Source organism: Glutamicibacter sp. MNS18 (assembly GCF_026107515.2).
Taxonomy (GTDB): domain Bacteria; phylum Actinomycetota; class Actinomycetes; order Actinomycetales; family Micrococcaceae; genus Glutamicibacter.
Genome location: NZ_JAPCHW010000005.1, coordinates 285,267 through 341,927, shown reverse-complemented (window position 1 = coordinate 341,927; position 56,661 = coordinate 285,267). Strand labels below are relative to the sequence as shown.

Annotated in this window: 56 protein-coding genes and 1 pseudogene (1 of these 57 cut by a window edge); 23 read left to right on the top strand and 34 right to left on the bottom strand. The window is 64.4% G+C overall.

From position 1 onward, the window contains the following. Position 1: 1 nt before the first annotated feature. The 3 genes and pseudogenes from OK351_RS09350 to OK351_RS09340 all read right to left on the bottom strand — a co-directional run bounded on the left by OK351_RS09350 (position 2) and on the right by OK351_RS09340 (position 2,724). Positions 2-1,198 (bottom strand): annotated as a pseudogene (locus OK351_RS09350) (cobalamin-independent methionine synthase II family protein). A gap of 328 nt (positions 1,199-1,526) precedes the next feature. After that, positions 1,527-2,339, bottom strand: a complete 813-nt coding sequence (locus OK351_RS09345) for a class I SAM-dependent methyltransferase (protein WP_265158231.1) — start codon at positions 2,337-2,339, stop codon at positions 1,527-1,529. Positions 2,340-2,373: 34 nt separating this feature from the next. Further along, on the bottom strand, positions 2,374-2,724 hold the full coding sequence (locus tag OK351_RS09340; RefSeq protein ID WP_265158229.1) for a cupin domain-containing protein: 351 nt from the start codon (positions 2,722-2,724) through the stop codon (positions 2,374-2,376). 187 nt (positions 2,725-2,911) lie between these two features. On the opposite strand from OK351_RS09340, the gene OK351_RS09335 reads away from it, so the two are divergent. Beyond that, positions 2,912-3,598, top strand: coding sequence for a Crp/Fnr family transcriptional regulator (locus tag OK351_RS09335; RefSeq protein WP_265158227.1), 687 nt, complete (start codon positions 2,912-2,914; stop codon positions 3,596-3,598). 24 nt (positions 3,599-3,622) lie between these two features. On the opposite strand, the gene OK351_RS09330 is transcribed toward OK351_RS09335, so the two are convergent. Then, positions 3,623-4,855: an MFS transporter gene (locus OK351_RS09330; RefSeq protein ID WP_265158225.1), complete on the bottom strand. Its 1,233-nt coding sequence runs from the start codon at positions 4,853-4,855 to the stop codon at positions 3,623-3,625. An 84-nt stretch (positions 4,856-4,939) separates the two neighbouring features. Between OK351_RS09330 and OK351_RS09325 the strand changes: the two genes are divergently transcribed. The 3 genes from OK351_RS09325 (at position 4,940) to OK351_RS09315 (ending at position 8,836) form a co-directional block, all read left to right on the top strand. Beyond that, entirely contained in the window at positions 4,940-5,686 is a 747-nt protein-coding gene (locus tag OK351_RS09325; RefSeq protein WP_265158223.1) for an IclR family transcriptional regulator, read from the top strand. Positions 5,687-5,871: 185 nt separating this feature from the next. Continuing rightward, positions 5,872-7,611 carry a bifunctional 3-(3-hydroxy-phenyl)propionate/3-hydroxycinnamic acid hydroxylase MhpA gene (locus OK351_RS09320; RefSeq protein ID WP_265158221.1) on the top strand — a complete coding sequence of 580 codons (1,740 nt, stop codon included), beginning with the start codon at positions 5,872-5,874 and terminating at the stop codon, positions 7,609-7,611. Positions 7,612-8,185: 574 nt separating this feature from the next. Further along, positions 8,186-8,836, top strand: coding sequence for a Crp/Fnr family transcriptional regulator (locus OK351_RS09315; RefSeq protein WP_265158219.1), 651 nt, complete (start codon positions 8,186-8,188; stop codon positions 8,834-8,836). Positions 8,837-8,842: 6 nt separating this feature from the next. Here the strand turns inward: OK351_RS09315 and OK351_RS09310 are convergent, their stop codons facing one another. Both OK351_RS09310 and OK351_RS09305 read right to left on the bottom strand, forming a co-directional pair. After that, positions 8,843-9,469, bottom strand: coding sequence for a flavin reductase family protein (locus OK351_RS09310; protein ID WP_265158217.1), 627 nt, complete (start codon positions 9,467-9,469; stop codon positions 8,843-8,845). A 60-nt stretch (positions 9,470-9,529) separates the two neighbouring features. Continuing rightward, positions 9,530-10,756 (bottom strand): MFS transporter, encoded by a 1,227-nt coding sequence (locus OK351_RS09305; RefSeq protein ID WP_265158214.1) that lies wholly within the window; start codon positions 10,754-10,756, stop codon positions 9,530-9,532. Between the two features lie 180 nt (positions 10,757-10,936). Between OK351_RS09305 and OK351_RS09300 the strand changes: the two genes are divergently transcribed. Next, positions 10,937-11,476 carry a TetR/AcrR family transcriptional regulator gene (locus OK351_RS09300; RefSeq protein WP_265158212.1) on the top strand — a complete coding sequence of 180 codons (540 nt, stop codon included), beginning with the start codon at positions 10,937-10,939 and terminating at the stop codon, positions 11,474-11,476. On the opposite strand, the gene OK351_RS09295 is transcribed toward OK351_RS09300, so the two are convergent. After that, on the bottom strand, positions 11,433-12,233 hold the full coding sequence (locus OK351_RS09295) for a hypothetical protein (protein ID WP_265158209.1): 801 nt from the start codon (positions 12,231-12,233) through the stop codon (positions 11,433-11,435). The genes OK351_RS09300 and OK351_RS09295 overlap by 44 nt on opposite strands. 500 nt (positions 12,234-12,733) lie before the next feature. Between OK351_RS09295 and OK351_RS09290 the strand changes: the two genes are divergently transcribed. Continuing rightward, positions 12,734-13,516, top strand: a complete 783-nt coding sequence (locus tag OK351_RS09290; protein ID WP_265158206.1) for a MerR family transcriptional regulator — start codon at positions 12,734-12,736, stop codon at positions 13,514-13,516. 31 nt (positions 13,517-13,547) lie between these two features. On the opposite strand, the gene OK351_RS09285 is transcribed toward OK351_RS09290, so the two are convergent. Next, on the bottom strand, positions 13,548-13,751 hold the full coding sequence (locus OK351_RS09285) for a helix-turn-helix domain-containing protein (RefSeq protein ID WP_265158204.1): 204 nt from the start codon (positions 13,749-13,751) through the stop codon (positions 13,548-13,550). A 232-nt stretch (positions 13,752-13,983) separates the two neighbouring features. On the opposite strand from OK351_RS09285, the gene OK351_RS09280 reads away from it, so the two are divergent. Then, positions 13,984-14,466 carry an Lrp/AsnC family transcriptional regulator gene (locus OK351_RS09280; RefSeq protein WP_265158201.1) on the top strand — a complete coding sequence of 161 codons (483 nt, stop codon included), beginning with the start codon at positions 13,984-13,986 and terminating at the stop codon, positions 14,464-14,466. Between the two features lie 13 nt (positions 14,467-14,479). After that, entirely contained in the window at positions 14,480-15,226 is a 747-nt protein-coding gene (locus OK351_RS09275) for a 5-oxoprolinase subunit PxpA (RefSeq protein WP_265158198.1), read from the top strand. A gap of 15 nt (positions 15,227-15,241) precedes the next feature. Here the strand turns inward: OK351_RS09275 and OK351_RS09270 are convergent, their stop codons facing one another. From OK351_RS09270 to OK351_RS09245, 6 genes are all read right to left on the bottom strand, one after another. Continuing rightward, positions 15,242-15,859, bottom strand: a complete 618-nt coding sequence (locus OK351_RS09270) for a TetR/AcrR family transcriptional regulator (protein WP_265158195.1) — start codon at positions 15,857-15,859, stop codon at positions 15,242-15,244. 94 nt (positions 15,860-15,953) lie between these two features. After that, complete coding sequence (locus OK351_RS09265; protein ID WP_265158386.1) at positions 15,954-17,111, bottom strand: MFS transporter; 1,158 nt, start codon at positions 17,109-17,111, stop codon at positions 15,954-15,956. Between the two features lie 74 nt (positions 17,112-17,185). After that, positions 17,186-17,590, bottom strand: coding sequence for an arsenate reductase/protein-tyrosine-phosphatase family protein (locus tag OK351_RS09260; protein ID WP_265158193.1), 405 nt, complete (start codon positions 17,588-17,590; stop codon positions 17,186-17,188). Between the two features lie 79 nt (positions 17,591-17,669). After that, a complete protein-coding gene (locus tag OK351_RS09255) occupies positions 17,670-19,181 on the bottom strand; it encodes an APC family permease (RefSeq protein ID WP_265158191.1) in 1,512 nt (503 codons plus the stop codon). A gap of 56 nt (positions 19,182-19,237) precedes the next feature. Beyond that, entirely contained in the window at positions 19,238-20,092 is an 855-nt protein-coding gene (locus tag OK351_RS09250; protein ID WP_265158189.1) for a universal stress protein, read from the bottom strand. Continuing rightward, entirely contained in the window at positions 20,089-21,510 is a 1,422-nt protein-coding gene (locus OK351_RS09245; RefSeq protein ID WP_265158187.1) for a flavin monoamine oxidase family protein, read from the bottom strand. The genes OK351_RS09250 and OK351_RS09245 overlap by 4 nt, the downstream gene beginning before the upstream one ends. A 106-nt stretch (positions 21,511-21,616) precedes the next feature. Between OK351_RS09245 and OK351_RS09240 the strand changes: the two genes are divergently transcribed. Beyond that, positions 21,617-22,258: a TetR/AcrR family transcriptional regulator gene (locus OK351_RS09240; RefSeq protein ID WP_265158185.1), complete on the top strand. Its 642-nt coding sequence runs from the start codon at positions 21,617-21,619 to the stop codon at positions 22,256-22,258. A 5-nt stretch (positions 22,259-22,263) separates the two neighbouring features. After that, a complete protein-coding gene (locus OK351_RS09235; RefSeq protein WP_265158183.1) occupies positions 22,264-22,479 on the top strand; it encodes a LapA family protein in 216 nt (71 codons plus the stop codon). A gap of 24 nt (positions 22,480-22,503) precedes the next feature. On the opposite strand, the gene OK351_RS09230 is transcribed toward OK351_RS09235, so the two are convergent. After that, positions 22,504-22,692 (bottom strand): hypothetical protein, encoded by a 189-nt coding sequence (locus OK351_RS09230; RefSeq protein ID WP_265158181.1) that lies wholly within the window; start codon positions 22,690-22,692, stop codon positions 22,504-22,506. 157 nt (positions 22,693-22,849) lie between these two features. After that, positions 22,850-23,221, bottom strand: a complete 372-nt coding sequence (locus tag OK351_RS09225) for a hypothetical protein (RefSeq protein WP_265158179.1) — start codon at positions 23,219-23,221, stop codon at positions 22,850-22,852. A gap of 946 nt (positions 23,222-24,167) precedes the next feature. On the opposite strand from OK351_RS09225, the gene OK351_RS09220 reads away from it, so the two are divergent. After that, a complete protein-coding gene (locus OK351_RS09220; protein ID WP_265158177.1) occupies positions 24,168-24,854 on the top strand; it encodes an SDR family oxidoreductase in 687 nt (228 codons plus the stop codon). Between the two features lie 65 nt (positions 24,855-24,919). Here OK351_RS09220 and OK351_RS09215 read toward each other — a convergent pair whose 3' ends face one another. The 9 genes from OK351_RS09215 to OK351_RS09175 all read right to left on the bottom strand — a co-directional run bounded on the left by OK351_RS09215 (position 24,920) and on the right by OK351_RS09175 (position 32,782). After that, entirely contained in the window at positions 24,920-25,408 is a 489-nt protein-coding gene (locus OK351_RS09215) for an Lrp/AsnC family transcriptional regulator (protein WP_265158173.1), read from the bottom strand. A gap of 58 nt (positions 25,409-25,466) precedes the next feature. Further along, positions 25,467-25,949: a DedA family protein gene (locus OK351_RS09210; RefSeq protein WP_265158170.1), complete on the bottom strand. Its 483-nt coding sequence runs from the start codon at positions 25,947-25,949 to the stop codon at positions 25,467-25,469. A gap of 12 nt (positions 25,950-25,961) precedes the next feature. After that, the gene (locus tag OK351_RS09205; protein WP_265158167.1) at positions 25,962-27,209 is read right to left on the bottom strand and encodes an MFS transporter; all 1,248 of its coding nucleotides are present in this window, start codon (positions 27,207-27,209) and stop codon (positions 25,962-25,964) included. A 14-nt stretch (positions 27,210-27,223) separates the two neighbouring features. After that, complete coding sequence (locus OK351_RS09200) at positions 27,224-28,360, bottom strand: NAD(P)/FAD-dependent oxidoreductase (RefSeq protein WP_265158164.1); 1,137 nt, start codon at positions 28,358-28,360, stop codon at positions 27,224-27,226. Beyond that, positions 28,361-28,678, bottom strand: coding sequence for a bifunctional 3-phenylpropionate/cinnamic acid dioxygenase ferredoxin subunit (locus tag OK351_RS09195; protein WP_265158160.1), 318 nt, complete (start codon positions 28,676-28,678; stop codon positions 28,361-28,363). Between the two features lie 87 nt (positions 28,679-28,765). Further along, on the bottom strand, positions 28,766-29,815 hold the full coding sequence (locus OK351_RS09190) for a FecCD family ABC transporter permease (RefSeq protein WP_265158157.1): 1,050 nt from the start codon (positions 29,813-29,815) through the stop codon (positions 28,766-28,768). 10 nt (positions 29,816-29,825) lie between these two features. Continuing rightward, complete coding sequence (locus tag OK351_RS09185) at positions 29,826-30,875, bottom strand: FecCD family ABC transporter permease (RefSeq protein WP_265158154.1); 1,050 nt, start codon at positions 30,873-30,875, stop codon at positions 29,826-29,828. 7 nt (positions 30,876-30,882) lie between these two features. Next, on the bottom strand, positions 30,883-31,737 hold the full coding sequence (locus OK351_RS09180) for a siderophore-interacting protein (RefSeq protein WP_265158151.1): 855 nt from the start codon (positions 31,735-31,737) through the stop codon (positions 30,883-30,885). 43 nt (positions 31,738-31,780) lie between these two features. Continuing rightward, positions 31,781-32,782 (bottom strand): ABC transporter substrate-binding protein, encoded by a 1,002-nt coding sequence (locus OK351_RS09175; RefSeq protein WP_265158148.1) that lies wholly within the window; start codon positions 32,780-32,782, stop codon positions 31,781-31,783. Between the two features lie 164 nt (positions 32,783-32,946). Between OK351_RS09175 and OK351_RS09170 the strand changes: the two genes are divergently transcribed. Further along, the gene (locus OK351_RS09170) at positions 32,947-33,717 is read left to right on the top strand and encodes a 4'-phosphopantetheinyl transferase family protein (protein ID WP_265158145.1); all 771 of its coding nucleotides are present in this window, start codon (positions 32,947-32,949) and stop codon (positions 33,715-33,717) included. Positions 33,718-34,133: 416 nt separating this feature from the next. Here the strand turns inward: OK351_RS09170 and OK351_RS09165 are convergent, their stop codons facing one another. Genes OK351_RS09165 through OK351_RS09145 form a run of 5 tightly spaced genes read right to left on the bottom strand, consistent with a single transcriptional unit; the run spans position 34,134 to position 39,907 of the window. After that, complete coding sequence (locus OK351_RS09165) at positions 34,134-35,216, bottom strand: ABC transporter ATP-binding protein (protein WP_265158142.1); 1,083 nt, start codon at positions 35,214-35,216, stop codon at positions 34,134-34,136. Next, entirely contained in the window at positions 35,213-36,280 is a 1,068-nt protein-coding gene (locus OK351_RS09160; RefSeq protein ID WP_265158139.1) for an ABC transporter ATP-binding protein, read from the bottom strand. The genes OK351_RS09165 and OK351_RS09160 overlap by 4 nt, the downstream gene beginning before the upstream one ends. Further along, positions 36,277-37,248: an ABC transporter permease gene (locus tag OK351_RS09155; RefSeq protein WP_265158137.1), complete on the bottom strand. Its 972-nt coding sequence runs from the start codon at positions 37,246-37,248 to the stop codon at positions 36,277-36,279. Before OK351_RS09155 ends, OK351_RS09160 begins: the two co-directional genes overlap by 4 nt. A 14-nt stretch (positions 37,249-37,262) precedes the next feature. Then, positions 37,263-38,270 carry an ABC transporter permease gene (locus OK351_RS09150; protein ID WP_265158134.1) on the bottom strand — a complete coding sequence of 336 codons (1,008 nt, stop codon included), beginning with the start codon at positions 38,268-38,270 and terminating at the stop codon, positions 37,263-37,265. Between the two features lie 53 nt (positions 38,271-38,323). Further along, positions 38,324-39,907: an ABC transporter substrate-binding protein gene (locus OK351_RS09145; RefSeq protein ID WP_265158131.1), complete on the bottom strand. Its 1,584-nt coding sequence runs from the start codon at positions 39,905-39,907 to the stop codon at positions 38,324-38,326. 277 nt (positions 39,908-40,184) lie between these two features. Here OK351_RS09145 and OK351_RS09140 point away from each other — a divergent pair, with 277 nt between their 5' ends. The 4 genes from OK351_RS09140 to mqo all read left to right on the top strand — a co-directional run bounded on the left by OK351_RS09140 (position 40,185) and on the right by mqo (position 44,856). Next, complete coding sequence (locus tag OK351_RS09140) at positions 40,185-41,177, top strand: 2-hydroxyacid dehydrogenase (protein WP_265158129.1); 993 nt, start codon at positions 40,185-40,187, stop codon at positions 41,175-41,177. Positions 41,178-41,454: 277 nt separating this feature from the next. Further along, a complete protein-coding gene (locus OK351_RS09135; protein ID WP_265158126.1) occupies positions 41,455-42,588 on the top strand; it encodes an L-talarate/galactarate dehydratase in 1,134 nt (377 codons plus the stop codon). A gap of 65 nt (positions 42,589-42,653) precedes the next feature. Continuing rightward, a complete protein-coding gene (locus tag OK351_RS09130; RefSeq protein WP_265158123.1) occupies positions 42,654-43,352 on the top strand; it encodes a FadR/GntR family transcriptional regulator in 699 nt (232 codons plus the stop codon). A gap of 25 nt (positions 43,353-43,377) precedes the next feature. Continuing rightward, positions 43,378-44,856 carry a malate dehydrogenase (quinone) gene (gene mqo, locus OK351_RS09125; RefSeq protein ID WP_265158120.1) on the top strand — a complete coding sequence of 493 codons (1,479 nt, stop codon included), beginning with the start codon at positions 43,378-43,380 and terminating at the stop codon, positions 44,854-44,856. Between the two features lie 71 nt (positions 44,857-44,927). On the opposite strand, the gene OK351_RS09120 is transcribed toward mqo, so the two are convergent. Genes OK351_RS09120 through OK351_RS09105 form a run of 4 tightly spaced genes read right to left on the bottom strand, consistent with a single transcriptional unit; the run spans position 44,928 to position 48,465 of the window. Then, positions 44,928-45,329: a universal stress protein gene (locus tag OK351_RS09120; RefSeq protein WP_265158117.1), complete on the bottom strand. Its 402-nt coding sequence runs from the start codon at positions 45,327-45,329 to the stop codon at positions 44,928-44,930. Next, entirely contained in the window at positions 45,326-46,855 is a 1,530-nt protein-coding gene (locus tag OK351_RS09115; protein ID WP_265158114.1) for a tripartite tricarboxylate transporter permease, read from the bottom strand. The genes OK351_RS09120 and OK351_RS09115 overlap by 4 nt, the downstream gene beginning before the upstream one ends. 26 nt (positions 46,856-46,881) lie before the next feature. Continuing rightward, a complete protein-coding gene (locus OK351_RS09110; protein ID WP_265158111.1) occupies positions 46,882-47,433 on the bottom strand; it encodes a tripartite tricarboxylate transporter TctB family protein in 552 nt (183 codons plus the stop codon). Between the two features lie 33 nt (positions 47,434-47,466). Continuing rightward, positions 47,467-48,465 (bottom strand): tripartite tricarboxylate transporter substrate binding protein, encoded by a 999-nt coding sequence (locus OK351_RS09105; protein WP_265158108.1) that lies wholly within the window; start codon positions 48,463-48,465, stop codon positions 47,467-47,469. 152 nt (positions 48,466-48,617) lie between these two features. On the opposite strand from OK351_RS09105, the gene OK351_RS09100 reads away from it, so the two are divergent. The 7 genes from OK351_RS09100 to OK351_RS09070 all read left to right on the top strand — a co-directional run. After that, positions 48,618-49,502: a LysR family transcriptional regulator gene (locus OK351_RS09100; RefSeq protein ID WP_265158105.1), complete on the top strand. Its 885-nt coding sequence runs from the start codon at positions 48,618-48,620 to the stop codon at positions 49,500-49,502. A gap of 148 nt (positions 49,503-49,650) precedes the next feature. After that, positions 49,651-50,589 carry a 5-dehydro-4-deoxyglucarate dehydratase gene (gene kdgD, locus OK351_RS09095; protein ID WP_265158102.1) on the top strand — a complete coding sequence of 313 codons (939 nt, stop codon included), beginning with the start codon at positions 49,651-49,653 and terminating at the stop codon, positions 50,587-50,589. A 48-nt stretch (positions 50,590-50,637) separates the two neighbouring features. Then, positions 50,638-52,239, top strand: coding sequence for an aldehyde dehydrogenase (NADP(+)) (locus OK351_RS09090; RefSeq protein ID WP_265158100.1), 1,602 nt, complete (start codon positions 50,638-50,640; stop codon positions 52,237-52,239). Positions 52,240-52,242: 3 nt separating this feature from the next. Beyond that, entirely contained in the window at positions 52,243-53,571 is a 1,329-nt protein-coding gene (locus tag OK351_RS09085) for an enolase C-terminal domain-like protein (protein ID WP_265158097.1), read from the top strand. A gap of 99 nt (positions 53,572-53,670) precedes the next feature. After that, positions 53,671-54,609: an AEC family transporter gene (locus tag OK351_RS09080; protein ID WP_265158094.1), complete on the top strand. Its 939-nt coding sequence runs from the start codon at positions 53,671-53,673 to the stop codon at positions 54,607-54,609. Positions 54,610-54,683: 74 nt separating this feature from the next. Continuing rightward, positions 54,684-55,619 carry an AEC family transporter gene (locus OK351_RS09075; protein ID WP_265158090.1) on the top strand — a complete coding sequence of 312 codons (936 nt, stop codon included), beginning with the start codon at positions 54,684-54,686 and terminating at the stop codon, positions 55,617-55,619. Positions 55,620-55,795: 176 nt separating this feature from the next. Next, positions 55,796-56,661 carry the 5' portion of a DUF2252 domain-containing protein gene (locus tag OK351_RS09070; RefSeq protein ID WP_265158087.1) on the top strand. 466 nt of this gene lie beyond the right edge of the window, so only the first 866 of its 1,332 coding nucleotides appear in the window; the start codon lies at positions 55,796-55,798; its stop codon lies off the right edge, out of view.

The window sequence follows — 56,661 nt, the reverse complement described above, 5'->3', positions numbered from 1 at the left end:
ATCAGATGTGCGAAGCCGAACGCTCAAACAGGCGGTTCGTGGCCAGCTTGGCGCCGTCTCCCAACGCCTGGAGCTTCGCCGCCGCGATTTGCGGGTGGATGCGACCGCCCAGAGCGCAGTCAGTGGAGGCGATGACGCTTTCACGACCTACGGGCTTGGCGAAGCGCTCAATCCGCTGGGCAACCAGCTCCGGGTGTTCCACCACGTTGGTCGCGTACGACACCACCCCGGGCACCAGCACCTTTCCCTCTGGCAGAACGGTGTCCTGCCAGATGTTCCACTCGTGTTCGTGGCGCACATTGCCGGCCTCGAAGGAGTACGATCCGGCGTTGATGCCCAGCACCAGGTCCACGATGTGACGGAATTCGATATCGGTGGTGTGCGGCCCATGCCAGGAACCCCAGCAGACATGGAAGCGCACCTGCTCTTCCGGCAGCCCGCGCAACGCATAGTTCAGCGCCTCGATGTGGATTGATCTGGTCCCAGTTCTCGGCGATCGACGGGTCATCGATCTGCACGATCAGCCCGGCGTCGACGATCGCCTGGTATTCCTCGCGCAGTACGTCGGCCCAGGCGTAGATGAATTCCTCTTCGCTCTGGTAGTGCTCGTTGCCTATCCGGCTGGCCGAGCCCGGGGACGGGGCGGTAATGAACCCCGTGGCGAGGCCGGCTACCGAAAGCCCGCTTTTCAGGTTCGCGATGTCGGTGGCCAGCGCCTTCTGTCCGGTGTAGGAGATCGGGCCGGTGGCGGTGGGGAAACCGGTGGCGTTGGTGCCAACATGGATACCGCTGGTCGGGTCCTGGTAGGCCGGGAGAACTTGACCCAGTCCCGCCGGTCAGCGAAGGAGGTCAGCCTGATGTTCCCCGGGGTGCTGCGCACCAAGGCGGAGGTAATTGGGTTGAATTCGGCCAGTTCCAATCCGGCAGTGCGTTGGAAACTGTAGGTCCACCAAGCCCCATAATCCACCGGTTTGGACATGGCCTTGCCGTATTCGCCGTCGCCTGGAATGGTGATTCCCAGCTTCTTTTGTCGTGCCACCAGGTCGGTCACCGCTTCACGCAGCAGTTACTCGAACTGCGCTGTGCGCTGGAGCGTCAACCCGTCCCCGGCGAATGTACGTGCCGCATTGGCGGCAATCAGCTCATCGGTACGCGGCGATGAGCCGGCATGGGAGGTCTGGATACGATCGGTCGTCATGGTTCCATTTCCTTTTCCATCGGTCCTGCCATTAGCACCTTTCGGAAGGTGTCTCCCAAGGAAGCTGCAGCGTCAGCGAGGCAGGTCTCTTAGCTGCTCTGGATGATTGTGGCTTAGGGCTCCACGTCCACTGGTGACACGGGTGCGTTCCCTTGGCTGTCCGAAGTCGGGCACCACAGGCAAGGGACTGGCTTCCAGCATGGATGCCCCGTGGCTTCGCTCCCAAAAAGGGCAGGAAAGATTGCGGAAAAATGCTTCACATGACAAGGAGTCCGTCGCGGAATACGGCCGCGTGACGTCATCCTGGCCGGGTTGGTCCGGGACTACATCAGTGACGGGCTGCCGGCTTGTAGGCCACCAGTGCGATACCGGTCAATGACTTGCGGTGCGTGGTGAATACCTTGCGCATGGCCAGCACGCGTTTGCGCGCCTGCGCATCGCGTAACAGGTTGCGCACGATTCGTGCGGTACCCAGCAATCCCTCATCCGCGATATTGCGACGCGGCTTGAGCAGGGCCATGTCGGCGGTGCCAGTCCATTCGACCACCAACCCGTGGGTTTCGAGCAGTTCGCACCATGAGGCCGCGGTCAGCGGACGGGCGTTGACCTTGATGGTGCGGGCCAGCGCCTGACGGATCTCCGTGTCGATCTGCTCATCCAGGTCATCGGGCTGCAATCCCAGCTCATGGATGGCGTAACGTCCGCCAGGTCGCAGCAGGCGGACCACCTCGGCGATAATTGCCTGCTTGGTTTTCGTTCCCTGCATGGTGAGCATCGCCTCACCGATAACCACATCGGCACACGCCTCGGGTAGTCCTGTTTCGGACGCGTTGGCGGTGCGGCAGTATCCGTGGCCACTCACGACCTTGTCCACGATGGCGGCGGCGTCCTTGTCCTCGTCCACACCGACATACGAAGACGGTCGCGCGGCAATGATCATCGCAGCGGTCCGACCCAGTCCTGGGGCCAGTTCCACCACGTCCTGCCCTTTCAGCCGCGCGTGCAGTAGCAATTCGCGGGTCAAGTCCAGCCCTCCGGGACGCAATACCCGTTTACCCAACCGCGCCAACAACCAGTGCCCGGGTACGTCCTCGGTTTTGCGTCCGGCCAGCGGAAGCTGCTCATTCTCCCGATCGATCATGGCATGCTTGTCCTTTCGCGGGGTCATGTGGATCTCAATTGCTCAGGAAGGTGACCGTAATCCGGGCCGGATGTTTCGCATAGACCGCGTGGGTGAGGTTGGCTTCCAGGTGGATCAACCCGCCAGCCTCCAGATAGTGGATTTCACTTCCAATGGTGAAGTCCACTGCCCCGTCGATGACCTGCACCAGGATCGGAGTGCGTGCTTTATGGTCCGGCAACTCCACCCCCGCGTCAAAGGCGATTTCCGTGATCTGCGCCTGCGGACCGGCGTAGATCCGCTTGGCGGCGTACTTGCCCGGTTTGAGCGGGTTGCGCTCGATGTAGTCCTGCACGGATCGTGCAATGAGGGTCGAATCCGATGCAACCGAACCTTTGGTGACCATGTCTCTCCCGTTTCATGATGGTTATGTGGTGACAGTGATTATTCCGCGGATCAGGACGCTTGTCCGTTGCCACGGCAACACCCCTTCAAACGACCGAGCCCGTGACGGAAGATGCCGATGTTAGGCTTAACTAACTTTGACACGTTGCCGTGTTTGCTGACCGGGGGTTGCGGGGAAAGGATCTGTCATGAGTCTGGTTCCCTTGTGGGACAGCGATATTGGGTCGTCGACGGATAACCTGCCGGAGATCTTCTCGGGATTCAGCCCGTCGGAAATCACCCGGGTCATGCGGTGTCTGGGTGTTCGCCGGCGCGCTTTTTCTCCCGGCGAGATCCTTGCCCGGGAAGGGGACATCAGCCATGCGGTTGTCCTGCTACTACAGGGAACCGCTCTGGTTCGCCGTGGTGATGCCGAAGGCAATCGTCACCTGATCGAGGTCATCACGGCTTCCGATGTCTTCGGCGAGGAAATCCTGTGGGATCCGGCACGACGATGCCAGCACACTGCCACGGCCACCGAACAAGGCGTTGCCCTGATGATCGATATGCAGAAAATCCTTGATCCGCAGGGGCCGCTGTGTGAATTGCGTTCGAGGGTCGTGGAGAACCTCTTGCGGATCATGGGAGCAAAGAACCGCAAGCTCCAGGAGCATCTACAGGTTCTGGCGCACAAGTCCTTGCGTGCCCGGTTACTGGAGTTCTTCACCCAGCACGCTGCAGCCAACCAGTCCACCATTTTCACCCTTCGTCTCAATCGCAATGAGCTGGCCGAACACCTGAACGCCGATCGCGCCGCGCTTTCCAGGGAGTTATCGCGCATGAAGGCAGAAGGACTCATCGACTACCACCGGAACAGCTTCCAACTTCTCCGCTAGGCTCCAGGGACAGAGCGCTATCCACTAGTCGGCGGGAACAGAATGCGCCGGTTCCCGTTGCGCTCCCGCCGGACGAACACCATGTCGCGAATTCAGGGCGATCAGAACCCAACAGCACACTGCCAAGGCAAATACGGCGAACAACAGGTGCGTCATTGGCACCCACAATGCCACAAACGCCAGCACCGTGGGGGCCAGGTATCCGGCGTAGGCCAGAGTGTAGAATTTCCCGGTCGCCGCTCCCAGCCGTTCCGGGGAACTCAACCGTTGGGTTTCGAGCAACCCTGCCACCAGCATCAGCCCGTAACCGGCTCCCAGTAGGCAACACGCCAGCAACCCCAGCCAGGGCCACTGCCACCGGCCGGAACCCAGGGCCACCAACAGACCCAGCACACTCATGGCCAATGCGACCAGGGTGGCATGTGCCGACTGCGCATCGTCCAGTCGGCGTCCCCACGGTTGGATTGCCACGCCACTTCCCAGCGTGAGTGCCACCGCCACGGTGGAGTAGACCAAGGCCATGTCTCCCAGATCGGTGAAGAGCCCGGGAACCACCGCGAAGCCCACTGTCCCCGCACCGAAGACCCACGGCGCCCCCGGAACCACTACGCGCCGGAAACGTTGCCCGGCGCCGGGATACGCGTAGGGTTCCGGCTTCCCGGCAGGTTTTCCTATGGCCAACGGTATCTGCAGGCCCTCGGGAACCCTGGCCACGAACACGAACAATGGCAGGCACAAGACTATGTGTACGGCATAGGGTAGGACCTCGGGCCACGGGGCGAAATTCGCGATCAGCCCGCTGGCCACCGGACCCAGCCAGAAACCTGCGGTGGTGAACAGCGAGGCGCGGCGCGCCCCGGCCCCGGCGGAGGCCCCGTGGGACAACTCCTTGACCCAACTGGTGCTGGCCGCCATCGCCGCCCCGGTGGCAACCCCTGCAAGCAGGCGGCCCACGTAGATCACCACCGGAGAGGCCACTCCAAAAATCATCGCGGCGCTGGCCAGCACCGCTACCAGTAGTGCTGCAATACTTGTCCCCTTGCGCCCGAACCGGTCCGAAATCCTGCCACCGAACAGCAGCGCCGGGACCAGACCCGCGACGTAGATTCCCAGCATGGAGGTAACGGCGACCTGCGAAAAGCCATGGGTCTGCTGGTAGAACGCAAGCATGGACGCGAACTGGTTGGCGCCCCATCCCACCAGCATCAGGCCCAACGCGACAGGGAGCCATGCACGGGTACTCTCAGCCAGGGTCATATCCTCTCCTCGGGGCAGCACCTAGCGCGCTACACCCGGTGGCCATTCTTCGTCACCTTGTCGTCATTGACCAGCCTCCGTGCCATGGTACGCAACACCGGGACCGTATATGCCATGATCAGTAGCGTGAAGGAAGAACAGAGTGCCGCCAAAAGCTCCCGCACCGCCGGCTCACAGACCCTGGCCCGTGGACTGGCGATCTTGCGCCATGTCACCGAATCCGCAGACGGACTATCCAGTTCGGAAGTCGCGGCACTGGCCGGAGTACACCGCACTGTGGCCTACCGGGTCCTGAACACGCTCTGTGAGTCGCAGCTGTTGCACCGCGGCGTCGACGGCCGTTACCGCGGTGCCGCAGGTTTGTTGTCGCTGGCAGCAGCCGGCCATCAGCACCTTCGCAACAGCGCCATGCCTCACCTGCGGCAGGCTGCCGGGGAGTTGGGGGCCACGGTTGCGCTACTGGTGCGCGAGGGCAACTCCGCAGTGGCCCTGGCCGTTGTCTCCCCGGCCACCGGAAACTACCATGTTTCATTTGCCGAAGGTGCCCACCATCCGGTGACTGCAGGTGCCGCGGGAATCGCACTTCGTGCCGCCGAACCGCCTTCGGACACCGATACCGAACAGGTAATGCAGGCCCGGGCTCGGGGTTTTGCCCAGACCTTCGGGGAGGTGGAGCCAAACATGTTCGGCTTGGCCGTGCCGTTGCCCGCCCACGGCCTGGCCCCGGCATCCTGTCTCACCGTGATTACCGTGCGCAAGGAAACAGCTCAGGCAGCGCTGGAACCATTGCGCCGCACCGCACTGGCACTGCTCGACGAGTTGTCACGGTAACCCGGCAGGTCGGCACCGCGCTCGGCCCTGGTACTGCCCACGCACCGTATTGCCCTTATCTAGTCAAATCGTTCCACTGTGCGAAACGGGCAGTTGACCTGGATCACATGCGGTGATGTCATTGAACCCAAAGCAGTGCAAATATCGGTCATTGATGAGCGATATATACACAGAATGAGGATTCCATGGCCGAGAACACCATTACCAGCGAAATCGTCATCGTCGGCGCAGGGCCCACTGGCCTGATGCTGGCCAATATCCTGGGCATGTACGGGCGATCGGTCACCGTACTTGAGTCCCGCGATACCTTGATCGATTACCCCCGTGGCGTGGGGCTGGATGACGAATCCCTGCGGACCATCCAGACCGTCGGGCTGGTAGACCAGGTGCGCCCACACACCACTCCCCAGCACATCATGCGACTGGTCAACGGCCGCGGCAAGACCATCCTGGTGAACAACCCGCAGACCGACGAATTCGGGTGGGAACGCAAGCACGGATTCATCCAGCCGGATGTAGATAAGGTGCTCTACGAGGGACTTGAACGTTTCGAACACGTCAAGGTGCATTTTGGGCATGAAGTCACGGTGGTGGACGAGGACGACTCGAAGGTCACTGCCACGGTATCGCTCACCGATGAGGATGGTCAGCCCATCGAGAAGAAGTTCCAGGCCCAGTACCTGGTGGGTTGCGAGGGCGGTAAATCACCTACCCGCAAACGCCTGGGAGTGAGCTTCGACGGCGAGTCCCCCTCGACCCGATGGCTGGTGGTGGACGTAAACAACGACCCGCTGGGAATCCCGAATGTCTTCCTGGGCGCCGACCCGAAGCGCCCGTACGTGTCCATCGGCTTGCCACACGCCGTGCGCCGGTGGGAGTTCATGTTGCACGACCACGAAAGCGAGGAGATGGCCACCGATCCAGCCTTCGTTGACCGGATGTTGCGTGAGCACGTACCCAACCCGCGGAACCTGGACTTCATCCGTCGCCGCGTCTTCACGCACCACGCCCGCGTGGCCAGCTCCTTCCGCAAGGGCCGTCAGATCATCGCTGGGGATGCCGCCCACCTCATGCCGGTATGGATGGGGCAGGGCTGGAACTCCGGAATGCGTGATGCCACCAATCTGGGCTGGAAGCTGGCATCGATCATCGCAGGCCAGTCCGACGACTCGGTGCTCGATACCTATACCTCCGAGCGCAAGGACCACTCCAAGGCAATGGTCGATCTGTCCTTGACCATGGGCAAGGTCATCAAGGTCACCAACCCCGTCGGGGTCGTGGCGCGAGACGCCATCTCCAGCGCGCTGAACCTCTTTCCTTCGGTCAAGAGCTATTTCTCCGATATGCGTTTCAAGCCCATGCCGCGGTACACCGAGGGCGTACTGGCCGATCCGAGTACCCAGTCCTCAGGCAAGGCCGCAGCCACATTGACCCGGAAGCTCGTTCCCGTGGCAACGGCCAATACCCGGGTATCGCCGGTCGGCGTGCAGTTCCCGCAACCGGATGTCACCACCGCTGAGGGAGTCAGGAAGTTCGATGACGCCGTGGGCAACTGGTGGACCGTGATCGTCTGGGGCAACAACCCCAAGGACGTGTTGCCCGCCGCATCGCTGGAGAAGTTGGAGGCACTTGGCGCCAAACTCGTGGCCGTGGTTCCGCAAACCCAGAGGGACTGGGCGGATAGGGATGCAGATGAGGATGTATTGGTGCTGGGTGATCACACCGGCCGGTTCAAGAAATGGTTCGACGACCGTCCAACCCCGATGATCTTCCTGCGGCCGGACCGCTTCGTCGCAGGCGCCTGCCTGAACCAGGACGGACCGCAAACCCTTGATGCCATCCTGCAAGCACTGCGGTTCCGCGGACCGGTGACCGCACCGGGGATCGGCACCACGCCCAAGAACGCCACATCCCTGTTTTCCTGAACATCGTGGCCGACCCGGCCCCGGAAAAGAATGCGGCCAGGTGGAACCGGCCGTTCGGCGGAACCGATGGGGAAACCTGGCCAGCGCCCTTTCGCCTCGTCACGCAGTATGTATGGCTCGGTTCCCAGCGGATCTGGGGCCTGGTGCCACTGTCTTCCATACCCTCCCAGCACGACGGCGTCCGGCATCCGGATATCGGTCGGGGAGATGACCTGGACAAGACATGGTTTCTGGACTGGTTCGCACAGTCCACACAGGGTTTCCCGCCCAGAAACCCCCAATCGGGTCGCAGTTCCGGGCCCAACCGCATCATGATCTTGAGTCTAAAACGCATAACCTCAGGTTCACCCTCGCGAATACCCAACGGTTCACCAATGTTCACGTAACACGGGGTCGTGTAACCCGTTTGGACAGCTGCCGGTTACCCGCCGATGCTAGCGTTAAAATCGACAGTGGTTGATTTTCCGCTGGCACAACGGGGTAATTATGCTGCCGTACCGCGCAGCACAACAGGGGAGTTCTATTCATGGGCGCTTTAGGCCTACAACTACATCGTCCATCGGTTCAGCTTGAGGTGCCTGCCAGGATTTTCTCGGGTTTCACCGAGGAAGAGACCGAACACTTGCTGGCCTGTACGTATGCCACCGCACGAAACTTCAAACGCGGTGAAGTCCTGGTCTCCCAGGGCGCTGATACAACTTCCCTGGGTATCGTCCTCCGGGGCACCGTGCTACTCAGCGACGATGCTTCCGGGCAGGTGTCGCCTGTGGCGTTCGCCAACGCCGGCGACCATTTCGGGGAGGAGCTGGGCTGGGGCGAGAATCCCACGGCCGGCTTCACTGTCACGGCAGCCACCCCGGGTAGCCTTGCCCTGCTGGACCTGTCCGCCTTGCAGAACCTCGATGGCCACATATGCGAATTGCGCACCCGGCTTTCGGCACGACTCCTGGAACTCAGCGCGGAAACGATCCGCCGGGTCACCGAGTATCGCCAGCTGCTGGAGCTCGAGTCCCTGCGAGAACGGCTCTCGCAGTTCTTCCTCAACCAGCAGGCCGCGCAGGGCTCGGACAAACTGCTGATCACGCTGACCCGCGAGCAAATCGCGGCCCACCTGGGGACCGACAAGAGCGCGTTGGGCAAGGAACTCAAGGCCATGCAGGAAGAGGAGCTGATCGACTACTATCGCAGTAGCTTCCGGATCGTCAAGGATCTCTCGGTCCGCTAGATCGGGCTAGTCCCTTTCGGTTCCCTCCACGCCGTCCCACGCATCCAGAGGAATCCTCCGAATGGTGACGATGTCCCCGAGGGCACTCCACTGACTGCCGCCCAGACGCGCCAGCGGATTAAGCAATTGCGCGTCTGGCCTGCGCTGGTCGTTGTAGACGTTGTCGCTGACCGCCGCCTGGACCACCTTCCCGAGCACCAGGAACGAATCTCCGACTTCGATGATCCGTTCCAGTTCGCACTCCAGGGCCGCCGGCGAATCGGCAACCCGCGGCGGTGCCACAAGTTTGCTCGGCTCGGGCTGTATACCCACCTCGGTGAACTCGCTGCGCCCTGCCTCGAACTCCGTGGCCGTGGCATTGACGGCTTCGAGATGATGTCTGGTGGCCAGGCACACCGTGAACTGCCCGGTTTGCTCGATATTGCGCAATGTGTCCTTGCGGCCCACCGAGGTGAATTGCACGATCGGCGGGTTGGCGCTGGCAACGGTGAAGAACGAATGCGGGGCCAGGTTGGTTCGTCCCTGCTCATCCACCGTGGAGACCCAGGCAATCGGCCGCGGAATCACCAGGTTGGTCAGCAGGCGGTAGAAGTCGATGGAGGACAGCTGGTCCGGTTCCGTTTCAATGCGCATGGTCTCAAGCACACCAGATTCAACGGCCGATTGCCATCGCCGGCAAACCCCAAGGGTTGGTCATACGGTTCGTTCCGGATCCGGCCCTTCAACCAGGTCGGACTCCACCCGCAGTCGTTCGCGAGGCTTCTCCCCGACGCTGGAGGAGAGGAACACCGCCACAAGCACCAGGGCCAGCGGCACTATCAGCGCCCCGCGCAGGCCATGGTCCTCCGCCACGAACCCCAGTAACGGCGGCCCGACCAGAAACGCCACATACCCCATGGTGGCAACCACCGACACGCGGGCTGCGGCGTTGGGTCCGGAATCACCGGCTGCCGAAATGGCCAACGGAAACGCCAGCGAGGTGCCCAGCCCCCACAGCACGGCGGCGAAGCCGGCCAGCACCGGATTCTGGGCAAAAATGACCGTACCCATCCCCAGGGCACCAATCAACGCGCAGCCGCGGAAGACCCTGGAGCGCCCGAATCGGGCAATGAACCAGCCTCCGGCGAAGCGCCCTACGGTCATGGCCATCGCGAATCCGGTAAAGATCAGCGACCCGGAGGCGGCATCAAACCCATGCCCGTCCACCATCACCAGGGGCAGCCAGTCGGTAGCCGCCCCCTCGGAGAGCGCCATGGCCAGTACCAGCACCCCGATCAGCAACAGCCGGGGCTCGCTCCACAGCGATGCCGTGCGACCGGACGGCGATCCCTCGGTGGGCCTTTCAGCCCTGCCAGTGGCCGGCGGAAGATCCCGGATGACGACCCCGAAACCCAGCACCGCGACCAGGCACACAACACCCAGGTGCCACGGCACCGCAACGCCAAGCGCCGTGAAGGCGATTCCTGCCGAGGCGCCGACAACGGTTCCCAAGCTGAAGAAACCGTGCAGGCCAGAAAGAAACGGCTTGCGGATGATCCGCTCGATATCCGCGCCTTCGACGTTCATGGCCACTTCGGCGCTACCCATACCCGCGCCAAAGCAGAACAAACCGGCGGCAACCACAGCCCCCTGTCCGGTCAGGGCTCCCAACCCGATCATGGGCAACCCCGTGATCAGCAGGGCCACGCCTGCGGCAATAACCGGCCGGGCACCAAAACGGGAGACCAGGCGTCCGGAGGAAAGGATGCCCAGCATCGAGCCGATGGACAGCCCAAAAAGCACCATCCCCATCTGCGCGGGAGAGGCCCCAATCAGATCACGGACATCCGGGGTGCGGGTCACCCAGGAGGATAGCCCCAGTCCGGGCAGGAAAAACAACAGGGACAGGGCCCGTCGCCGGCGTTTCATGGCCGGGCTCATCCAGGCTCCGCGCAGGCGAAGAGAACACAAAAGATCATCACTGTACAAATGTACACCTAGTGCGGTAGAAACGAACAGGAACCGGATCACCGATACAAGCAGTCAGCTGCTTCGACCCAGGGAAACAGAGGCGAGCCCATGGCACCGGAGTGCGAACCCCCTCTTCCCCTACGGCGGCGCGTGATCCTGGATTCCACGCTCAGGGTCATCGCCACGACCGGCTTGCACAAAACCACGCATCGGCTGATAGCACGGGATGCCGGGATCTCCCCCGGGTCGGTCACCTACCACTTCTCCGATCTGTCACAGCTCTTCGAGGAATCATTCGCCCACCTGGTGGCCCAGATGTCAGCGGACTACTGTCAACGCCTGCAGGCCGCAACCACCGGGCACGAGGCTTGCCAGGCGGTCGTGGGGATGCTGTGCGGACCGGGGTACCTCGATAGCCAACGGATGACCCTGCTGTTCGAGATGTACTCATTCGGCAATTTCAACCCCACGGTACGCGAGCTATGCCGGCATTGGCTGGAATCCAGCCATGCCAGCCTGCGCCTGCACTTCAGCCAACCGACATGCAGCGCCCTGGATGCGCTGATCGAAGGGTGGCCGATGCATGCCCATTTCCAAGGGGTTGAATTGGACCGCAACGTCGTGGAACGCACCATACACGCCATCGTCAACGCCCTCGAATCCGGCGAACCACCAGTAGCCCCACGCTGACCAGCATGGCCATCGCCAAGGTCGCCACGCTGAAGGACAGCCACTGCAAGTGCAGGGCGTGGCCCGTGAGCAGATCCCCCAAGCGGGCATCGCCCGGCTCCCCTTCGGGATTTGTCAGTCGTTGCTGCACGGGAAGCAACACGGCGGGGGTTAGCCATTGCAGCACCAGGGCCAGGCACCAGATGAGCAGGGATCGAACCCGGGTAAAACCGAGCAACCCCAGGAGCAGTCCCAGAACCACCGGGCCGATGTACCCTGCCCGGGATTCGATGAGCGGGTCATCGAACCAGGCGGCGAACCACAGCCCGGGGCTGAAACCTACCAGTGCCACACCCAGTGCCACCCATTGCAGGTTCGCCCGCGCGATGAGCCAATACAATACGAGCATCACCACGACGCCCACCAACAGCGATCCCATATGCACTCGCGTCCAGTCCGCGAGCCCGGAGAACGGCGCCAGCACCGCCCAGGATTGGTAGCCCGCCGCCAACCAGCCGGCCAGCACTCCAAGTCCTGCCACCACGCTGAACTGAAGTGCGCGCCGCCCGGGACCCCGGGCAAGGAATCCTGCCACCAAAGCGCACAGCGCCAATAAGGTCCAGAACAGATCGGGGTGCAAGGACGCATGAGGGAGAAGGCTGGGAACCGTTGACGGCTCCCCTACCTGGGTCAGGTCAAGCAGGCCACCACCGACCACCCAGGGAAGCAACACCAGCGCAACGGCACTCAGGCCCAAAGTCCACTGGATCCACCACACGCCAAGTATCGAGCGCCTACCCGGCGCGTGCAACATTTTTCGGGGATTCACCCCTCCATCCTGCCAAAGCCGTCGCCCGGCCCCAACACACCGCGGGCACTGTGGCAAAAGGTTCCCGGCAAAAAAGATGCAGGCGGTTCGAAACATCTTCCTCGTCAAAGGAATGAGCTTCGAACCGCCTGCAGCGGTTCTGACCTGCGCTTGCCTTGTGGGCTCCTGCTACGCCGGATCCATCAGTGACTTTGGCTCATGGAGGGCGGGTCCTACGGCGCTTCGCAACGGTAGCCGCGAGCAACGTGATCTGTTTCCAGTAAAGCCAAGTTCTTCATCCTGCGCAACAGGTCGTCACTCGACTAGTCAATCTGATCAAGCAGGTTTCAAATCACTTGCGATACTTGATCAGTTTGCGAGCACATTGAACAACGGGTGACCTAGCACACAGCAGATTTGACCCATATCACCTTGACGTTGACGCGACGCCAACCTCTAGCGTTATCCCCATGGACTTCGGCACACATGAACACTCCCGGCTGCACTCGACTCAGCAGGTCGCCCACGCCGCCGGGATCAGCAGTCGAACCTTGCGCTACTACGATCAGATCGGTCTGCTGCCGCCGGTATCGACCACCAGCACCGGGCAGCGGCTCTATGATTCGTCCAGCCTGGTTCGGCTGCAACGCATCCTGCTGCTGCGCGCGACAGGAATGGAGCTGAAGACCATCACCGCCATCCTCGACCAGGAACAGGATGAAAAGGCCGCCTTGCAGAAACACATCATTACCCTGGAACGGCAGCGGAGCCTGCTGGATCGAAAGATCCTCACGTTGCGGAACACGATCACCATACTGGACAAAGGAGACACCATGGGCCTGCATGACTCGTTCGAGGGTTTTAACGAGCAATATGAGCAAGAGGTTACACAACGCTGGGGCAAGGACCAGTTCACCCGATCCAATAACTGGTGGAAGTCGCTTCCGGAAACCAGGCGTATCGACTTCATGGAGGAATCCCGCTCCTTGATCACCCGATGGGCCACCGCCGGCAAGCAAGGACTAGCTCCGAGCTCCACCCAGGCCCAGGAACTTGCCAAGGACCATGTCACATGGCTCGAGTCGATCCCAGGGACCCCGGGGCATCATGCGGACCCCGCCGTACTGCATGGCTATGTGCGTTCGCTGGCCCAAATGTACGTGTCGGATGAGCGTTTCGCTGCCACCTACGAAGGTCAGGCACAGTTCGTCCACGACACGTTGGAGTACTTCCTGGACCACCAACGGGATTAGCCCTTCCCCGCGCATCCTGCCGCCCGCGGACCTACTTGGGTTCGCGGGCAATCTCCTCGCGGGCTTCGGCATAGCGGCGTTGGATGTAGTTCTCCAGTTCCACCCGCTCCACTCGCCACATTCCCCGACCGCCGATCTGGATAGCCGGAAGCTCACCGCTTTTGACCAGGGCACGCACCTGGGGCAGCTTTACGTTCAGCTCTTCGGCCACGTCTTCTAGTCGCAGGAATCTCATACCCAACAGGTTACCCACGCTTGAAGACCTTTGGTGTCGTTTGTTCCACTTCTGTGGACAAGTCCGGGCCTGCGTCCGACCGTGGGCAACGGCCGATGATTCCCGCCCTGGCGAAACATAACCGGTCATACCGTGCAATAAGCTTGGGGGTGGCTGGTCATTTTGACTAGTATTTCACGAAGGCATCCCGCTTGTTTAACCATTTTGACGCCACCGCGCAGGAGAGACACCGATGACTCCCGAGACGTACCAGCTCGACGAAACCGACCGTCGTATCCTGTTGGCCCTGGACACCGACCCCCGGGTGCCGATCATGATGCTGGCCCAGCAGCTGGGACTGGCCCGTGGCACCGTCCAGACGCGGCTGGAACGACTGGCACATTCGGGAGCACTACGCCCCAACACCGCCAGGATCCGCCCGGCATCCCTGGGCCGAGGAGTATCGGCCTACGTCAGCGCGGAATTGGACCAGGCCAGATTGGATGAATCCATTGAGGCTCTGCGCCAGATCCCGGAGGTTCTGGAATGTGTGGCACCGGCCGGCGATACCGACCTCCTGATCCGGGTTGCTGCCAAGGATCCCGATGACTTGTACCGGGTCAGCGAGGTTATCCGCCTGTGCCCGGGGATCACCAGGACTTCTACCTCGATGATCCTGCGAGACGTGATTCCGTACCGCACCACCGCCCTGCTCAAGCACGACACCGTTTCCTAGTCCAGGGGACGCCATGGCCATGGAACTGGATTTGAATGCAGACATTGCCGAATCCTTCGGCCAGTGGTCCATGGGTGATGACGACACCGTGCTCAAATTCGCCAGCAGCGCCAATGTCGCTTGCGGTTTTCACGCTGGCGATCCCAAGACCATCGCCAGGGCCTGTCGCGCGGCCGTAACGGCCGGGGTCCGCATCGGTGCACATGCCGGATACCACGACTTGAGGGGTTTCGGACGCCGCGCACTGGCAGTTCCCCCCGAACACCTCCGCGCGGATCTGTTGTACCAATTGGGCGCGGTGAACGCCGTGGCCCGTGGTGCCGGCGCGACCATTGGCTATTTCAAACCGCACGGGGCCCTGTACCGTGCCGTGGATCAGGACGCGCTGATTGCCCGGGCCGTGGTGGATGCGGTGGCGGCATTCGATGCCGGCCTGGTAGTGCTCCACCGCCCAGGTTCCCTGCTCCTTGAATTGGCCGCACAACGCGGGTTGGCCACGGCCGGGGAGATCTTCGCCCACCGGGCCTACCTGCCTGATGGGTCGCTTGTTCCCGACGGGGATCCGCGGGCCCATATATCCGATCCTGCGCAGATGATCGCCACCGCCCTGAGACTGGCCGAACACGGTACCCTTCAGGCCGTGGATGGCACCCTGGTTCCCAGCACCGCGGTTTCGGTGCGTATCCAAGGTGACCACGCGGCAGCGGTCAGCGAGGCATTGGCTGCGCACGGGGTCAAGGTCAGGCCCTTCGCCCGGTGACTTTCACTGCCGGTGTCAGTTGAAGCGCGCGTCGACCGGTAGGTTCACCCGTAGGCCGGCAATCCGGCGACGGATATGCTCGACCTGTCTCAGAACATTGGGTTCGGCAGGATTCAACTGGACCATGACATGCGCCCCGACCATCTGGGTCAGCAATTCGTCGGCCGTCACCCGGGGACTGAGGGAACTGTCCACTTCGCCGTTTACGACCGCCTGTTCCAAGGATTTCTCCGTCAGCTGCCTCCATGGCAACAAGTCCTGGCGGAATGAATGGCTCAATTCCGGATGTCCGATGGAACGCTCCCAGAAGGTAATGAGAACCCGGGCGATATCGACGTTCTCGGGTCGGTCCGGCATGGTTTGTTCAAAGATCAAGCTCACCGCGTCCAGCCCATGCCGTCCTTCCACGGCGTTTTCAAGCCGTGTAACCAGCTGGTTCGCCACATACTTGCTGGTGGCCATGAGGATCTCGTCCTTGCCATCAAAGTACCGTTTGAGCGCACCGTTTGCGTACCCGGCAGCGGTGGCGATTTCGCGCATCGTGGCGGCCTGGAACCCGCCAGCGACGATAAGTTTCTTCGTTGCCAGTACGATTTCCAGCCGTCGCTGGTCGTGGTCGATGATTTTGGGCATCTACTATCTCCTATGCCTGGGCATCAGTGCGGCCCGCCCCTGGTGGCGGGCCGCACAGCTCGACCTTCGCAGTCGACAGCCAAGCTCAAGAACACTAGCCTACTGATGTATTGTGAACTCCACCAGTGTCCGGGTGGTGAACCTGGGGGTTAAGCAACAAGCGCCGATTCCTCAGCACACAGACCAGGCTGATCGAGCACAGCAGGATCAGCAGCACAATGAAGTAGACGGGGTCTGCCTGGTAACGCCACAGGGACAACATTGTCGGGGTCAAGAACCCGATATAGCACACTGAATAGTAGCGGCCGGTGAGCTTTCCGACCTCGGCCGGCCCGGCCAAGGCCAGCACCTGGCCTAATCCCCCCAGTAGCAGGATGCCATTGGCGCAGCCTGCCAAGACGGAGGCCAGCAATCCCAATGTGGTGGACCCGGTCAGGGCCACTGGAACCATTACGAGATAAGCGCTGATGGCTGTGCCCAGGCCGATCACCAGTAGCCTGGCGCTGCGTGGTCGGTCCCAGCGGCGAGCCAAAGGCTGGACCAGCGCGCCCATTCCCATGGTTAGGGCCACGGTTACCGTGGAGAAGAGCAGACTGGCCCCCTCACCTCCTCCGGTCAGCGCGGTGACCACGGCGAATCCGCTGGTGGCCAGCCCGAATACCCAGGGTGCCATGGGCAGGACCACGCGACGGAAGATCCTCATGTTTTCCGCGCTGGTTGCCCCGTCCTGCCGTGTCATGTGGGCACGACGGGGTGCATCCGGTTGGAAGAGCACCAGGACAAGCCAAGCCAGCGAGGCCAGGATATGGGAAAGATAAGCCAGTTCGGGACTGTTGGTGGCACCCACCAGCACTCCGGAGATCACCGGCCCAACAGCGAACCCCAGGGATGTGCACACCCCAGCCCGTACCGCGCCTCCGGGCCCCAGACTCAGTTCCTTGATCCAGCTGGTGGCAGCCACCATGGCCAGACCCATCCCGATACCGGTGAAAACCCTTCCGGCATACAGCCACAGGTGGGTTTCCGCCCCCAGCATCAGCATCCCCGAACCGAGAATGGCGGCGGCCAATGCCAGCAACGTGAACGGCTTGCGGCCGGCCTTGTCCGCCCACGATCCGCCGAATACGAGCATCGGCAACAAACCGATCACATAACTGGCCAGGACTAGGAAGGCGGTGAATTCGCTCAACTCACGATTCTGCTGGTACCACCCGATGAGCGAGACGTACTGGTTGGCACACCATCCGCTCAGTACCAGGCAAATCCCGGGGAACCACCACGATCCCCGCCGGGATACTTTTGTTGTCCGGCTATGGGGCGCGATGTCTATTTCTCCAGTTCGAAGCTCAGCGAGCGCACACGTTCGGCGATTTCATCACGGATCCGGCGCATCCGTTCGATACCGGTATAGCCCTCATCGCTCGGTTCGCTCAATAGCCAGCGCTCGGTGCGTACCGAGGCGTCAAAGACCGGGTGCGCCTCGCTGCCCAGGATCACCACCCGATCCACCTGCGCGACAATGTCCGGGTCGATGGGCTTCGGAAACGCTTCGGACATATCCGCCCCCGTTTCCGCAATGACTTCCAACGACTCGGGATTCACCGCTTCACCCGGTTTGGTGCCGGCGGAGTATCCGGTGATCCTGCCAGCGGAGAAATGCTCCATCAGGGAGGCGGCCATCTGGGACTTGCCGGCATTGCGGGAGCAAATGAAGAGAACTGAGGTACCCATAGGGTAATTGAACCACCGTTGGCGGTTGATCGGGAGCCGGTGAAGCGATGATTGCGGGCTCATCGCACCGGCTCCCCGGTCAGCGGCGGGTCTTAATGGTCTGCCCGCGGAAGAACGCCGGGTGGCGGATGCGCATGTAGAGCATGATTCCCACACCCAGCAGCAGGACTCCGATGCCCAGGACAAAGACCATTCCCACGGACCCGATCGAGGAGCCCGAACCGTAGTCCGGGTTCATGGAGTCTATGCAGGTTCGTACAAACATCACCAGCAGGACCACCCCGCCGACCAGTGGTGCCAGGAACCTGAAGATGACGTTGTGAAGGGAGTCGAACAGCTCGGTGCGGAAGTACCAGACACATGCCAGCGCGGTCAATCCGTAGTAGAAACAGATCATCATGCCCAGTGCGGTGATGGTGTCCCACAGTGCGTTCTCACTGAGCAACCTGGTCACCACATAGAATCCCGAAGCCGCAGCAGCCGCGGTAATGGTGGCCACCGAAGGGGACATGAAGCGCGGAGAGATCCTGGAATACGATTCGGGCAGCGCCCGGTAGTAGCCCATGGCCAGGATGGTGCGCGCCGGGGAGACCATGGTTGACTGCAGCGAGGCCGCCGAGGAGGAGAGGATCGCCAAACTCATCAGGATAGCCAGCGGCCCCATCACCGGGCCGGAAAGCACCGCGAAGATCGATTCCTGGTTTTCCGGATTACCTGCGCCCAGCCCTTCGCTACCGATCCCGGCATAGTAGATCACTCCCAGTGAGATGGCCATGTACAAACCGATGATGATCAGGATCGTCAGCGCCGCGGCGCGACCGGGCACCTTGGCCGGGTCCGTGGTCTCCTCGTTCATGGTCAGGGTGACATCCCAGCCCCAGAAAATGAAGATCGACAGCGAGATCCCTGCGGCGAAGGCGGTAAAGGACTCCACCGCCGCCGGGTTGAACATTTCCAGGGTGATGGGAGTGCGGTCAAAGGGTTCGGGGTTGGTGAAGCACAGCACGGCGAACAGCAGCAGGACCGCCACCTGGAACCCGACCAGCAGGTACTGGAAGGACTTCGTGGCGTTCAATCCGCGATAGGAGACCCAGGTTGCGGCAGCCACGAAGACCAAGGTGGTGGGAATGTTCACCCAGAGGTTGCGGGTCAGCTCGGCGATCCATGCTGCCCCGGTCAATTGGCTGATCAGCAGGTAGAAGAAGTCCACGGCCACCGCCGCCAGGTTCGAGAGCACGATCACCGTGGCGGCGATCAATCCCCAGCCTCCCATCCAGCCGATATACGGCCCGAAAGCCCGGGTTGCCCAGGTGAAGCTGGTGCCCGAATCCGGCATGGCCCGGTTCAGCTCCCGGTATCCCAGTGCCACCAAGAGCATCGGCAGGAACCCCGCCAGGAAGATCGCCGGAAGGCTGGTGCCGACTTCGGCCACGGTCGGCCCCAGTGCAGCGGTCAGGGTATAGGCCGGGGCGATACAGGAAATCCCGATCACCACCGTACCCAGCACGCCGACGGTGCCCTTGCCCAGCCCTTTCTCATGCAGGCCGCTTTCGGAGGCAGGCTCCACGGCCCGTACCACGTCTTGTGACATGTTCGGTTCCTTCTGCTTGGGTATCTGATTCCGCGACGGACTGAACGCCGTACGGATTAGGCCTGGTGGGGAACCACGGCCAAGGGGACGGGCAGACGGCGGAGCATCCGCTGCGCCTTGGGTCCCAGGAAAAGCCGGCGCGGCGGGGCGAGCCTGGAGGATCCGAAGACCGCCAACTCCCCATCCAGCCAGCCGATGGACTCGATCGCCTCATCAATACTGCCGCCGGTCACGACCTGCGGTTTCACCCGCTCATCCAGTCCGGCAACAAGTTCCTCGAGGAGCCCCCGGGAACGGTTGACCTGCTCGGTGTCGGCCGAACCATCGGGCTGGTCGGTCACCAGCGTGGCCACCCGCAGGGGCACCTGCAACCGGGCTGCGCTGCGCACCGCATGCCCGATCACCTCTGCGGCGCCTGGCTTGTCCCCGACGAACGCTGTCAAGCGTTCGATCCGCACTGAGGCCCGCCGCAGGGAGGCCACTCCGGCCGGGGTGGACATGGCCACCGGCAGCGGGGAGGCATGCAACAGGCTGGAGGCCACCGCACCGGGGGCAAAGAAGCCGGCCTTGTGGCGGGTGCGTCCCCCGAGCACGACCCCCTGCGCGTCGCGCTCGGCTGCCAGTTCGAGCAGACCCTGCGCAACCGAGGGAACGGCACGGGCTACCACCCGCGCGGTGATCGCCGGGGGAACCAGCTCCAGTGCCTGCTCGGCCCAGCGGTCCACCTGTGCCGAGAGCACGGTGGAGAAACCGTGATCACCCCCGGGATACACGGCCTGGAAGGGGGTCTGCTCCGGAAGGATGATAGCCAGTTCGAGTTCGGCATCCGCGCTGGTGCGCAGCAGCGCCGATGCCAGTTCAATGGCCTCGGCACCGCGTTCGTCAGCGGTGTAGCCGATCAGCAGTTTCATGCGTGGACGCCGCCGGTGACAAAGGATTCGGTGCCATCGTAGACCGGGTCGGCTTCGGTCCCATCCAGTTCGGCAACTATGCGCGCCGCTGTTCGACGCCCCATGCGCACTGCGCCATCCACGTGCTGGTAGCCGGCACCGGCCAGGTCCGAGGAGGAGAAGTAGATTGGCCCCACGTTCTCGTTCTGGGCCGGACCGAAACGGTAGAGCCCTCCCAGGTCGTAGCTGGTGGCATAGGCCCCGCGGGTCCATTCCTCGGAACCGAAGTCCGAGAGGTAGAAGACCTTCGGGTCCAGCGCCTGCGGACCAAGGTAGCCGGCCATGTCCTGGAGGATGGCGGCGCGGCGGGACTGCTCGTCCATGGCGAAGACCTCGTCGGCTTTCACATCCGAGATGAAGCCGACCAGGGTGCCGGTGGTTTCCCGGTGGTAGGTGTTGTCGTAGATTTCCTGCACGAGGGCCGCGGGCCCGAAACAGGTTCCCGACAGCCCCGCTTCACGCCAGAACGGGGTGTCGTAGACGGCATGGACCTTGATGACCAGGCCCATCGACTGGTGCTGGTGGGTGATGTGCTGTTTGCGTGGCAGTGGCGGATCATAGCTGATACGGGAATACAGGTTGGGTGGAACCGCCAGGATTACCTTGCTCGCCCGGACGCTGACCTCCCGGCCGTGGGCCACCACGCCCTCGGAGGACCATTCAAGACGCAGCACCGGGTTGTCCAGGAACAGCACCTGTTCACCCAGCCGAGCCGCCAGGGCCTTGGAAACCCCCTGCATGGTGCCCACAATGCGGCGGTCCAGGATGAAGTCCTCATCGATCAGGTTATCGAACGAACCCGCCGAAGCTGCCATCAGCAGGGCCTGCAGGGCCGAGAAGGTGTGGGCAGGTTTGGTCAGCATCCCGCCGGCGATGAACATCCCGATATTCTGCCGGGCCACTTCATCGGGACAGTTCGCGGCCAGGAACTGCTCGAAGGAGATCCGGTCCAGCTCTTCGGCCCGGGGATGCGCCCATGGGTGATCCGGGTCGAGCTGGCCGGCCAGCTCGTTGATCAATGCCGTCAGCCGGTTCATCTGCGCAACGGTTTCAGCATCCACCGGAAAATCCTCCCCGGTGTAGCTGATCACTTCCCCCTCTTCCGTGCGGTAGATGCTCTTGCCCTGGCGGTAGCGCGGGAATGTCTCGAGCCCCAGTTCCCCGATCAACGAGTAGAGGGCGGTCTGGTCGGGACTGATCCATTGGCCGCCGATTTCAATCGTCGCCCCGTCCATGGTTTCACTCCAGGTCCGTCCCCCAACCCGGTCACGGGCTTCGAGAACGGCTACCGATTTGCCGGCCTTCTGTAATTCGTAGGCTGCCGTGAGTCCGGATGGGCCTGCACCCACAATCACGACATCGCGTTCAAGCTGTTCCATGGTCTCAACTCTCCCAATCAACTTTAATGAATGACGTTCATTTATGTTCATCAGCATAGAATAGAATCAGTGTTTTGTGAAGCACGCCACGTCAGGGGAATTTTCCATGGACACCAGTACGCCACGTCGCGCCGGACGGCCACGCACCGCAGTCTTGGACCGCGAACGGATCACCAGCCATGCCCTGACATTGGTGACGGAGGGCGGCTATGATTCACTCACCATGCAGCGCCTGGCCACGTCACTGGGCGTCTCCCCCTCCGCCCTCTACAACCATGTGGCCTCGAAGCACGATCTGCTGCAATGGATCCAGGAACTGGTCATGGATGACGTGGACCGAGAATGTTTCGGCAAACTACCGCTGGCCCAGGCCCTGGAAGCCTGGGCCACCAGTTACCGGAATGTTTTCGCGCGGCATATCCCGCTGATCCCGGTGATCGCCGTCTTGCCGGTCAGCGACTCACCGCAGACCCTGTCAATGTACGAGCAGGTTGCCCGCGCTCTGGAAGAGTACGGGATCCCCGAGGAAAAAATCGTCCCGATCATCGTGGCGTTGGAATCCTTCATTTTCGGTTCAGCCATCGACACCTCGGCCCCGCAGGATATTTTTGCCACCGGACGCCATGAGGCAGCGGCCCAGGGGTTCAGCCGCGCGGTGGCTGCCCAGCAGGCCACGGGTGTGCGCAATTCGGACGATGCCTTCAGCCTCGGGCTGCGTGCGATGATCCGTGGCCTACTGGCAGGATAGGACGCATGGACAAGGACAAGCCCACGGGTACCAGGACAATGAATTTGCGGCAGTGGACCGCCCTCGCCCTGGCCGTGGCCGCTGCGGTTTTCATCCTGCAGAACCTCTATCGGGTCAGGGTGCAGATCCTCTTTTTCCACGCGGCCGCGCCACTATGGTCGGTAATCCTGGCAACCCTGGTCATCGGCTACCTGATTGGGCGTCTTTCGACCCGGCGTTAGACCCAGGAGGATCCCACGGAAGGCTCAGTCGTCCAGGATCGCCCATTCCCCCACCGCTTCCATCCCGGAATCAAAGATGTCTTCCTGCGCTCCGGGCTCCATCGGGTAGAGCTCAAGATTCTTGGCCCAATGGCGCAGGATCTGCTGCAGCTCCTCGCGGGGGTTGAGCTGCATGGCAGCGGATTCGAAATTGACCTCGAAGACGAACCTCATGAGAATCTCCCATCTTTTCAGATGGTCGTCATCCTATGCGCAATGTCCGCCAAATACGAGCACCTGATTCACCCCTGAGGGTAACGACGGGAAAGGAAATGACAGGGCGGAGCGGCCCTGTCATCGGCAATCGGGATGCGGCATGGCACCGCAACGGCTACAGCGGGTACTGGCTGTACGCTGCGGAGAGGTTTTCGATCAGTTCGCTTCCGCCGACCCGGTAGGCGATCAACAGCAGTCCGCCGAAGACCAGTCCGGTGACCGCGCTAAAACCCAGGGACAGTTTTGCCAGTGAACGTATTTCCGTGCGGCTGACGGATGCCTCGTTATTCAGGTAGGCCTGCACGCCTCGGCCCATGGACGCCGCCGGGCTGAGTACCTGGGTGTCGATATGGTTCGATGCGGTATCGGTGCCACCGCTTTTCAGCAAGGCAATGGTCTGGCGGTTGCGACGATCCTGGCGAAGTTTGACAATGTCGGCACCGTGGCGGGCCAACAGGATATCTTCACCAAGTGGAATCGTGCTCATCGTCGCTTCTCCTAAGGAAAGTGCCGGGGTTATTTCAAACCTAACAGGACTCTTGATCCGCTTAATACCAATCCCCCCGCATAGTTCAGAACCTCACAGGCAGCTGTGACGGAAACTGCACGATTCCGGGGCAGGGGAGGTGAAGCAGGCCACGTGATGCCCATTTCCCGCCAGGTTCGCGGCGCAATACAGCGAACGGTTTAAGGGTTCATCAAAACGACTTAGAACCGGTTATTTATCGCTCATGAATTACCGGAATGAATTCGACCGGAAATAGGCGCGGCCCGGGCGTTGAACAGTAAGTTGCCCGCCCGGGCCGCACCCGGGGTTTTCGGCTCGTTGACCATTCCCTGGTATAGGGGTTCCGTTCCTATTGCGCTTCAGCCGGCGAAGCCGCCGAATGCCTGCGCCGCTGGTGTCCCCGAGTGGCACCGCGTCGTATGGATATCGGACCTTCACGGTCCTCGGCGGCGTGAGCCCTCCGGTATTTCGCGACCAGCACGGCGCTGATCCCGGCCAGTAGCGCGACGGTAACAACCGCCGCGACTATCAAGACATCGAATTGCATCTTCCGTCTACCTCCTTCAATCTCCGCTCCCGGGAACCTCGGGTCGACTACCGCCATTGGCAACCCCGCTTGCCGAAGAGCAATGGCCGTTTCACACGGCAAGCTCCGGGAGGGAACCACCAATTCTAGCAATTATGTTCTAATAAGTCATATTCCATGTCATATTCTGTGCCGCTGGCTGGCCATTGCCCGCTCGGGTCCGCGGGTTCACCTACCGCCTCGGCATCCAGCCTTGTGCCACCGACCTGAAGCCGGTAGCGTCCAAGGAAAGGGGCGGCCGTCGGGTTCCCCCGCATCGCCGCGGGCAACGATGTGGAATACAGGTTGCCTATCCCGTGTTATGCCAGCTGGTGCAACCGAACTACAAGGAGGCCTAACATGGCTGAAGAACGTCGAGTGGTCATAGTGGGCGGACACGGCAAAGTTGCGTTGCTCGCCGCTCCGCGGCTTGTCCGCGAGGGGTTCGCGGTCGACTCGTTCATCCGCAACCCGGAACATGCCAAGGACGTCACTGCTGTCGGTGCGAACCCTATCCAGCTGGATGTCGAGCAGACCGGCACCCAGGCGTTGGCGGAAGCCTTTGCCGGTGCCGATGCGGTGGTGTTCTCCGCCGGTGCTGGTGGCGGCAATCCCGAACGAACGCATGCGGTGGACTACGAGGCTGCCATACGCACCATGGAGGCGGCCAAGCAGGCCGGGGTCAAACGCTACGTCATGGTGTCCTACAGCCGTTCCGCCGTGGATCTGGATTCCCTCAGTCCGCAGGATTCCTTTTATCCCTACGCCAAGGCCAAGCACGATGCCGATGAGTATTTGCGCGCCACCTCTTTGGACTACACCATTCTGGGGCCCGGCATGTTGACCTTGAATCCCGCTACCAGCAAACTCACCTTGGTGGACAGCCAGGGCCGGGTGGCCGGCAAGCAGCCTTCGGGCAGCGAGTCGGAGACCGCCCGGGAGAACGTTGCCGAGGTGATCGCCTATGTTCTGGCCCATGATTCCGCGATCCGGCAAACCGTGAACTTCTTTGACGGCCAAACACCGATCCGCAAGATCTTCTCCTAGATGCCTTGCGTTTGTGCTACATGGACGGTCGGTGAGCTTCTGGGCGGATGCCCACCGGCCGTCTGCTAGTATTCAGCGCTGCCGATGCTGTGTTCGAAGACCAGTGACGTCTGGGTGGTGGCCACGGCCGGGTTGGATGAGAGATGGTCGAGCACGAACTGGCGCACATCCGCGGAGTTGCGTACCGCGACATGCAGGACGAAGTCATCTGCCCCGCCCAGGAAAAACAACTGGCGGACCCCGGGTTTGGCCTGCATCTGCTGGGCGAAGGTCGACATCAGGTGCCGTGCCCCGGGCCTGATCCGCACGAAGATCAACGCCTCGAGCTCACGACCGAGCACCTGGGGATCGACCTCAATGGTGAATCGTGAGATCACCCCCGATTCACGCAGCTGGTTCAGGCGCGCCAGACAGGTCGATGCCGCGATCCCCAGTTCCTCGGCCAACGAGTTGTTGGTGCGCCGCGAATTCTCCGAGAGCAGTTTAAGCAGTTTTCGATCCAGGTCATCGAGCTGCGCACGTTTCCCCTCGGCGGAGGCCGATGAATTCAACAAGTCAGAACCTGCTTTCCGAATAGCGTTGCTCCCGGTGATGCGGCGATCTCCGGGTTGGTCATTGGATCTCTTCCGGTCCAACCACCCTGGAGGCGCGTTTGTGTCGGCGAATGTACAGCCAGGCCAGCAACCCGATAACCACGGCCCCCAAAAGCAGCCATTGCCAGTCCAACGCGATCCAGGCATAGACCACGGTCATTCCCACCGTGGCATAGATCAGCGCCCACAGCAGACAGCCGACGATAACCGCCGGAATATACCGGCGCAACGGCATCCGGGCGATCCCCGCCGAGGCGTTAACCGCCGATTGCACCCCCACGGTCAGGAAACTGAGCGGCACCGCGAGAACACCCCAGCGGGCCAACAGTGCCTGCGCCCTGTGATAGATCGGGCCGTTGAGCAGGCGTTGGAACCTGGTATGCATCATCCCGGCCGCCAGGCCGCGCCCGATCCAGTAGGTGCTATTCGCTCGAATCATGGCGCCGCAGAAGAAAAAGACGAACGTCACCAGGAAGGGTGCTTCCTCGATCCACTGCATCATTCGCCGACCCGCCTACGGAACCATCTTGATGCGGTGTACCAGTATTCCACCGGCCAGGGCCACCACGGCAGCGCACATGAACAAGGTCGGGTACCCACCCAGCCAGGTCACCGAGAGCCAGGCGATCAACGGGGCGAAGACCTGGGGCAGGGAGTTGGCAATGTTGATCACGCCCAGGTCCTTGGCCCGCGAATCGGCATGGGGTAGCACCTGGGTCAGCAACGCGTAGTCCACGGCCAGGAACGATCCGAACCCCAGCCCGAGCAGTACCGCGCCGCCGATGGCCACCGGGAAGGAAGGAGCCACGGCCATGACCACGGCGGCCAGGGCCACAATCACCGATGAGATCAGTACATAGCGTTTGCGTTTCCCGTCCCGGTCCGAGAGCCGCCCGGCCACCACGGAGGAGAGGATGACGAACCCGGCATAGATGCTGGAGAGCACCAACACTCCGGCCGCCGGTTGCGGGTGGTGAAGCCCATCCTGCAGGAAGAACAGCAGGTAGACCAGGATCAGCTGGCTGGAGAGGTACAGCAGGAAACGCGTGAGCCAGGCCCACCCGAAGTCCGGGTAGCGCACCGGGTTGATCCAGAAGCCCTTCAGGAACCGGCCCCAGGCGAAGGGTTCACGGACGCTGGCCGGCAGAACCACATCCTGGCGCAGCAGGACAAAGGGCACCGAGCACAGCCCGATGACCACCGCGGCAATGGCATAACCGAAGACCAGGTCGCTGGCGGCCACCATGCCGATTCCGGCACCGATGAGAATGCCCACCGTCTGCCCCAGTGCGATCAATCCGCCCACCGTGCCGCGCTGTTGCACCGGGACCTTGTCCGGTACCACGGCCAGCACCGCCGCCAATGCGGCATTGCCGGCCGCCTGCATCAGGGCCCACCCCAGCACCAGCAGGCCCACGGTTTGCGCCGTGGACATCAACAGCAACGCCAGGGCCCCGCACAGGGTTCCGGCAACGATCCAGGGGATGCGGCGTCCGAATCGCGATGTGGTTCTATCGCTCAGTGCGCCGAACAGGGGGTTGGCCACCATTGAAACGGCGGCCCCCACCCCGGTGACCAGGGACAGCGTGGCGTTCTTCTGCGCCGGGGTGATGGCCTCGGCATGTAATCCCAGTAGAACCTGGATGGGCGCGAAAAATCCCACGTTGATGCCGATATGAACGATCAGGACAGCGGCGATCCACCCGGTGGTGACCCGGGCGCGCGGCGTGCGCAACGCTTCAACGGCGCTGTGAGAATCCATGGGTATGTGTTCCGTTATCGTCTCTGGCCCAGGTCCCGCGGGGAGATCCGCGGATCCTGCAAGGCGCTGAGGGGTGGAGTTGGTCCTTCGTCAATCAATTTTCGCACAGCCTCTCCCATCGTCCCGTCATCGGCCATGGCCGCGGCCACCAGGGTCCCTGCGGCATCCAGGCCGAACGACATGTGGATCTTGTCCTGCCGATTGTGCCGTTCCACGGTGTGCGTGGCGCGGGAGAAATCCCCGACCACCTCGACATGGCTCTCGTGCCGGTCGGTCCAGAACCAGGCGCTCCGGCGCGGCGGGGGTTCGGTTCCCATGATGGTTGCCGCGGCAATTTCCGCGTCCTCGGTGGCCCGTTCCCAATGCCGGTAGGCGCGGTGTCCGTGTTGCCGGGCCGCGTCTCCGACGGCCAGCACCTGTGCTGCGCTGGTGCGCATGTCCCGGTCCACCAGGATTCCGTCATCCGTGGCCAGCCCCAGCCTTCGGGCGACCCGTGTGTTCGGCTCCACGCCGATCGCGGCCACCACGATATCCGCCTCAAGCTCTTCGTCCTGGACCAGGACAGCGTGTTCGGTGATGCGCTGCACCGTACCGGTGATGACCCGGATGCCACCGGTTCGGTGCTCCTCATGCAGCTGGCGGGCCATGGGAGGGCCGAAAACCGCACCGCCTGGCAACTCGTGGTTACCGATCAAGGTGACCATGGCTCCGAGCTGGCGGGCGGCCGCTGCGAACTCGGCCCCGACCAATCCCGCCCCGATCACCACCACCTGGGTGCCAAAGGCCCCGAAAGACAGTTTCCGTGCCAGCGCCTCGGCATCCGCCGCATCGTGGAGCACCTGGGCGTATTCCGCGCCGGGCACCTGCAGCGGCCGGGGTGTGGTCCCGGTGGCCAGGACCAGCCAGTCCTGCGGGGAGTCGGGGATCCCCGGTAGCTGGGCCGCGTGCCCGACCAACTCGATACCGTGCTCCTGGAACCAGCCGTGCTCGGCGAAGTGCACCCGTTCAAGGCTCTTGCTCAACGGGGGCCGGTCGTAGGGCAGCCCCTGGGGGTCGTACAAGGTGATCTGTCCACCGTACCCGGCCCGGACCAGGTGGCGGGCCAGCGAAAAACCGGCGACACCCGCCCCGATGACCTGCACGGTTCCCATCTAGAAGTGCAGCTCCAGCATCCCGTCGACAACCTCGACCTTGTAGGTCCGGGCGTCGACATAGGCCGGCAGGCACAGTACCTTGCCGGTCCTCAGGTCGAACCGTGAGGCATGCAGTGGGCACTCGACTTCGCAGTCCTCGATCCACCCGTCGGAGAGCGAGGCGACTTCATGGGTGCATTCGTCCTGCAAGGCGTAGAAATTGCCGTCCTCGGCATGGAAGATCGCTATGTCTTCGCTGGCCCCGCTCTGTTCCGCTTCGACCCTGAGTGCTTCGCCCTCGGGGATTTGTGCTGCCGGTCCCACCGTGTAACTCACTGATATCTCCTCTGCTCCGTGGATTCTCCTCTTCATCTTGTCACTTTTGGCGACCGGTGACCTATCGGGCAGGTCACGAAGGAAGGTTCAGGAACCGGAACGGGCCTTGCGGGACATGCTCAGCAGCACCCAGGCCAGGAACGGGGCACCGGCCATCGAGGTGACAAGCCCCACCGGCAACGCCACCGGGAACAGGGTCTTGCCCAGCCAGCCGGCGGCCAGCATCAGCACCGCGCCGGTCACTGCGGCCGGACCCGGTTCCGGATGGGTGGCACCAAAGAGGCGCTGGGCGGCCTGCGGGGCGACGAAGGCGATGAATCCCACCGGCCCGGCGATGGCCACCGCGGCCCCGGCGATCAGCACCGAGACCCCCAGCAGTCCCAGGCTCGCGGCCTGCACCCGCACACCGAGGCTGCGGGCCACCTCATCGCCCAGCTGCAGCACGCCCAGCCAGCGGGTGCACAGCACGGTGGCGATGATCCCGCCGGCCAGGATCATGGACCCGGCCGGGGCGATCACCGTCCAGGTGGCCAGCGACAGGCTTCCGGTCAACCAGACCAGCGCACTGTTCAGATCCGGCAGGTCCGCGCGCAAAAGCAGCCAGGACACCCCGGCACCCAGCCCGGCGTTCACGCCCAGACCCACCAGCACCAGCCTGAAGGAACTGAGTTGCCCCTGGAAGGAGAACGTCAGCACAAGCAGCCCGGCCAACAGTGCCCCGGCGGCCGCGGCGATCGGCAACCGCCAGGGTCCGAGCGGCCCCATCGCCGGGATCATGGTGGCCCCCACGATCGAGGCCACGGCCCCGAGGCTGGCCCCGGCGGTCACCCCGATGATGTCGGGGCTGGCCAGCACGTTGCGCAGCACCGCCTGGGTGATTGCCCCGGCAAGCCCGAAACCCACGCCGACCAGGATCGCCGCCGCGGCCCGCGGGCCGCGCAAATCGCGCACCAGGAACAGGGTGCCCTCATCGGCGCTGCCATCGGCCACCGCCAGCCACAGGCGCACGTCGGCGCCCAGGCCCAGGGCATGAGCCAGTAACAGCACCCCGGCCACCGAAAGCACCACCCAGCAGGCCAGCCGGCGCCAGTGGCGGGTACGGCCTAGCGCGGATGGCAGGATTACTGGCCTCGGCACAGTGTCCGGGTTACCTCGGGGCATTGCCGCGACCTCGTTTCAGTGAGCGGGCCAGCAGGATGAAGATCGGCGCGCCGATCACCGAGAGCACGATGCCCACGCTCAGCTCCCCGCTGGCCAGGACCAGACGCCCGACGGTGTCGGCGGCCAGCATCAGGGCCGCGCCCAGCAGCGCGGACACGGCCGCCACCACCGGCAGCCTGGCCCGGGTGATGCGCCGCGCCAGGTGCGGGGCGGCCAGGCCCAGGAATGCGATCGCACCTATGGCGGCGGTGGCCGACCCGGCCAGCAGCACCACGGCCAGCAGCCCGGTAACCCGGTCGCGGACCACGTTGCGGCCCAGGCTTGCGGCCACATCATCTCCCAGCGCCAGCGCATCGAGGCTCGAACTGTTGTGGATGGCCAGCAGCAGGCCGAGCAGCAGCCACGGTGCCACATCCCACAGCACCGAGGTATCCCGGCCGGAGAGCGAACCCACGGTCCAATAGCGGAAACGGTCCATGGTCACCCGGTCCATGAGCACCACCGTGCTGGAGACCGAGTTCAGTGCCCCGGTGACGATCGCCCCGGCCAATACCAGCGAGGTGGCCGCGTCGGTCAGCTTGATCCCGGAGGCCAGGCCGAGCACCAGGCCACCGGCCAGCAGCGCTCCGATGAGCCCGAAGACGGTGTACTGGGCCGGGGAGGACAGGCGCAGCACGCCCAGTGCGAAGACCACCCCGCAAGCGGCCCCGCTGGTCACGCCCAGCAAACCGGGATCGGCCAGCGGGTTGCGGGTGTGCATCTGGCAAAGCGCCCCGGCCAGCCCCAGGGCCGCCCCGCAGACCAGCCCGAGGATGGTGCGTGGTACCCGCAGGTCGAGCACCGCGGCGGTGGCCTCGGGCAGGCTGGCCGAATCCCCGAACAGGTAGGCCAGCACCTGTCGGGGGGCCACCGGCTGCGAGCCGAGGAAGAGGCTGGCGGTGATCGCCGTGCCCAGCACCGCCAGTCCCACGACCAGCGGCACCCCGGCACCGGCCCGGGCCGTGAACCCCACCGGGGTGTGGAGCGTGGTGCCCATCCGGGTGCTAGTTCTCGTCGTGGTGGTGGTCGTGGTCGGCCTGGCCGCGGCGCCAGTACCCGTCCACGTCCCAGTTATCGCGTTCCAGTCCCAGCTCGTTCTTCAGGTAGCGGCGCAGCGGCTTGATCGAGATCGATTCGCCGGCCACCCAGATGAACCCCTCCCCTTCGGGCAGGTCCAGCGAGCGGACCGCGGTGTCCAGCAGATTGGTGGTCCCAGCCGGGCGGCTTCCGCGGTGCAGCCAGCTGACCTGGAGGTCCGCCGGACTGGACAGCTCGATTTCGTCCTGCGCATCCTGCACCTCGATGAAGGCGAAAACCTTCGCCTCGGCGCGCAGCCCGGTGACCCAGCGGGCCAGGGCCGGTAGCGCGGTTTCATCGGCCGCCAGCACATACCAGTCGAAGACGTCCTTGACCCGGAAGGAGCCGCGCGGGCCGAGCACGGCCAACTGGTCGCCGGGCTTGGCGGCACCCGCCCAGCGCCCGGCGATCCCGTGCTCGTGCACCACGAAGTCCAGGTCCATCCAGCCCTCGGCCGGGTTGGCATCCCGGATGGTGTAGTCCCGGCTGGTCATCGTCCGCCCGTCCACCCAGCGGTCATCGCGCACCGTGGGGACCACGGGGTTGCCCTGCCCGTCACGGTCGAAGAACACCTTCACATGGTCCTCAGCCGCCACGGTGCGCAGCGACGTGAGGTCCTCACCGGCCAATCGCAGGCGCACCATGCGCCGGGACAGCCGGGTCACGCTCCGGACTGTGAGCCGGCGCGGGACCAGCGGATGGGTGTAGGTCGCGTTCTTGGCGTTTTCGTTATCGGGCAGGACCGGCTGGCCGGTGAGCGGGTCGTGTGTGGTGATCAGCAAGGGGGTGTGTTCTTTCCTCTGGAGGGTGGACGTGCGAAGGAGGCTACAGCCCCTTGAGGACTTCCTCGATCTGCTCCACGACGCGCAAAGCGGCCCCGTAGTTGTCGGGGAAGAAGTGGGTCAGCCCGGAGGTGTTGCCGGCCTTGACCACATCCAGTGCGCCCCAGGTGGCCTGGCCTTCCAGGATGCCCTGGGCGTCGGAGACGCCGTCGAGGTATTCGGGGTAGAAGAGCACGGTGGCGTCGTTGATCCCGGAGAGCTGTTCGAAGGAAAGGAACACCCCGTTCTCCTGCTCCTCTGAGGCCACGACCTTGGCGGCCGGGGCACCGAGGTCATCGAGTACCTTGCCGATCCAGGAGATCTTCGAGTAGACGGTGACATCCTCGTAGGCGTCGACCGCGGCGAAGGTATTGGCCGCCAGCGCATCGGCGTAGTCGGTGGAGACCTGGCCGACCTTGTCCTCGTAGGCCTGCTTGGCGGCCTCCGCGTCCTGGCCGGCACCCAGTGCGGCGGACATCTGCACGGAGGCGTCGCGGACCGTGGCGGAGCCATTGGAACGGATCAGCACGGTCGGGGCGATGGCGTTGAGCTTGTCGAACTCGGCCTGCTTCTCGGCGCTCAGGTCCTGGGACTCGTCACCGCCGCCGCGCACGAAGCCGATCATCAGATCCGGCTTCAGTTCCACGATCTGCTCGTAGTCCCAGCCGTCCGGGGAGAGGATGATGGGCAACTCGGCGACCGATTCGTAGTCGTTCGGGTTACCGAAGGAGTCGTCGAAGGCGTCCCCGGCGGTGGCGACCGGAACGAACCCGGCCTCGACGCTGGCTACGGTGCCGCCTTCCAGGGCGATGATGCGATACGGCTGGGTGGGGATCGTCACCTCACCGAATGCGGTGTCCACGGTGGTGGTGCCTTCGGCGCCCTGGGCCTGTTCACCCGTCGTGGCGGAGCCGTCGGTGGGGTTGGCTCCGGCGCTGCAGCCGGTGGCCAGCAGGGACAGCGCCAGCACGGCGGCCGCCAGACGGTAACGTGGAGAAATCTTCATGGATCAGCCTTCAGGTGTTGGAGTGCCAGTGTTGTTTTCGGCCGGTATCGCACCACCGAAAAACTTAGCATAGCCTTGCCTTCTTCGAAAACGCTACCCGGGCGCGTGCTTAATGTAGGGTTGCTCCCGACGGCAGCAGACGTACCTTCCCTAGAATTGGCAGGGTGAACGCTTCTCTGACGACTCCCGCCCCAGCCGGGGAACTGCACTACGTGCTGGCCACCCCGGCCGAGGTCGGGCGGGTGGTGGACGGCCTCGGCGGCTACGACGCCCTGCTGGGCCCCGAGGCGCAGCGCGCCGGCCAGTTGAGGAACAAGGATGACGCCCAGGCGCTCCTGGCTTCCCGCGCACTGGTTCGCCTGCTGGTCGCGCACCTGCGCTTCGCGGATGCCGGTCACGCGGACCGGGTGCAGATCACCCGCACCTGCCTGGACTGCGGTCCGGGCGACCACGGCAAACCGGAAACCGACGGATACGCAATATCGCTGTCACGCACCCGCGAACTGGTGGGCGCGGCATTCGGGCCTCGGGGCATCACCCTGGGACTGGATGTCGAGCGAGGCGAGCAACCGGAGCATCCGGGGGTTTTTGCCGGCTTCGACCAGCAGGTCCTCTCCCCCGCCGAACGCGACCTGGTGGCCCGCCACCCCTTCCCCGATCGGACCCGGCTGGCGCTCTGGTCGGCCAAGGAGGCACTGCTGAAGGCCACCGGCAACGGGCTGCGCATCGAACCGGCCTCCCTCCCGGTCCTGTCCCGTACCGGCGGCCAGGCCGACCCCGACGGGCAGTGGCATGCCCTGGATATGCCCGGCGGCCTCAGCCCGCAGCGGCTGTTCCTGTGCTGGATTCATGCCGGAGAAACGCATCTGGCCTCATTGGCCAGCTCCGCCCCCTTGCCGGCCAGCGCCATTGCCCTGCAGGACCTGCTCACATAGCTCGCCAGTAAACCGGCCTGCGGGCCGTCCACAAGTGCCGGCTGCCGGATGCCGGCCTCCAGGGATTCGTACTCCGGTACCTGGACCAGGGTGGGCAGTCAACGGGCACGGAGGGACACGGCGGTGTCTCCGGCAACCAGCGCCCCCACGGGTACCCTGGTCGCTCCGCCCGGCGCCGATCCGGCCCTGCCCGCCTGCCGAATGGAAGCACTACGGCAGCACCGCGGCGAACGGGTCCGCGGCGGGTCCGCAGCAGCAAGATCACGGCGAAGGCCTCGGCCACCGCCTGTTCGGCCATCCCGTCCGCGGTCCGTCTGACGCCCGGGCCCGGTGCCGTTCCCCGCGGCGTGCCAGCGCGACCGTTTCCATCACCGTGAGGGGGCCCAGCGATCCGCAGGGTTCCGCTGCGGTTCGGATCAGTTCCCGGCCGGGACGAGCCCGGCTTCGGCCGCCGAGGCGATCGGGAAATGGCATTCGGTCTGGTGCGGGAACTGCGGCGGACCTGCATCCGGCATCCCCAGGGAGACCAGCCCCGCCTCCTCGCGGGTTTGCGCGGCCGGTCGCTCGGTTCGGCAGATCGCCTGCGCCTTCCAGCACCGGGTGCGGAACCGGCAGCCGCTGGGCGGATCCAGTGGCGAGGGCAGTTCGCCCTGCAGGACGATCCGCTGGGCCGGGCGTTTGGCCGGATCCAGTTTCGGGGAGGCGGACATCAGCGAAGCGGTGTACGGGTGCAGGGGATGATCGAAGACGTCCCGGGTGGTCCCGGTTTCGATGATCCGCCCCAGGTACATCACCGCGACCCGGTCGGTCACATGCCGGACCACCGACAGGTCGTGGGAGATGAAGATGTAGCTCACCCCCAGCTCCCGTTGCAGGTCGTTGAGCAGGTTCAGCACCTGGGCCTGCACCGACAAATCCAGCGCCGACACCGGCTCGTCCAGGATGATCAGGTCCGGGTCCAGGGCCAGCGCCCGGGCGATCCCGATACGCTGGCGCTGTCCGCCGGAAAATTCCTGGGGCGACTTCGCGGCATCGGAGCTGCGCATGCCGACCAGTTCAAGCAGCTCGTTCAGGCGCCTGGCCTTGGCAGCCGCCCCCTTGTAGAGGTCCTTGTGCGTGGCAAACGGCTCGGAGATGATCTGCCCGGCGCTCATCCGCGCGTTCAGCGACGCGAAGGGGTCCTGGAAGACCATCTGCACCCGGCGGCGCCACTTGAGCAGTTCCCTGCCGCGCAGCCCGAAGGGGTCCTGCCCCTCGAAACGCACCGTGCCCGCATCCGGTTGTTCCAGCATCATCAGGGTCCGGGCCAGCGTGGACTTGCCGCACCCGGATTCGCCCACCAGGCCCAGGGTCTCGCCCTTGCGCACCGTCAGGTTGATCCCGTCCAGCGCACGCAGTTCCCTGGTGCCCGCCGCCCCGGCCGAGACATGGAAGGTCTTGGTCAGGTCCTTGACCTCAAGGACGTTGCCGGGCTCTGCACCGGTTTCCTGGGTGTTCACTGGTTCTCCTCCTCGACACTCACCACACCGGTCTGGCTGACCGTTTCCTGCCCGACCCGCTCGGCGAAATGGCAGGCTGCCCGCTGTCGCGGTCCGGTGGGTCGCAACTGCGGTCGTTCATCCCGGCAGATCTGTGCCACCAGCGGGCAGCGGTCCTGGTAGACGCAGCCGGCGGGGATCTTGTTCAGTTCCGGCGGGCTGCCGGGAATCGATGACAGGCCCTGGCCACGCACCGAATCCCCCGGCACCGATTCCAGCAGGCCCTTGGTGTACGGGTGGGTGGGTTCGGCGAAGACCGTTCGCACGCTTCCCTGCTCCACCACATTGCCCGCATACATCACACACACGTCATCGGCTTCCTCGGCCACCACCGACAGGTCGTGGGTGATCAGCACCACCGCCATATCCTCCTCGGATCGCAGCTTGCGTAGCAGCTGCATGATCTGTGCCTGCACGGTGACATCCAGGGCGGTGGTCGGTTCATCGGCGATCAGTAGCCGCGGGCTGAGCGCCACGGCCATGGCGATCAGGATGCGCTGGCGCATCCCGCCGGAGAACTGGTGCGGGTAGGAATTCACCCGGGTTTCCGGCTCCGGGATCCCCACCCGGCGCATCAGGTCGATGGCCTCGGCCTTGGCCTGTTTCCTGCTGGCCCCGCGGTGGATACGGAAGGCCTCCCCCAGTTGGGTGCCGATGGTGTAGACGGGGTTCAGGGCGGTCAACGCGTCCTGGAAGACGATTCCCAGTCCCGGGCCGGCCACCTCCCGGCGCTCCCGCGCCGACATGGTGTTCAGGTCCTTCCCGTCCAGGAAGGCATGCCCGCCGGCCACCGAGGCGACCGGGTCGAGCAACCCGGCGATGGCCTTGGCGGTCATCGACTTGCCGCACCCCGATTCACCGAGCAGGGCCAGGGTCTGCCCACGGCGGGCGGTGAACCCCACCCCGCGCACCACCCGCACGGTGCCCTTGGGGGTCCGGATATCCACATCGAGGTCCCGCACTTCCAGGACCGTCTGGCCGCTGTCGTTCATCACTACATCCGGTTCAAGCAGGTGTGTCATCATTTCGCGTCCTTGATCACTTTCTTGAAGGCCTTGGTGGTGGCCTTATCCAGGGTCAGCCGCCAGCGCTGTGAGGGATCGGTGGCGATGCGCATCCAGGCGGCCAGCATGTTCGCGGCCACGGCGGTGATCACGATGGCCAGGCCGGGCAGGATGGACAGCCACCAGGCGGTTTGCAGGTACTGCCGCCCCTGGGCGACCATCAGCCCCCACGACACATCCGGCGGCTGGATCCCGATGCCCAGGAAGGACAGCGAGGATTCGGCCAGCATCACGAAGCAGAATTCCAGGGTGGCCAGGGTCAGCAGGGTCGGGGTGACCACCGGGATGACATGGCGCACGATAATGGCGTTCGGCCTGGTCCCGAAGGTCCGCGCCGCATCCACGAAGGTGCGTGATTGCAGTTCGGCCGATTCGGCCCGCGCGGTACGCATGTAGATCGGGATCCGGGTAATCGCCAGGATCAGCACGATGTTGGCGGCCGAGGGGCTGAAGACGTACAGCACCACCACGGCCAACAGCAGCGAGGGGAAGGACATGATGATGTCGGCCAGGCGCATCGAGATATTCTCCCGCCGGCCCCGGTGGTATCCGGCCCATACTCCCCACAGCGAGCCGATGACCATGGCCAACAGCACGGCGGGCACCGCCACCATCAGGGTGGTGCGGGTGGCCACCACCATCCGCGCCAGCATGGAACGCCCCAACGAGTCGGAGCCCAGGATGTAGGCCCAGCCGTTGGACGGGTCGAAGGGCGGCTTGTTCATGAACATCAAATCCTGCCTGGTCGCCAGTTCGCCCATCAGTGCCGGCCCGAAGACCGCGGTGAGGGTAACGAAGGTGAGGATCAGCGCGGCCAGTGTGGCGAACCTGTCACGCAGCAGCATCCGCCACATGCTGGGGCGGCCCAACTGCTCGGCCCGTGAACGTTTGGGCTGCGCGGAGGCAGTCCCGGAATGTGTCTGTGTCATGGTTTATCCCTTGGCTACACGCTGGCGCCGGTGGCTGCCGGGTCCTTGATTTCGGTCGGGTTCCCGCGCCGGGCGCTACGCGCCCTGCGGCGTCCGCGGGCCCCGGCACTGGGGCGGACCCGCGGATCGAGCAGGGCGTATCCCAGGTCGATCAGGATGTTCAGGATGAAGATCGCCACCGCGGTCAGCAGCACGCAGGCCTGCAGCACCGCGAAGTCACGCTGCAGGATCGAATCGATCATCAGCTTGCCGATACCCGGCCAGCCGAAGATGGTCTCGACCACCACCGCACCGTTGACCAACCCGACCGTCAGGTCACCTGCCACGGTCAGTCCGGGGGCCGCGGCGTTACGCAGGGCGTGGGAGCCGACCACCCGGTACTGGGTGGCCCCCTTGGAGCGGGCCAGCTTGATATAGGGTTCGGACAGCGAGGAGACCATGGCCCCGCGGATCACCTGGACCAGTGCCCCGAAGGGACGCATGACCAGGGTGGCGACCGGCAGCACCCAGGCCGCGGCCCCGGCCACCCCGGAGGTGGGAACCCACCCCAGGGTGATCGCGAAGACCCAGATCCCCACGATCGCCAACCAGAAGTCGGGGATCGAGGCGGCGGTCATGGACAGGAAACTGGCGAAACGGTCCAGGATCCCGTTGGGCTTCAGCGCGGCGGCGGAACCGACAAACACCGCCAACACGATCGCGATGGCCATGGTCATTCCCGCCAGCTGCAGGGTGGCAGGGAAGGCGCGTAACGCCATGTCAGCCGCATCCTGGCCGGTGCGCATCGAGGTACCGAAGTCCAGGCGCAGGATGCCCCCGAAGTACCGGCCCATCTGGATCCACAGTGGCTGGTCCAGGCCGTTGCGCACCACGAAGTCCTCGCGCATCGCCTCGGTGGCGTTCAGCGGCAGGTACAGGCTGGCGGGGTTTCCGGTCAGCCGGGCCAGGGCGAAGACCCCGACCACCACGACTACCAGTGGCAGCGCGGAGGAGATGATCCTTTTACGCAGGTAGGTAAGCATGTGACTGTGTGCTTTCGGTTCGAATCGTCATTATCGGTTCCACGGCGCCGGATCTACTGGGCCGGAGTCACTTCGGACAACCGCAGTTCGTCGCCCGAGGCCGAGTTCGGCTCGTAGTCCACAGCGGCGGAGATGCCGAGCATGCCGGTCTGGTGGGAGATGTGGGCGAACTGGACGACTTCCTCGTTCTGGTAACCGAAGATCTCCTCGTAGGCGGCCTGGCGTTCGTCCCCGGTCAGGGTCGAGGCCTCCTTGATCATCGAGTCCAGTTCCTCGGTGCCGAAGGCCGACTGGGCCCCGGTGGTGGTCATGTACTGCTCAACGGTGAATGCGGCGTCACCGGCCTGGTTGCCGTGCTGGATCATCAGCATGATCGCGCCATCGTCATCGGTGGGGAACGGACGCACCTGGTAGATCAGGTGCTGGCTGGTTTCCAGCATCTGCAGGTTCACGTTCAGCCCGGCCTGGGTCAGCTGTTCCTGGATGACCTGGGCCAGTTCCTCGATCTTCGGGAACTGGGCGGTGCGTACGATCAGGTTGATCGGCGCCGTGACATCGGCCCCGTCGGCCTTGGCCTCCTCCACCAGTTCCTTGGCCTTTTCCGGATCGTAGTCCCACACCGGCAGGTCCGCGTCGTGGCCCACGATACCCTCGGGAACCAGCTGCGCGGCGGCCAGATCGCGGCCACCATACAGTGCCTGGACGATCGATTCCTGGTCCACGGCGTAGTTCACGGCCTGGCGCACCCGGATGTCATCGAAGGGCGCGGTGTCCGCGTGCATGCGCAGGGCCACGGTTTCGTTATTGGGGTAGGAGACCCCCAGATCCCCGATATTGTCCTCCGGGCTCAGCCCGGTGGCGATCTCGGCCTCACCGGAGGTGATCATGGCGGCCCGGACACTGCCTTCGGATCGCCACTGGTAGTTGGCCTTTTCGAAGGCCGGGGCTTCTCCCCAGTAGTCGGCGAAGGCCGAGGCGTTGATATGTTGCCCGGCCTGCCATTCGTCCAGCTGGTAGGGGCCGGTACCGATGGGTTCACGCACCTTTTCGGTACTGGAGGTCTCGGCGGGAACCACCTCCAGGAAGGACAGGCGCAAGGGCAGGATCGGATCCGCGGAGGGTGCGGTGACTTCCAGGGTGAAGTCGTCAACCACGTTCAGTTCCAGGTCGTCATCGCCGAAGACATAGCCCTCGACATTGCATCCGAGATCCGAGTTCACCGCGCGATCGATGGTGGCCGCGGCATCCTCGGCCGTGAAGTCCGAGCCGTCATGGAATTTCACCCCTTCGCGCAGTGTCAGCCTCCAGGTGGTGTCGTCCTCGCTGCTCCATTCGGTGGCAAGTTTCGGTTCCAGCTCGCCGGTGGTCGGGTTGCGTTCGATCAACGGTTCGGTGATCGTCGAACGCACGACCACCCCGGTGCTGGTCAGGTTCGATTCGCAGGCTTCCAGGGTGGGTGGTTCCTGTTGCAACACAATGCGCAGGGTGTCACCCACACCGGAGGCCGTGTCACCGCCGGCGTTTTCGGAGTTGGAGACCGAGCAGCCGGCCAGTGCGGTGGTGCCGACCAGAGCCGTCACGGCCACGGCCAGCGAGAGTCGGCGGCTGCGCTTGATGGGAGTGTGTGGATTGGACATCGTTGTTTCCTCCGGAGTGACGAGTGGGTGCAAAGGGGGCCGGGAGGGATACCGGCCAGGTCATGTATCCCACAGCTTGTTCCCTCGCCTCCGGCAGCGTCAAGGGAAAAAGCACGCGTGGAACCGGCCGGAAAACCGTTCGGGGACGAGCGGGGAACAACACCAAATGTGACTTCCGCTACATTCCGCGGCAGACGGGCAACCCATACCCCAAGGGCATTGATCCATGCAATCTGCATGTTGGACGTGAATCCATCAACCTCCCTACGATTCAGGTATGAGCACCGATACCTCTGCGTCCGCGCGACGCAATACGAACCCCATCAGCGCCCGGCAGATCGTGCGTGTGGGCCCGGTCAACCCGACCGTGACCCGGGTCCTGGCCGAGGACTACGGTACCCTGGTGCTGCCAGGCGACCCGGCCGAGCGGCAGGCCTTCCTCTCCGAGCACGGGCCAACGATCCGGCTGGCCGTCTGCTCGGGCAAGATCGGCGTGGACACCGCACTGATGGGCCAACTGCCGAACCTGGAAGCCATCATCAACTTCGGTGTCGGTTATGACGCCACCGATGTCGCCCAGGCCGCCGAGCGCGGCATCCCGATCAGCAATACCCCCGATGTGCTCACCGACTGCGTGGCCGATACCGCGCTGGGCCTGTACCTGATGACTCTGCGCTCCCTGGGGGCCGCCGAACGATTCGTACGCCGGGGCAGCTGGGCCGGCGGCGAGAACTTTGCCCTGACCACGCGGGCCAGCGGGAAGAAGGTGGGCATCCTCGGTCTCGGGCGGATCGGCCAGGCCATCGCCACACGCCTGGAGGCCTTCGGGTGCGACATCCACTATCACAACCGCAACGCCAAGCCCGGGGTGTCCTACACCTACCATCCCAGCGCCGCGGAACTGGCCGCGCACACCGATGTGCTGGTGATCGCCGCGGCCGGCGGGCCGGAGTCGGCCGGGCTGGTTGACGCCACGGTACTGCGCAATGTCGGCCCCGAGGGGTTCGTGGTCAATATCGCCCGCGGCAGTGTCATCGACGAGCCCGCGTTGGTGGCGGCCCTGGCATCGAACACCATCGCCGGGGCCGGGCTGGATGTCTTCGCCCACGAGCCGCAGGTTCCCGCCGACCTGCTGGAGCTGGATAACGTGGTGTTGCTACCGCACCTGGGCAGCGGAACCAGGGAAACCCGCGCCGATATGGCCAACGTGGTCCTGGAGAACCTGCGTTCCTATCTCAAGGACGGCACGCTCATCACCCCGGTCTCGTAATCCCACCCTCCCCCTGGACGATCCGGCCAGGGGGAGTTGTGCTGCCAGGCGCAACTCCCCCGCAGGGGAACCAGCGGGCGAGGATCCCCGGCTTGGCCGCCACCCGGGCGACGCGCGTCCCGCCTTCGCGACATTCCATCCGGGGCGAGGTGGCGAATCACCACCTTGCACCCAACCCCGGACAAATTCTCCACCCTGAAACCACTTGTACTATAAGTTATCTACTTATACGATAAGTACATCAGGAATTCTTCCGACCACCCCGCAAGGAGCCACCGTGAGCTACACCCCGGATGCCATCCGCCACGTCAAGCTGTCCACCGCCCGCCTGCCGCTGGCAACCCCGATATCCGATGCCAAGGTCTTCACCGGCCGGCAGAAGCCGATGACCGAGGTGGTCTTCCTTTTCGCCGAGATCACCACGGAACAGGGACATGAAGGACTGGGGTTCTCCTACTCGAAGCGCGCCGGTGGCCCGGCCCAGTACGCCCATGCCAAGGAAGTCGCCGAAACCATGATCGGCGAGGACCCCAACGACATCGCCAAGCTGTACACCAAGCTGTTGTGGGCCGGGGCCTCGGTGGGACGCTCCGGAGTGGCCACCCAGGCCCTGGCCGCCCTGGATATCGCGCTCTACGACCTGAAGTCCAAACGGGCCGGCCTGCCGCTGGCCAAGTTCCTCGGGGCCCACCGGGACTCGGTGCGCACCTACAACACCTCCGGCGGGTTCCTCAACGCTTCCATCGAGGAGGTCAAGGAACGCGCCAGCCAGTCCATCGCGGACGGCATCGGGGGCATCAAGATCAAGGTCGGGCTGCCCGATAGTGCCGAGGACCTGCGCCGCGTGGCCGCCGTGCGCGAACATATCGGGGCGGACTTCCCGCTGATGGTGGATGCCAACCAGCAGTGGGACCGCGCCACCGCGCTGCGCATGGGTCGCAAGCTGGAGGAATTCGACCTGGTCTGGATCGAGGAGCCACTGGATGCCTATGACGCCGAGGGTCACGCGGCACTGACCGCGGCACTGGACACCCCGATCGCCACCGGTGAGATGCTCGCCTCGGTGGCCGAACACGAACGCCTGATCGCCGCCCGCGCCTGCGACATCATCCAGCCCGACGCACCACGCGTCGGCGGCATCACCCAGTTCCTGCGCCTGGCCACCCTGGCCGACCAAGCCGGGCTGGATCTGGCCCCGCACTTCGCCATGGAAATCCACCTGCATCTGGCCGCCACCTACCCGCGCGAACCATGGGTGGAGCACTTCGACTGGCTGGACCCGCTGTTCAACGAACGCCTGGAAACCAGGGACGGGCGCATGATCGTCCCGAACCGTCCCGGGCTCGGTTTCAGCTTCAGCGAACAGGCCCGGGCCTGGACCACCGATACCGTGGAATTCGGCCGCGTCTAGGAACAGGCCACGTGATGCCGGGGCGCCTCGTGCGGCCCGGCATCTATCCTTGGAGAATGGCACCCATGAAACCGAACCTGACCACCACCCTGGTCCAGTACCTGAGGGAACAGATCAGCAGTGGTCGGATCGCTCCGGGAGAGAAGCTGCCCAGCGAAAACACCCTGATCGCAGAGCAAGGGGTCTCGCGCACCGTAGTGCGCGAAGCACTGACCCGGTTGCAGGCCGAAGGGCTGGTGCACACCCGCCGCGGAGCGGGAAGTTTCGCGTTGACTCCCCCCGCCCGCGACGAATCCGGCCGTCCACCGATGCCCCGCACGCTGGCCGAGCGCCGACAACTGATCGAGTTCCGCATGGGCTTCGAATCCCAGGCCGCCGCCCTCGCCGCCTCGCACCATCCGGCCGCCGCCCTGGCCGAACTCGATTCGGCCCTCGCCGCCTTTCGCGCCGCCGGCCCGCATGCTTCCCGGGCCATGAGTTGCGACTACGACTTCCATCTGGCAGTCGCCCGGGCCAGCGGCAACCGGTACCTGGTACAGGCTGTCGAGCAGTTCGGCCCGGCGATGATCGCCATGCCCCGTGAACGTTTCGAGCTCAGCGATGACGCGGCGGATCCCCGCCTTGGACAGGTCGCCGCCGAACACGAAACCATCCGCAATGCCATTGCCGCCACCGATCCGCTGGCCGCCGCCGCGGCCATGCGTGTGCATCTGGCCAACTCGCTGCACCGTCTGGAGCATGAGACCGGCGAGCGGTCCTCCTAAACCCGCTAATCCGAAAGAGGGCACCATGTCCCAGCAGCACCTTCCCCTGGACGTACTGGTGGTGGGTGCCGGTATCATCGGCAGCACCACGGCCAACCTGCTCGCCGAGCTGCAACCCGACTGGAAGATCGGCGTGGTTGAGGCGCTGGAGTCGGCGGGACTGGAAAGCTCCAACGGCTGGCACAATGCCGGAACCGGTCATGCGGGCCTGTGCGAATTCAACTACACCCCGGCCGCCGCGGATGGCTCGGTGGATCCGGCCGCCGCCGTGCAGGTGCACGAACAGTTCCTGGTCTCCACCCAGTACTGGGCCTACCTGTGCGCCTCCGGACGGCTCGGTGCGGCCCGGGATTTCATCCGCAGCGTCCCGCACGGGTCCTTCGCCCACAGCGCCCCGTGGGTCAAGATGCTCAGGACCCGGTATGCCTCCCTCGGCGAACACCCGCTCTTCGCCGACATGCAGTACTCCGAGAATCCGGCGATCCTGCGCCAGTGGTATCCGCTGATGTTCCAGGAACGTCCCCCGGGCGCCCCGGTGGCCGCGACCTATAGCCCCTCGGGCACCGATGTGGACTTCGGCACCCTCAGCGTCCGGCTGCTGGAGGACGCCCGCCGCCGTGGGGTGTCGGTACGCACCGGCACCCGGGTTCATTCGCTCAAACGCCAGGCCAATGGGCTATGGGCGGCCTACCTGGAGACCCCCACGGGGGCCACCGAACGCCTGGAGGCCAGGTTCGTCTGCGTCGCCGCCGGTGGCGGAACCCTGCCGTTGCTGCAAGGGGCGGGGATGGACGAGGTGCGCACCTCCGGGGGGTTCCCGATCAGCGGCCTGTTCCTGCGCACCGGCAACCCGCGGCTGGTGGCCGCGCACCGGGCCAAGGTCTACAGCCATCCCGCGCCCGGGGCACCACCGCTGTCCATGCCACACCTGGATTTACGGGTCATGGACGGCACCGAGTACCTCATGTTCGGCCCATTCGGGGCCTTTTCCCCGCGGTTCCTGACCCGCGGCAGGCTCACCGACCTGCCTGCCTCGGTGAACCGGCACAACATCCGGACACTGCTCGGGGCAGCCAGGAACGGCACCGACCTGCTGCGTTTCTTCCTCGGCGAGTTACTGCGCACACCGGGCAGCAGGTTCACGGAATTACGGACCTTCGTCCCCGCGGCACGCACGGAGGACTGGGAGCTGATCCGTGCCGGACAGCGCGTACAACTGGTCACCGAGGTGCAGGGACAAGGGAAGATCGCGGGCTTCGGAACCCAGGTCGTGATCGACCGGCAAGGAACCCTGGCCGGGGTGCTGGGCGCCTCACCGGGCGCCTCGGCCTCGGTTTCGGTCGTCCTGGATCTGCTGGCCCGGGCATTTCCCGCACGGGTCGACACCTGGCTGGAGCAGCTGCGCCGCGCCATGCCCCAGCTGCGCAAACCCCTGGATACCGACCGGCAGGCACTGGATCATGTCCGGAAACAGGTCGCCGCGTCCCTGCGGCTCAACTGGTAACCCCGGAAGTACAAGGACCAGGGTCCGCACCACCTGTGTGGTGCGGACCCTGGTCCTCTGGGGTCGGCGGCTCAGAAACCCGACTCGGCCTTGATGGCAAGCACCGGGTGTTCGGCCTGAAGCAGGATCCGCTGGGCATGGGAACCCATGATGAACTTGCCCACCTGGGAGCGCTGCCGCAGGCCGATGACGATCAGCGAGACCTCATGTTCATCGGCCAGCCGCAGGAACTCCTCGGTGAGATCATCGCGGTATACCGAGTCCAGGATCCGTGCCTGGATTCCCGCGGCCTCGGTGGCCTGCAGCACGCGTTCCAACTCCTCGGGTGAAGCGACATTCTTGTCCACCAGCGACCCTTCACGGGCCGAGTTGACGATCAGCAGTTCCTCGTTGCGCAGCCTGGCTTCGCTGATCGCCGCAGAGAGGGCGGCTTCGCCGACCTTGGTGGGGACATATCCGACGATGATACTCATGCGTTTTCCTTTTCCTTGGCGCCGGCTGCCGATGCCAGCCGTGTTTTACGCTTTTCGATGCCGGAACGGATGATCGGCAGGAGGGCAACGAAGACGAACAGCACCAGCAGGGTCGCGGAGATCGGCCGGGTGAAGAAACCGAACGGGTCGCCTTCCAGCACCAGCAGCGAGCGGCGCAGGTTCGATTCAAGCAGGCTTCCCAGCACGAAGGCCAGCACCAGCGGCCCGGGTTCGAAACCGAACTTCTTCATCAGGTAGCCCACCATGCCGAAGAGCACCACCAGCATCACATCGAACATCGAGTTGCGGATGGTGTAGGCACCCAGCAGGGTGATCAATGCGGTAATCGGTGCGAGGATCGCGGCGCGGATGCGCAGGATCCGCACGAATACGCCGATCAACGGGATCGACATGATCAGCAACAGGATGTTGCCGATGTACATCGAGTTCACCACACCCCAGAACAGCTGCGGATCGTTGCTGATCAGCTGCGGTCCGGGGGTGACTCCCTGGATGAGCAGGGCCCCGAAGATGATCGCCATGGTGGCGTTGGCGGGGATACCCAGGGTCAGCAGCGGGATGAACGAGCTGGTCGCCGCGGCGTTGTTCGCGGTTTCCGGTCCGGCCACGCCCTCGATGGCGCCCTTGCCGAAGCGTGAGGGGTCCTTGGCGGTCTTCTTCTCCATGGCGTAGGAGGCCAGCGAGGAGATCGTTGCCCCGCCACCGGGCAGGATGCCCAGGAAGAAGCCGAGGACCGAGCCGCGGCCGATCGCGCCGGATGCCTGCTTCAGGTCCTGGCGTTTGGGCCAGACATTGGATACCGCCAGCGGGGCCGAGGCCGCGCGATGGCGTTCCTCCAGGTTGTAGAGGATCTCGCCCACACCGAAGAGTCCCATCGCGATGGGTACGAAGTCGATGCCGTCGGCCAGCGACAGGTTGCCGAAGGTGAACCGCTCGGCGCCGGTGAAGATATCGCGTCCCACGGTGGCCAGGAACAGGCCGAAGGCCGCGGCGATCACCGCCTTGATTTTCGATCCCCCGGAGATGGTGGCCACCAGCAGGATGCCCAGCAACGCCAGCGCCGTGTATTCCGGCGGCCCGAAGTCCAGGGCGAACCCGGCCACCAACGGGGCCAGGAAGGTCAGACCGATGATGGCGACCGTACCGCCGATGAACGAGCCGATGGCGGCAATGCCCAGGGCCGTACCGGCCCGGCCCTGCTTGGCCATGACATAACCGTCGAAGACGGTCACCACGGAGCTGGCCTCCCCCGGCAGCCGCAAGAGCACCGAGGTGATGGTGCCACCATACTGGGCACCATAGAAGATCCCGGCGAGCATGATGATCGCGGTGACCGGTTCCACGCCGTAGGTCAGCGGAAGCAGGATCGCAATGGTCGCTGCCGGCCCCAGCCCGGGCAGCACACCGATGAGCATGCCGATGACCACGCCCAGCAGGCAGTACAACAGATTTGTGGGGTCCAATACGACGGTGAAGCCGTCCAGGACCGGTCCGAAGAATTCCATACGGATTTTCCTTTAGGGTCTGCGGCCTAGAACAACCGCGGAATCGAGGTGCCCAGGGCGGCAATGAAGATGGCGTAGAAGGCGGCGACAATCAGGATCGAGTAGACCGTGGCTGAGCGCCAACGCTCCCCACCCAGCCAACGCATCCATACGAAGCACAGCAGCAGGGCCGGGATCTCGAAACCGATGACGGGCATCAGCAGCACCATCACGATCAGCGTGCCGAAGCCGATCGCGGCATACCAGCTCATCCGGGTGAACTTCTCACCGTCCTGGCCGCCGTGGCGCCCGACGATGATCTGCACGATGGACAGGACCGTGACGATCAGGCTGATGACAAAGGGCCACATTCCCGGCTTCGGGGACGCCGGGGTTCCCAGCCCCAATCCCGTGGACATGACCAGCCCGGCCGCACCTAGTGCGAGCACCACCAGGCAGGCCGCCAGGTTGGCGATCGGGCCGGCCGGGTCCGGGGCCTCGGCGTCCCACTGGGCAGCCAGTTCCTCGGGGGTCAGTGCCTCAAGTTCCTCGGGTAGTTCCGGTTCGGGCACCCCGGGTGCGGTTTTGTGAGCTTGCATGATTGTTATCCTTTATGACTCGCACGCAACGGGTTATTCGGTCGCCAGCGAGATGTCGAATTCCTCGGTCAACGTCCGGTAGGTCTGGGCCAGCTCGGTCCACTCGGTGACGACTTCCTCGCCGGAGATCTCGTGTGGGGTCAACAGGTTCTGCTCGTTGAATGACCGGTAGGTGTCCTGGGCCACGGCATCCTGGATGGAGTCGACAAGGGCCTGCTTCGTGGCCTCGTCCAGGCCCTTGGGCGCCGCGATGGCACGGAACTGCGAGACCGGGACCTCATAGCCGGATTCGATCGCGGTGGGTACATCCGGCAGGAACTCGTTGCGTTCGCTGGAGAAGACAACCAGCGGGGTCACGGTGCCGGCATCGATCTGCGGCTTGGCCTCGCCGAGCTGCACGGTGGAAATCTGCACCTGGTTGCCCATCACGGCGGTCAGCGCCGGGGAGCCGGAGTCGAAGGGGACGGTGGTGCCCTCGATATCGGCCTGGGCCAGCAGCAGTTCCTGGGCCAGTTGCGAACCGGTACCCACCCCGGTGGTTCCGAAGGACAGCTTCTTGTCGCTGTTCTTGATGTCCTCGATGCTCTCTACGCCCGAGGCGGTGCTGGCGATCATGACGTAGTCGTCCTGGGACAAGCCCATGAGCACATCCAGCTCGTCGAGGCTGACCGCTTCGTCCTCGGAGACCGCCAACGGGGTGATGGTGATCAGCGAGGCGTTGAGCAGGATCAGGTTCTGCCCGTCCGGGGCCATCGCGGCAACCTCCTCGGTAGCCAGCGCCCCGTTGGCTCCGGGCTTGTTCAGCACCGGAACGGCCACACCGAGCGAGTCGGCCATGCCCTCGGCCGCGGCGCGCGCGATCAGGTCGGTGGAGCCGCCGGGGGCCTGGCCCACGGTCAGGGTCACCGGACCGTTGGGGAAGTCACCGCCGCTGGAGTTGCCGCCGACGTTGCCGCCGCAGGCGGTCAGTGCCAGCGCGGCACCCGCTGCGGTCAGCGAGAGCAGAAGTCGTTGGGTGAAGCGAGATGACATGGGAAGTTCTCCTTGGTCGAGTGATCCGCGGGCAGCGGATGAAACACGGTCGTGAGACAGCTCACGCTGACGGGTATGGGTTGAGCCTAGAAAATAGATATGATGCATGTCCAACCCCTTCTCTGCATTGAATGATTCCCGGAAGGTATCAAATGTTCACTTTGGATCAGGCCCGCAGTTTTGTCGCCGTGGCCGAGGAGCTGCATTTTGGCCGCGCCGCCGAACGCCTCAACATGACCCAGCCTCCGCTGAGCCGGCAGATCCAGAAGCTGGAACGCAGCATCGGGGTGGAGCTGCTCTCGCGTGACAACCGCCGTGTGGAACTGACCGCGGCCGGCCAGGCGTTCCTGGTTGACGCCCGACGGCTGGTGGTGTCGGCCGAGCGCGCACCAGCCAATGCCCGCCGTATCGCCTCCGGTCAGTTGGGCGAGCTGCGCATCGGGTTCACCGCCGCTTCCGGCTTCAGCCTGCTCGGCCCGTTACTGGCCGAGATCACCGAACAGATGCCCCAGGTGCATTTGGAACTGTTCGAAATGGTGACCGGCGAACAGGTCCAGGGCCTGATGGACGGGGACATCGATCTGGGTCTGGCCCGCCCGCCCTTCGACACCCGGCACTTCGAATCCATGCTGCTGTTCTCCGAGGGCCTGTTCGTGGCGGTCCCCTCCGGGCACCGGCTGGAGCAGCTGGGCCGCGAACTGACAGTGGCCGATCTGCAGGACGAACCGCTGATCATGCACTCGGCGACCAAGGCGCGCTACTTCTACGACCTGATCGTGCGCCGGATCAACTTCGAGCACTCGAATGTGGTGCACTCGGTCAGCCAGATCCTGACAATGATCGCCTTGGTCTCCGCGGGACGCGGCATCGCGTTTGTCCCCGAAAGCGCCCGGCTGCTCGGAGTGGACGGGGTTGGCTACCTGCGCATCTCCGATGTGGTGGACGACCCGGTGCAGCTGCACGCGATCTGGAACCGGGGCTCGCGCAACCCCGCGCTGGGCAAGCTGCTGGCCATCGTCCGGGAATCGATGGGATAACCCTCGGGGCACAATGCCCTATGGGTATCAAATAATACAAATATGGGCTTGGACAGGCATCGACACCTATCCCTACGCTGAGGACAACGGACAAGATCCAACCATCCCCTGCGGCACCGGCCGCAGGCCCCAGCAAAGGACCCATTCCATGGCTCAGTACACCCCCTCAGAACTTGCCAACAAGCTCAAGGACGGACTGCTCTCGTTCCCGGTCACAGCATTCGATGCGAACCTCGAAGTCGACGAAGCGGCCTACCGCGAACACCTGGACTGGCAGTCCAGCTTCGAGGTGGCCGGCCTGTTCGCAGCCGGCGGCACCGGAGAGGGGTTCAACCTGACCCCCGAGGAAGCCGCACGCGTGGTCCGCATGGCCGTGGAGGAAGCCGGTTCGCGGGTTCCCGTGCTGGCCTCGGCCGGCGGCTCGACCAAGCAGGCCATCCAGAACGCCGAGGATGCCGAGAAGGCCGGTGCCGAAGGCCTGTTGCTGCTGCCTCCGTACCTGACCGAATGCGACCAGGACGGCCTGTACGAGCACGTCTCCCGCGTCTGCAAGGCCACCAGCACCGGTGTGATCGTCTACAACCGCGCCAACGCCATCTACTCGGCCGAGACCGTGGCCCGGCTGGCCGAGAACCACGAGAACTTCATCGGGTTCAAGGACGCCCTGGGCGATATCGAACACCTCACCAAGGTCTACGCCCGTAACGGCGACCGCCTGTTCTACCTGGGCGGCCTGCCCACCGCCGAGACCTTCGCCCTGCCGCTGCTGCAGCTGGGCATGAGCACCTATTCCTCCGCCATGTACAACTTCATCCCGGAGTTCGCCCTGGAGTTCTACCGCGATGTGCGCAACCAGGACCGTACCGCCGTGAACGAGAAGCTGAACCGTTTTGTGCTGCCGTACCTCGACATCCGAGATCGCGTGAGCGGCTACGGCGTGTCCATCGTCAAGGGCGGACTGAAGGCCGTGGGACGCAATGCCGGTTCGGTCCGCCCGCCGCTGCAGGACATGAGTGAAACCGACCTGGCCGACTTGAGTGCCCTGATCCAGCAGGCCGGCGTCGTTCCGGCCGCTGCCACCCAGTAACCACTTCCTCGTTCACCACCGACTGACATCACAGAACCAGGAGCTTCCATGACGACCAATACCCAGAACCTGTCCGGGCAGTCGATCCTGGCCGGGGTGCCCACCGCGGGCAACGGCCGTGAAGTACACGGCTACAACCCGGCCACCAACCAGGCCCTGGATCCGGCCTACAGCCTGATCGATACCGAGCAGTTGAAGCTGGCCACCACCGCGGCGGCCGCGGCCTTCGACTCCTTCCGTTCCCTGGATCCGCAGAAGCACGCGGATTTCCTCGATGCCATCGCAGCGAATATCGAGGCTTCCGGGGATGAGCTGGTGGCCCGGGCCATGGCCGAGACCGGTCTGCCCGAGGCCCGGCTGGTCGGCGAGCGCGGCCGGACCTGTAACCAGTTGCGGCTTTTCGCCCAGGTCATCCGCCAGGGCGACCACCACGGGGTGCGGATCGACCCGGCGCTGCCCGAGCGTACCCCGCTGCCGCGGGCGGACATCCGCCAGCGCAAGGTGCCGGTGGGTCCGGTTGCGGTCTTCGGTGCCTCGAACTTCCCGTTGGCTTTCTCCACCGCAGGCGGCGACACCGCCTCGGCGCTGGCCGCCGGCTGCCCGGTGGTCTTCAAGGCCCACAACGCCCATCCGGGCACCAGCGAGATCGTCGGGGCGGCCATCACCAAGGCCGTGGCCGAGTTCGACCTGCACCCGGGGGTGTTCTCCCTGGTCTACGGCCCCGGGGCCAGCATCGGCCAGGCCCTGGTCGCCGACCCGGTGATCAAGGCCGTGGGTTTCACCGGTTCACGCTCCGGCGGCACCGCGCTGATGGCCACCGCCGCGGCACGCCCCGAGCCCATCCCGGTGTATGCGGAAATGAGCTCGATCAACCCGGTGCTGTTCTTCGACGGCGCCCTGTCCCGGGACCCGGAGGCCCACGCCACCGCATACCTGGGATCGGTGACCGGTTCCTCCGGCCAGCTGTGCACCGCGCCGGGGCTGGTGTTTGTTCCGGTCGGAGCCGCAGGTGACGCCTTCGTCGAGGCGATTGGTTCACAGGTTCCGGCAAGCCCGGGCCAGACCATGCTCACCGAGGGCATCTACAAGTCATGGCAGCAGGGTGTGGACACCCTGGGCGAACAGGGAGGTGTCCAGCTGGTCGGACGCGGCCGCGACGGGGAGGGTGAGAACGCCCCGGCTCCCACCATCTACTCGGCCGGTGTCGAGCAGCTGCTGGCCAACCCGGTGCTGCAGGAGGAGATCTTCGGTGCCGCATCACTGGTGATCCGCTACTCCGATCCCGCGGACCTGGCCACGGCGCTGGCCAAGCTCGAAGGGCAGCTGACCGCCACCCTGCAGCTGGAGCAGTCCGATTACGCCGCTGCCGCGCAGGTCCTGCCGGTACTGGAGCAGAAGGTCGGGCGGATCCTGGTCAACGGCTGGCCCACCGGTGTGGAAGTCGGCCATGCCATGGTCCATGGCGGACCGTTCCCGGCCACTTCTGCACCGCACACCACCTCGGTGGGTACCCTGGCCATTGAACGGTTCCTGCGCCCGGTGGCGTACCAGAACTTCCCCGAGGATCTGCTGCCGGCACCGATCAGGCAAGAGAATCCATGGAACCTGAACCGCCGTGTTGACGGCGTCATTTCGATCGCCGGGGAGTAGCGCATGAGCAACCAGCCAACCATTACCACGGTTGAGGTCATCCCGGTCGCCGGTCACGACTCGATGCTGTTGAACCTCTCCGGGGCGCACGGGCCGTTCTTCACCCGGAATATCGTGGTGATCACCGATTCCGAGGGCCGCACCGGACTGGGTGAAGTCCCCGGCGGCGAGGCGATCCGTTCGACCATCGAGGAAGCTGGGGTACTGATCAGCGGCGCCCCGGTCGCCACCTTCCGCACACTGTTGCGCCGCATCTCCAGCCGGTTCGCCCACCGTGATGCCGGCGGCCGTGGTGCGCAGACCTTCGACCTGCGCACCACGGTGCATGCGGTGACCGCCATCGAGTCCGCCCTGCTGGACCTGCATGGGCAGTTCCTGGGGGTACCGGTGGCCGAATTGCTCGGTGAGGGACAGCAGCGCGAGGCGGTTCCGATGCTCGGCTACCTGTTCTACGTGGGCAACCCCGATGCCACCGACCTGCCCTACCTGCGTGAGCCGGCCGGAACCGATGACTGGGAACGGGTGCGGCGTGAGGAGGCGATGACCCCCGAGGCGGTGGTCCGCCTGGCCGAGGCCGCGCAGGCACGGTACGGTTTCAAGGACTTCAAGCTCAAGGGCGGGGTGCAGCACGGCGACCTGGAAGTCGATGCGGTCACGGCGCTGAAGCAGCGCTTCCCCGAGGCACGCATCACCCTGGACCCCAACGGTGGATGGCTGCTTGAGGACGCCATCCGGCTGGGCAAGCGGATGCAGGATATCGTGGCCTACGCCGAGGATCCCTGCGGGGCCGAAGGCCGCTTCTCGGGCCGCGAGGTCATGAGCGAGTTCCGGCGCGCCACCGGGTTGCAGACGGCCACCAATATGATCGCCACCGATTGGCGTGAAATGGCCCATGCGGTGCGGACCAACGCCGTGGATATCCCCCTGGCCGATCCGCATTTCTGGACCATGTCCGGTTCGGTACGGGTCGCGCAGCTGTGCAACGACTTCGGGCTGACCTGGGGGTCGCATTCGAACAACCACTTCGACATCTCGCTGGCGATGTTCACCCAGGTCGGTGCCGCCGCACCGGGTGACATCACCGCACTGGATACCCACTGGATCTGGCAGGATGGCCAGGGGTTGACCGAACAACCGCTGCTGATCCGCGACGGCGAGATCAAGGTGCCGGAACGGGCCGGTTTGGGGGTGAGCTTGGACCGGGATCGTGTCGCCCAGGCCCATGAGCTCTACCTGGAACACGGTCTGGGATCGCGTGATGACGCGGTGTCCATGCAGTACCTGATCCCGGGATGGACCTTCGACTCGAAGAGTCCTGCCCTGGTTCGCTGACACGGAAATTCGAGAACACACACTGCCATGGGGGCGGTGGATGCCACTACCGGCATCCACCGTCCCCGTCGGTGCGTCACGGCAGGGAGGGGAGGACTGGTGCAGGGAGTCTTACAGGGTTTTACCGTGGTGATGATCCTGATTGCCATCGGGTTTTCCACCGCGCGGTTCCTGCCGCGGCACCGGGACCCGATCGCCAAGGGCCTGACCCCGCTGATCTACTACATCACCAATCCGGCGCTGATGTTCATCCTGCTCTCGGGCACCGACCTGCGAGCGGTCATCGGGGTCTTCACCCCGATCGCGCTGATCACCGCGGTGGCCACCGGCGGCTTGTATGCCCTGGGCACCAGGCTGCTGTTCAAGACACCCCTGCAGCGGATTCCGGCCGCGGCCATGTCCACCAGTTACGTCAACGCCGGGAATATCGGTGTGCCCTTGGCGCTCTACGCGGTGGGCAGCACCACCCCGGTGGTTTCGGTCCTGTTGGCCCAGCTGCTGGTGATCGCCCCGCTGTACCTGTGCCTCTTCGCCCTGGTTTCACGCGGCTCCGGCGGGCGGGACACGGCACCGGTGGGGCGTACCATCCTCAAATCCATCGCCAACCCGGTCACCATCGCCACCTTCATCGGGGCGTTGTCCTCCTGGTTCAACCTGCAATTGCCCGAGGTACTGCACTCCCCCGTGCGGATGCTGGGCGAATCATCGATCCCCCTGCTGCTGTTGGCCTTCGGCATGTCGCTGTACGGCCAACGTCCGCTGGCCGACAAGTCACTGCGTGGCGAGGTGCTGCTGGGCACCGGTTTCAAGGTGCTGTTCATGCCAGCGGTGGCCTGGGTGCTGGCGCACCTGGTGTTCGGGCTGCACGGCCCGGACTTGTTGGGCGTGGTCATCATGGCAGCCCTGCCCACAGCCCAGAACGTGTTGCTATTCTCCCAGCAGTTCCGCCTGGACCAGGTGGTTCCGAGGGAAGTGATCCTGGCCAGTACCCTGCTGACCCTGCCGGTGGTGTTGCTGGCCACCGTCCTGCTTACCTAGTCCGCTGCCCTGCCAACAACGGTTTGTCCCGCTAACGCAGGTCGCGGCGCGAACCCCAACCTTCCAGGAGAACAATGTATGGCGTGATCGAGGGATTCTTCGGCATCTGGGTCATCATCGGTATCGGCTACTGGGCCGGGAAGAAGAACCTCTTCGGAGACAACGGCCGCTACATCCTGAACCGGTTGACCTTCTTCGTGGCTTCCCCGATGCTGCTGTTCACCACCATCGCCGCAGCCAAACCGCGGGAGGCGCTCGGGCCCCAGCTGTTCATCGCCGGGACCTCGGCCATGATCGTCTTCCTGGCTTTCTGGATCTTCTCCCGCCTGGCCTTCCAACGCAGCTCCGGTGAACGGACCATCGGGGCGATGGCCGCCTCCACGGTGAATGCGGGCAACCTCGGCCTGCCCATCGCCATCTATGCCTTGGGGGATATCTCCCTGGCCGCCCCGATCGCGCTATTCCAGATGTCGGTCATGACACCGATCTCCCTGGCCATGATGGAAAAGGCCACGGCCAACGGGGAAACGAAGTTCGCCGGTGTCCTCTGGCGTACGGTCACCAACCCGATGATCGTCGCTTCCATGCTGGGTCTGCTCTGCTCGATCTTCCAGTGGCTGCCTCCGCAGATCATCATGACCCCGGTCCAGTTGCTGGCCGGAGCCTCCATCCCCGCCATGCTGCTGGGTTTCGGCCTGTCCCTGGTCGGTTCCCGTCCCCTGCAACGCAGCTCGAAACGGCGGTTGGAAGTATGGATCGCCTCCGTCGCCAAGCTGGTGCTCCATCCCCTGCTGGCCTGGGCGCTGGCTGCCTGGGTGTTCGGCCTGGATCCCACCGGGCAATACATCGCGGTGATCATGGCCGCGTTGCCCACCGCGCAGAACATCTTCGTTAACGCGGACCGCTACGAATCAGGGATCACCGTTGCCAAGGACACGGTGCTGCTGACCACGGTATTGGGAATCCCGGTCATGCTGGGCTTCGCCGCCGTGCTGTTGAACTTCGGGTAGCGTCCGGATCTCATCGCCCCGTTCTCACCTCCGGTATCTACTCAGCGGCCGTCCGTGGCAATAGACTGGCCGCACACGGGGCGCACGTCCCGCGGAACGCTGGGGGTTTGATCGTGGGCAGTGGTGTTGAGGGGACCGAGTCGACAGGAGCCGGCCGGCGCACGATCACATCCGAGATGTCCCGGGGCAAGGAAACACGTCGGCATTGCCCACGCAGTGGACTTGGCAACTATTCGGCGTCCTCTGATCGCGACCCGCTCGGGATCATCCAACGCCAGAACGGCACCCGGCTGCCGGAACTGGTCCCGCTACGGCTTGAGCGGATGCTGGCCAGCCCTTTCGCGTTCTATCGCGGAACCGCGGCCCTGCAAGCGGCCGACATGGCCCGGGAGGCAACCACCGGCCAGCCCATCACCATCTGCGGTGACGCGCACGTGGGCAATTTCGGACTCTACGCCTCCCCGCAGCGCTCCATGGTCTTTGATCTCAACGACTTCGACGAAGCCGCCTACGGCCCGTGGGAATGGGATGTCAAGAGGTTCGTCACCAGCGTCGTGATTGCAGCGCAGCACAACGGACTGCCCGAATCCACCGCCCGGGATGCAGCGCAGTCGGCCGCGGCCTCCTACCGGGCCGGATTACGCGACATGATGAAGCTCGAGGCGTTGGAACGGTACTACCTCAGCGGCGAGGTCACCCGCAGCCGGGGCAAGCGCCGGCAATCCTCCCAGCTGCTCATCGACCGCGCGCTGGCGGCGGGAAAAAGGCGCACGGCCCACCGGGTGGTCAAGAAGATCACGGTGCGCAATCCCGATGGTTCCCTGTCGATCGTGCTGAACCCACCGACGCTGATGCGTGTGCCGGAGGCCACCGAGGAACTGGTCGCCGAGATCTATGCCAAGTACTGCCAGACCGTATCCCCCGACATTGCCGTGTTGCTCGCCCACTACCGGATTGCGGATATCGCCCGACGGGTGGTCGGGGTCGGCAGCGTGGGCACCCGCTGCTCGATCGCCATCCTCGAAGGTCCTGCCAATGAGCC

Bases quoted from the DNA above. Each gene is read 5' to 3' on its own strand.
- OK351_RS09345 (WP_265158231.1), bottom strand. From the start codon at position 2,339: ATGATCGATCGGGAGAATGAGCAGCTTCCGCTGGCCGGACGCAAAACC.
- OK351_RS09340 (WP_265158229.1), bottom strand. From the start codon at position 2,724: ATGGTCACCAAAGGTTCGGTTGCATCGGATTCGACCCTCATTGCACGA.
- OK351_RS09335 (WP_265158227.1), top strand. From the start codon at position 2,912: ATGAGTCTGGTTCCCTTGTGGGACAGCGATATTGGGTCGTCGACGGAT.
- OK351_RS09330 (WP_265158225.1), bottom strand. From the start codon at position 4,855: ATGACCCTGGCTGAGAGTACCCGTGCATGGCTCCCTGTCGCGTTGGGC.
- OK351_RS09325 (WP_265158223.1), top strand. From the start codon at position 4,940: ATGGTACGCAACACCGGGACCGTATATGCCATGATCAGTAGCGTGAAG.
- OK351_RS09320 (WP_265158221.1), top strand. From the start codon at position 5,872: ATGGCCGAGAACACCATTACCAGCGAAATCGTCATCGTCGGCGCAGGG.
- OK351_RS09310 (WP_265158217.1), bottom strand. From the start codon at position 9,469: ATGCGCATTGAAACGGAACCGGACCAGCTGTCCTCCATCGACTTCTAC.
- OK351_RS09305 (WP_265158214.1), bottom strand. From the start codon at position 10,756: ATGAGCCCGGCCATGAAACGCCGGCGACGGGCCCTGTCCCTGTTGTTT.
- OK351_RS09290 (WP_265158206.1), top strand. From the start codon at position 12,734: ATGGACTTCGGCACACATGAACACTCCCGGCTGCACTCGACTCAGCAG.
- OK351_RS09285 (WP_265158204.1), bottom strand. From the start codon at position 13,751: ATGAGATTCCTGCGACTAGAAGACGTGGCCGAAGAGCTGAACGTAAAG.
- OK351_RS09280 (WP_265158201.1), top strand. From the start codon at position 13,984: ATGACTCCCGAGACGTACCAGCTCGACGAAACCGACCGTCGTATCCTG.
- OK351_RS09275 (WP_265158198.1), top strand. From the start codon at position 14,480: ATGGCCATGGAACTGGATTTGAATGCAGACATTGCCGAATCCTTCGGC.
- OK351_RS09270 (WP_265158195.1), bottom strand. From the start codon at position 15,859: ATGCCCAAAATCATCGACCACGACCAGCGACGGCTGGAAATCGTACTG.
- OK351_RS09260 (WP_265158193.1), bottom strand. From the start codon at position 17,590: ATGGGTACCTCAGTTCTCTTCATTTGCTCCCGCAATGCCGGCAAGTCC.
- OK351_RS09255 (WP_265158191.1), bottom strand. From the start codon at position 19,181: ATGTCACAAGACGTGGTACGGGCCGTGGAGCCTGCCTCCGAAAGCGGC.
- OK351_RS09250 (WP_265158189.1), bottom strand. From the start codon at position 20,092: ATGAAACTGCTGATCGGCTACACCGCTGACGAACGCGGTGCCGAGGCC.
- OK351_RS09245 (WP_265158187.1), bottom strand. From the start codon at position 21,510: ATGGAACAGCTTGAACGCGATGTCGTGATTGTGGGTGCAGGCCCATCC.
- OK351_RS09240 (WP_265158185.1), top strand. From the start codon at position 21,617: ATGGACACCAGTACGCCACGTCGCGCCGGACGGCCACGCACCGCAGTC.
- OK351_RS09235 (WP_265158183.1), top strand. From the start codon at position 22,264: ATGGACAAGGACAAGCCCACGGGTACCAGGACAATGAATTTGCGGCAG.
- OK351_RS09230 (WP_265158181.1), bottom strand. From the start codon at position 22,692: ATGAGGTTCGTCTTCGAGGTCAATTTCGAATCCGCTGCCATGCAGCTC.
- OK351_RS09225 (WP_265158179.1), bottom strand. From the start codon at position 23,221: ATGAGCACGATTCCACTTGGTGAAGATATCCTGTTGGCCCGCCACGGT.
- OK351_RS09220 (WP_265158177.1), top strand. From the start codon at position 24,168: ATGGCTGAAGAACGTCGAGTGGTCATAGTGGGCGGACACGGCAAAGTT.
- OK351_RS09210 (WP_265158170.1), bottom strand. From the start codon at position 25,949: ATGATGCAGTGGATCGAGGAAGCACCCTTCCTGGTGACGTTCGTCTTT.
- OK351_RS09205 (WP_265158167.1), bottom strand. From the start codon at position 27,209: ATGGATTCTCACAGCGCCGTTGAAGCGTTGCGCACGCCGCGCGCCCGG.
- OK351_RS09200 (WP_265158164.1), bottom strand. From the start codon at position 28,360: ATGGGAACCGTGCAGGTCATCGGGGCGGGTGTCGCCGGTTTTTCGCTG.
- OK351_RS09185 (WP_265158154.1), bottom strand. From the start codon at position 30,875: ATGGGCACCACGCTCCACACCCCGGTGGGGTTCACGGCCCGGGCCGGT.
- OK351_RS09175 (WP_265158148.1), bottom strand. From the start codon at position 32,782: ATGAAGATTTCTCCACGTTACCGTCTGGCGGCCGCCGTGCTGGCGCTG.
- OK351_RS09160 (WP_265158139.1), bottom strand. From the start codon at position 36,280: ATGATGACACACCTGCTTGAACCGGATGTAGTGATGAACGACAGCGGC.
- OK351_RS09155 (WP_265158137.1), bottom strand. From the start codon at position 37,248: ATGACACAGACACATTCCGGGACTGCCTCCGCGCAGCCCAAACGTTCA.
- OK351_RS09150 (WP_265158134.1), bottom strand. From the start codon at position 38,270: ATGCTTACCTACCTGCGTAAAAGGATCATCTCCTCCGCGCTGCCACTG.
- OK351_RS09145 (WP_265158131.1), bottom strand. From the start codon at position 39,907: ATGTCCAATCCACACACTCCCATCAAGCGCAGCCGCCGACTCTCGCTG.
- OK351_RS09140 (WP_265158129.1), top strand. From the start codon at position 40,185: ATGAGCACCGATACCTCTGCGTCCGCGCGACGCAATACGAACCCCATC.
- OK351_RS09130 (WP_265158123.1), top strand. From the start codon at position 42,654: ATGAAACCGAACCTGACCACCACCCTGGTCCAGTACCTGAGGGAACAG.
- mqo (WP_265158120.1), top strand. From the start codon at position 43,378: ATGTCCCAGCAGCACCTTCCCCTGGACGTACTGGTGGTGGGTGCCGGT.
- OK351_RS09120 (WP_265158117.1), bottom strand. From the start codon at position 45,329: ATGAGTATCATCGTCGGATATGTCCCCACCAAGGTCGGCGAAGCCGCC.
- OK351_RS09115 (WP_265158114.1), bottom strand. From the start codon at position 46,855: ATGGAATTCTTCGGACCGGTCCTGGACGGCTTCACCGTCGTATTGGAC.
- OK351_RS09110 (WP_265158111.1), bottom strand. From the start codon at position 47,433: ATGCAAGCTCACAAAACCGCACCCGGGGTGCCCGAACCGGAACTACCC.
- OK351_RS09105 (WP_265158108.1), bottom strand. From the start codon at position 48,465: ATGTCATCTCGCTTCACCCAACGACTTCTGCTCTCGCTGACCGCAGCG.
- OK351_RS09100 (WP_265158105.1), top strand. From the start codon at position 48,618: ATGTTCACTTTGGATCAGGCCCGCAGTTTTGTCGCCGTGGCCGAGGAG.
- kdgD (WP_265158102.1), top strand. From the start codon at position 49,651: ATGGCTCAGTACACCCCCTCAGAACTTGCCAACAAGCTCAAGGACGGA.
- OK351_RS09090 (WP_265158100.1), top strand. From the start codon at position 50,638: ATGACGACCAATACCCAGAACCTGTCCGGGCAGTCGATCCTGGCCGGG.
- OK351_RS09085 (WP_265158097.1), top strand. From the start codon at position 52,243: ATGAGCAACCAGCCAACCATTACCACGGTTGAGGTCATCCCGGTCGCC.
- OK351_RS09075 (WP_265158090.1), top strand. From the start codon at position 54,684: ATGTATGGCGTGATCGAGGGATTCTTCGGCATCTGGGTCATCATCGGT.